We start from the raw sequence: 57,175 nt of genomic DNA, 5'->3' as shown, positions 1-57,175 counted from the left end.
ATGAAGACTCCGTTGGTTTGCGCTGCTGAACCAGTCGGGAGCAGCACCCGATGAACCCGAGATAGGGCGGTCCAAAAGCGCTTCAAGGGCCGTTTTTGCACTTCGACGGAGAAGTCACGCGTTTGCAGGGCAGGGCGGTTCTTGCCCTTGAAAACCCCGGCGGCAGGCCATATGTCCGTCCGCTTGGTCGGTCGCGGTTTGGCCCTTCTCTGGGTTTGAGCTAGAATCCGCAGGTTTTGCGCGCTGGGAAGGCATCTTTTTCGCGCGTGAAATGCCAAGCACGGCTCGGGGCGGTTTCCCCCGTGTCCGCAAGTCAACCCCGGAAACCGTCTGCGGCAGCGCCATTCCTGCGTCTTGCCCGGCCGGACTTCCGAAACCTTTTTGGAAAACAAAATGTCCGTCGCCGATCTGAACAAGGCCGAAATCGTCAAGGCCAACGCCCGCAGCGCCAACGACACCGGCAGCCCCGAAGTCCAAGTCGCCCTGCTGACCGCCCGCATCAACGAGCTGACCCCCCACTTCAAGCTGCACGCCAAGGACCACCACGGCCGCCGTGGCCTGCTGAAGATGGTCAACACGCGCAAGAGCCTGCTGGCCTACCTGAAGCGCGTGGACTCCGCCCGTTATGTCGCGCTGATCCAGAAGCTGGGCCTGCGCAAGTAAGCAAGCGAATCCGCCGAGGAGCCTGTCTGGTCCATCAAGCCCAGTACAGGCTCTTTGTCTTTCTACCCAGGAACCAAGCTGACGTGGTCGCGGATCATTCCAAGACGGCTCTCCTCGCCGAGTCGTCCTGGAATGGCATCTGGACCAAACCCAGCCTCGTTCCCGGTTTCCCCGAGTGCCTGAGCGCGCTCACAACAACCAGGAGATGAGCATGTCCATGTTCAACAAGGTCACCAAGTCCTTCCAGTGGGGCCGCCACACTGTCGTGCTGGAGACGGGCGAGATCGCCCGCCAGTCGACCGGCGCGGTCCTCGTCAACATCGAAGGCACCGTCGTGCTGGCGACCGTGGTCGCCAAGACCGAGGCCAAGGCCGGCCAGGACTTCTTCCCGCTGACCGTCGACTATCTCGAGAAGACCTATGCCGCCGGCAAGATCCCCGGCAGCTTTTTCAAGCGCGAAGGTCGTCCCAGCGAGCACGAGACGCTGACCAGCCGCCTGATCGACCGCCCGATCCGTCCGCTGTTCCCCGAAGGCTTCTTCAACGAAGTCCAGGTCGTGGTGCACGTCGTCAGCCTGAACCCCGAAGTGCAGGCCGACATCGCCGCCATGATCGGCACGTCCGCCGCTCTGGCCGTGTCCGGCATCCCGTTCAACGGCCCGATCGGTGCCGCCCGCGTGGGCTACGTGAATGGCGAATACCTGCTGAACCCCAGCAAGTCCGAGTTGGCCAACAGCCAGATGGATCTGGTCGTCGCCGGCACGCAGGCTGCCGTGCTGATGGTCGAGTCCGAGGCATCGGGCCTGTCGGAAGAGGTCATGCTGGGCGCCGTGGTCTACGGCCATGAGCAGGGCAATGTCGCCATCGCCGCGATCAACGAACTGGTCAAGGAAGCCGGCAAGCCGTCGTGGAACTGGGTCGCCCCTGCCAAGGACGAAGCCTTCATCGCCAAGGTCAACGGCCTGGCTGAAGGCCCGCTGCGCGAGGCGTATCAGATCCGCTCCAAGCAGGCTCGTACGCAAGCCTGCCGCACCGCTGCTGCGAACGTCTTCGCTGCACTGACCGCAGAAGGCGTGTCCTTCGACAAGGTCGAGGTGGAAGGCCTGCTGTTCGAGATCGAAGCCCGCATCGTGCGCAGCCAGATCCTGGCCGGCGAGCCGCGCATCGACGGCCGCGACACCCGCACCGTGCGCCCCATCGAGATCAGCAACGGCATCCTGCCGCGCACCCATGGCTCGGCGCTGTTCACGCGCGGCGAGACGCAGGCTCTCGTGGTCGCCACGCTGGGCACGGACCGTGACGCCCAGCGCATCGACGCACTGGACGGCGAGTTCGAGGACCGCTTCATGATGCACTACAACATGCCCCCCTTCGCCACCGGCGAGACGGGTCGTGTGGGCTCGCCCAAGCGCCGCGAGATCGGCCACGGTCGCCTGGCCAAGCGTGCGCTGATTGCCGCCCTGCCGAGCAAGGAAGACTTCCCCTACTCGCTGCGCGTGGTCTCGGAGATCACCGAATCCAACGGCTCCTCATCGATGGCTTCCGTCTGTGGTGGCTGCCTGGCGCTGATGGACGCCGGCGTGCCGATGAAGGCCCACGTGGCCGGCATTGCCATGGGCCTGATCAAGGATGCCAACCGCTTCGCCGTGCTGACGGACATCCTGGGCGACGAAGATCACCTGGGCGACATGGACTTCAAGGTGGCCGGTACGACGACCGGCATCACGGCCTTGCAGATGGACATCAAGATCCAAGGCATCACCAAGGAAATCATGCAGGTTGCACTGGCGCAAGCCAAGGAAGCCCGCCTGCACATCCTGGGCAAGATGGTCGAGGCCATGAGCGGCGCCAACACTGAGGTGTCGCAGTTCGCCCCGCGCCTGTACACGATGAAGATCAACCCGGAGAAGATCCGTGACGTCATCGGCAAGGGTGGTGCCACCATCCGTGCGCTGACCGAAGAGACCGGCACGACCATCGACATCGGCGAGGATGGCACCATCACGATCGCCTCGACTGACGCGGACAAGGCTGCCCTGGCCAAGAAGCGCATCGAGGAAATCACGGCCGAAGTCGAAGTCGGCAAGATCTACGAAGGCCCGATCACGAAGATCCTGGACTTCGGCGCCCTGGTGAACCTGCTGCCCGGCAAGGACGGTCTGCTGCATATCAGCCAGATCGCCCACCAGCGCGTCGAGAAGGTGACCGACTTCCTGCAGGAAGGCCAGATCGTCAAGGTCAAGGTGCTGGAGACCGACGAGAAGGGGCGTATCAAGCTGTCCATGAAGGCGCTTATCGACCGCCCCGAGCGCGAAGCCGCACCGGCCGCTGACAGCACGCCTCCCGCGGCCGAGTAAGTCGACTGGCGATGAGGGCCATCGCGATCACCCGCCCTGGCGGGCCCGAAGTGCTGGAACTGGCTGAGAGGCCGGATCCGGTCGCGGGCCCGGGCGAGTGCCTGATCCGCGTGGCAGCTTCCGGCATCAATCGGCCGGACGTGCTGCAGCGCAAGGGCGCTTACCCGCCGCCTCCGGGGGCGAGTGAGCTGCCGGGGCTGGAGGTCGCTGGTGAGATCGTCGCAGGTGATCCAGAAGCCCTTGCCGCGCATGGCTTCAGGCCGGGCGACAGGGTGTGCGCGCTGGCCAATGGCGGTGGTTATGCCGAGCTGTGCGCGGTGCCTGTCGGCCAGTGCCTGCCCGTTCCTGCGGGCTGGACCTTGGTGCAGGCGGCTGCGCTGCCTGAGACCTGCTTTACGGTCTGGGCCAATGTGTTCGACCGCGCTGGCCTGCAAGCCGGCGAGACGCTGCTGGTCCACGGCGGCTCCAGCGGCATCGGCGTGACGGCCATCCAGATGGCCAAGGCGATGGGGGCTCGCGTGCTTGTCACGGTGGGCGGTGCAGACAAGGCAAAGGCCTGCCTTGCGCTCGGTGCCGACGCCGCGATCAACTACCGCGAACAGGATTTCGTCGCCGAAGCCAAGGCCGCCACAGGCGGCCGCGGTGTCGACGTGATCCTGGACATGGTGGCCGGCGACTACATAGGGCGTGGCGTGCAGGCGCTGGCCGAAGATGGCCGTCTGGCGGTGATTGCCGTGCAGGGCGGTGTGAAGTCGGACATCGATGCCGGCCTCGTGCTGCGCAAGCGCCTGACGATCACCGGCTCGACGCTGCGCCCGCGCTCGGCGGTGTTCAAGAGCCAGTTGGCGCGCTCCCTGCGCGCGCGCGTGTGGCCGCTGATCGAGGCCGGCCGCATCAAGCCCGTCATTTACCGCGAGCTGCCCGCCGTCCAGGCGGCCGAGGCGCACGCGTTGATGGAATCCAACCAGCACATCGGCAAGATCGTGCTGACCTGGTGATGGAGTGGAGATGAGAAAGAAACTCGTCGTCGGTAACTGGAAGATGCATGGCAGCCGTGCAGCCAACGCCCAACTGCTTGCTGGCCTCAAGGAGGCGGGCCCCTGGAACGCCGACGTCGCCGTTTGCGTGCCTTTTCCCTACATTGCAGAGACGGCCCTGGCTTTGACCGGTACAGCCATCGCCTACGGTTCGCAGGACTGCTCCGCACATGAGCAGGGGGCCTATACCGGCGAAGTGTCGTCGGCCATGCTGCAAGACATCGGCTGCCGCTACGCCATCGTTGGTCACTCGGAGCGCCGCGCGTATCACGGTGAGACCGACCAGCTCGTCGCCGACAAGGCCAAGGCTGCGCTGGCGCATGGCGTGACGCCCATCGTCTGCGTTGGGGAGACGCGGGCCGAGCGGGAGGCTGGACAGACCGAAGTCGTCGTCAAGCGCCAGCTCGCCGCCGTCATCCATACGCTGGGGCACTGCTGCGGTGAGATGGTCGTGGCCTATGAGCCCGTCTGGGCAATCGGCACCGGGCTGACAGCCACGCCCGAGCAAGCGCAGGCCGTGCACGCGGTACTGCGCGCCCAGTTGCAGGCAGCAACGGATCGCGCCTCGACGATGCGCATCCTCTATGGTGGCAGCGTCAAGGCTGACAACGCCGTCCAATTGTTCGCTCAGCCCGACATCGATGGCGGTCTGATCGGCGGCGCTTCCTTGAAGGTGGCCGATTTCGCGGCCGTCTGCCTGGCTGCGGCTCACTGAGTTTTCCCGGTGCCTGGGCCGCAGGGCAGGGCGCCACAAGTGTTTTGATGGAGTGTTTGGAATGCAGGTCTTTGCGAATCTGGTGTTGATCGTTCAGTTGCTGTCGGCTCTGGCGATCATCGGTCTGGTGCTGGTTCAGCATGGCAAGGGTGCCGACATGGGCGCCTCCTTTGGCAGCGGCGCCTCGGGCAGCCTGTTCGGCGCGACCGGCAGCGCGAACTTCCTGTCGCGCACTACGGCGTTCGCTGCGACGCTGTTCTTTGGCTGCACGCTGGGTCTGGCCTTCCTGTCCAATGGGCGCACGTCTTCGCCTGCTGCTTCCGACAACGTGCTGGACCGTGCCGCCGTCGTGGCGCCGGCGCCGGCAGCGTCGGGCGCTGCGGCCATCCCGGGTGCCGTCGTTGCTCCGGCTGCGCCGGCCTCCGTGGCAGCTTCGGCCGCGACGAACTGAGGGCTGACTAAAACCCGCGTTTCTTCACAGGGAGGCGGGCTTTTCCGGTATAGAATGCGAGGCTGTCTGGCAGGAAAAACCCTCCCTAGTTGCCAGGCAGATTTGAGTACCAGCCGTCGTGGTGAAATTGGTAGACACGCTATCTTGAGGGGGTAGTGGCGAAAGCTGTGCGAGTTCGAGTCTCGCCGACGGCACCAAACAATCGGCAAGGCTTCCGTTGGTTCGGGGGCCGGCCAAAGCGGCCTGTCGCAGAGATCATCCGGTTCGAGCCGGAGGTGGATGCAAGGTTCCAGGCGGGCGCGATCCGCGAGCGATATCTTTCGATTCGCTGGTGGCGCGCCTGTTTGCTTTTGTGACACGAGAAAGCGCAGATGAATCTCGAACAATACCTGCCCGTCATCCTTTTCATCCTGGTTGGCGCAGTGGTCGGGATCGCGCCCCAGGTGCTCGGCGCGCTGCTCGGTCCCAATCGGCCGGATCAGGCCAAGAACTCCCCCTACGAATGCGGCTTCGAGGCCTTTGAAGACGCGCGCATGAAATTCGATGTGCGCTACTACCTCGTCGCCATCCTGTTCATTCTTTTCGACCTGGAAATCGCCTTCCTGTTCCCTTGGGCCGTAGCGCTCAAGGAAATCGGTGCGACCGGCTTCTGGGCGATGATGATCTTCCTCGGCATCCTGGTCGTGGGCTTCGCCTACGAATGGAAAAAAGGCGCCCTCGATTGGGAATAAGCGTCCGCCGACACAAGCTGGGAATTTCAAATGGGTATTGAAGGCGTCCTGAAAGAGGGCTTTGTCACCACCTCGGTCGACAAGCTCATCAACTGGTCCAAGACCGGCTCGCTGTGGCCGATGACGTTCGGCCTGGCATGCTGTGCCGTCGAGATGATGCACGCGGGTGCCGCGCGCTATGACATCGACCGCTTTGGCATGCTGTTCCGTCCGAGCCCGCGCCAGTCCGATCTGATGATCGTGGCCGGCACGTTGTGCAACAAGATGGCGCCGGCGCTGCGCAAGGTCTATGACCAGATGGCCGAGCCGCGCTGGGTGCTCTCGATGGGCTCCTGCGCCAACGGCGGCGGCTATTACCACTACAGCTACTCCGTCGTGCGGGGCTGTGACCGCATCGTGCCGGTGGATGTCTACGTGCCCGGCTGCCCGCCGACGGCCGAGGCACTGCTGTACGGCATCCTGCAGCTGCAGGCCAAGATCCGCCGCGAAAACACCATTGCCCGCTGAGCGCCAAGGTATGAGCCCCAATCTCGAAACCCTGGCGCAGCAGATCGGCGCCATCCTCGGCGAACGCGTCGTGTCGCTGCAGCTCGCGCTTGGCGAACTGACGCTGACCGTGCGGGCAGCTGACTATCTCGATGTGGCCAACACGCTGCATGACCACCCCGAGCTGAAGCTGGAGCAGCTGATCGACCTCTGCGGCGTCGACTACAGCGCCTACGGCGACGGCGCCTGGGAGGGCCAGCGCTACGCCGTTGTCAGCCACCTGCTGTCCGTCGTGCACAACTTCCGGCTGCGGCTGAAGGTGTTCGCCGCCGATGACGACTTCCCCTGCGTGGCTTCGGTCACTGGCGTGTGGAGCTCGGCGAACTGGTTCGAGCGCGAGGCGTTCGACATGTACGGCGTCATCTTCGACGGCCACAACGACCTGCGCCGCATCCTGACGGACTACGGTTTCATCGGCCACCCGATGCGCAAGGACTTCCCGGTGTCGGGTCATGTCGAGATGCGTTACGACGCCGAGCAAAAGCGCGTGATCTACCAGCCGGTGACCATCGAGCCGCGCGAGATCACGCCGCGCATCATCCGCGAAGACAAGTACGGCGGTCTGTAAGCCATGGCAGAGATCAAGAACTACACGCTGAACTTCGGTCCTCAGCATCCGGCCGCCCACGGCGTGCTGCGCCTGGTGCTGGAGCTGGACGGCGAAGTCATCCAACGTGCCGACCCCCACATCGGCCTGCTGCACCGCGCCACCGAGAAGCTGGCCGAGAGCAAGACTTTCATCCAGTCGCTGCCCTACATGGACCGTCTCGACTACGTGTCGATGATGTCCAACGAGCATGCCTACTGCCTGGCGATCGAGAAGATGCTGGGCATCGAGGTGCCGATGCGCGCGCAGTACATCCGCGTGATGTTCGGCGAGCTGACCCGCATCCTGAATCACCTGCTCTGGCTGGGCTGCCACGGCCTGGACTGCGGTGCGATGAACATCCTCATCTACTGCTTCCGCGAGCGTGAGGACATCTTCGACATGTACGAGGCGGTGTCGGGTGCGCGCATGCACGCGGCCTACTTCCGTCCGGGCGGCGTCTACCGCGATCTGCCGGACAGCATGCCGCAGTACCAGGTCAGCAAGATTCGCAATGCCAAGGCCATCGCGCAGCTGAACGAGAACCGTTCGGGCTCGCTGCTGGACTTCATCGAGGACTTCTGCAAGCGCTTCCCCAAGAACGTCGACGACTACGAGACGCTTCTGACGGACAACCGCATCTGGAAGCAGCGTACGGTCGGTATTGGCGTGGTGTCGCCCGAGCGCGCGCTGAACATGGGCTTCACCGGCGCGATGCTGCGTGGCTCGGGCATCGCCTGGGACCTGCGCAAGAAGCAGCCCTACGACGTCTACGACAAGATGGACTTCGACGTGCCTGTCGGCACCAACGGCGATACCTACGACCGCTACGTCGTTCGCGTCGAGGAGATGCGCCAGTCTTGCCGCATCGTCGAGCAGTGCGTGAAGTGGCTGAAGGCCAACCCGGGCCCCGTCATCACCGACAACCACAAGGTGGCGCCGCCGTCGCGCGTGGACATGAAGTCCAGCATGGAAGAGCTGATCCACCACTTCAAGCTCTTTACCGAAGGCTTCCACGTGCCGGCGGGCGAGGCCTATGCGGCCGTCGAGCACCCGAAGGGCGAGTTCGGCATCTACATCGTCAGCGACGGCGCCAACAAGCCCTATCGACTGAAGATCCGTGCGCCGGGCTTCCCGCACCTGGCTGCCCTGGACGAGATGGGCAAGGGCCACATGATCGCGGACGCGGTGGCCATCATCGGCACGATGGACATCGTGTTCGGCGAGATCGACCGTTGAAGCGCAGCAGACGATGACCAGCAGCAACGCCTACACCCTCAGCGACGCGACCCGCGCTCGCTTCGACCGCGAGGTCGCCAAGTACCCCTACGAACTGCGCCAGTCCGCCGTCATGGCCTGCCTGGCCATCGTGCAGCAGGAAGAGGGCTACGTCTCGCGCGCGGCGGAAGACGCCATCGCCGCCCACCTCGGTATGCCGACCATTGCGGTCTACGAGGTGACGACCTTCTACAACATGTACAACCAGCGCCCGGTTGGCAAGTTCAAGCTGAACGTCTGCGCGAACCTGCCCTGCCAGCTGCGTGACGGCCAGAAGGCTCTGGACCACCTGTGCAGCAAGCTCGGCATCGAGCAGGGCGGAACGACGGCCGACGGCCTGTTCACCGTGCAGAAGAGCGAGTGCCTGGGCGCCTGCGCCGACTCGCCGGTGATGCTGGTCAACGACCGCCAGATGTGCAGCTTCATGAGCAACGACCGCCTGGACGAGTTGGTCGACGTGCTGCGCGCTGAAGCCGGCAAGCAAGCTGCGAAGGCCTGAGGACAACGATGCTGGACCTCTCCAAATTCCAAAGCACCGGCGCCGAGACCTGCTTCCACGGCCGCCATATCAGCCCGCAGATCTACGCGGACCTGAACGGCAAGAACTGGTCGATCAAGGACTACGAATCGCGTGGCGGCTACGCCGCGCTGCGCAAGATCCTCGGCAAGGATGGCGGTGAAGGCCTGACCCCCGACCAGGTCATCGCCGAAGTCAAGACCTCGGCCTTGCGCGGCCGCGGTGGCGCTGGCTTCCCGACCGGCCTGAAGTGGAGCTTCATGCCCCGCCAGTTCCCGGGCCAGAAGTACCTCGTCTGCAATTCCGACGAAGGCGAGCCCGGCACCTGCAAGGACCGCGACATCCTGATGTTCAACCCGCATCAGGTCATCGAGGGCATGGCCATCGCCGCCTACGCGATGGGCATCACGGTGGGCTACAACTACATCCACGGCGAGATCTTCGAGGTCTACGAGCGCTTCGAGGCGGCCCTGGAAGAAGCTCGTGCAGCCGGCTACCTTGGCGACAGCATCATGGGCAGCAGCTACAGCTTCCAGCTGCACGCACACCATGGTTTCGGCGCCTACATCTGCGGCGAGGAAACCGCGCTGCTGGAGTCGCTGGAAGGCAAGAAGGGCCAGCCGCGCTTCAAGCCGCCGTTCCCGGCCAGCTTCGGCCTGTACGGCAAGCCCACGACGATCAACAACACCGAGACCTTCGCGGCTGTGCCCTGGATCATCCGCAATGGCGGCCAGGCCTACCTCGAGATCGGCAAGCCCAACAACGGCGGCACCAAGCTGTTCTCGGTCTCGGGCGACGTCGAGAAGCCCGGCAACTTCGAGATCCCGCTGGGCACGCCGTTCTCGGTGCTGCTCGAAATGGCCGGTGGTGTGCGCAAGGGTCGCAAGCTCAAGGCCGTCATCCCGGGCGGCTCGTCCGCGCCGGTGCTGCCGGCCGAGGTGATGATGCAGTGCACGATGGACTATGACTCCATCGCCAAGGCCGGCTCCATGCTGGGCTCGGGCGCCGTCATCGTCATGGACGACACGCGTTGCGCGGTGCAGAGCCTGCTGCGCCTGTCGTACTTCTACGCCCACGAGTCCTGCGGCCAGTGCACGCCGTGCCGTGAAGGCACGGGCTGGATGCACCGCGTGCTGGAACGCATCTACCACGGCGAGGGCAGGGCCGAGGACATCGACCTGCTGAACTCCGTGGCCGACAACATCCAGGGCCGCACGATCTGTGCGCTGGGCGACGCCGCTGCGATGCCCGTGCGCGCCATGATCAAGCACTTCAAGCACGAGTTCGTGCACCTGATTGAACACAAGAAGCCCCTGGTGGCTCCGACCTGAGCTGCCTAGGGAAACACCATCATGGTTGAAATCGAACTCGACGGTCAGAAGGTCTCGGTCCAGGAAGGCAGCATGGTCATGCATGCTGCCGAGAAGGCCGGCACCTACATCCCGCATTTCTGTTATCACAAGAAGCTGAGCATCGCGGCCAACTGCCGCATGTGCCTGGTCGATGTGGAAAAGGCCCCCAAGCCCATGCCCGCCTGCGCGACGCCCGTCACGCAAGGCATGATCGTCCGCACCAAGAGCGACAAGGCGGTCAAGGCCCAGCAGGGCGTCATGGAATTCCTGCTGATCAACCACCCGCTGGACTGCCCCATCTGCGACCAGGGCGGCGAGTGCCAGCTGCAGGACCTGGCCGTGGGCTATGGCTCCGGCAAGAGCCGCTACTCCGAAGAGAAGCGCGTCGTCTTCCACAAGAACGTCGGCCCGCTGATCTCCATGGAGGAGATGAGCCGTTGCATCCACTGCACCCGCTGCGTGCGCTTCGGCCAGGAGATCGCTGGCCAGATGGAACTGGGCATGGCCCACCGTGGCGAGCACAGCGAGATCCAGACCTTCGTCGGCCGCACGGTTGACTCCGAGCTGTCGGGCAACATGATCGACATCTGTCCGGTCGGCGCATTGACGAGCAAGCCGTTCCGCTACAGCGCCCGCACGTGGGAACTGTCGCGCCGCAAGAGCGTCAGCCCGCACGACTCCACCGGTGCCAACCTGATCGTCCAGGTCAAGAACCATCAGGTGCTGCGCGTCGTGCCGCTGGAGAACGAGGACGTCAACGAATGCTGGATCGCCGACCGTGACCGCTTCAGCTATGAAGCACTGAACAGCGACGCGCGTCTGAACGCGCCGATGATCAAGCAGGGTGGGGCATGGAAGCAGGTCGACTGGACGACCGCGCTGGAATACGTCGCCAACGGCCTGAAGGTCATCAAGGCCGACCACGGCCCCGCAGCCATCGGCGCTCTGGGCTCGGCCCACAGCACCGTCGAGGAGTTGCACCTGCTGGCGCAGGTCGTGCGCGGCCTGGGCAGCGACAACATCGACCATCGCCTGCGTCACAGCGACTTCGGCAATGCCGCGCCGGCAGGCCAGGCGCGCTGGCTGGGTACGTCCATCGCCAAGCTGTCCGAGCTGGATCGCGCTCTGGTGATCGGCTCCAACCTGCGCAAGGACCATCCGCTGTTTGCTGCCCGGTTGCGCCACGCCGCGCGCCGCGGCGCCGCGATCACGCGCATCGGCGTCAGCAGCGATGACTGGCTGATGCCGCTGGCTGCTTCGCAATCCGTCGCGCCGTCGGGTTGGGTGCAGGCCCTGGCCGACGTCGCCGCCGCACTTGGCGAAGGCGCTCCGCTGGCTGGCACGGCCACCGACGAAGCCAAGGCCATCGCTGCAAGCCTGTCCTCGGGCACTGCCCGTGCCGTGCTGCTGGGCAACGCCGCTGCCGAACACCCGCAGGCCGCCAGCCTGCTCGCGCTGGCGCAGTGGATCGCTGCCAAGACCGGTGCCAGCGTCGGCTACCTGACGGAAGCCGCCAACACCGTGGGCGCACAGCTCGTGAAGGCCCAGCCGCAGGCCGGCGGCCTGAACGCCGGCCAGATGCTGACCGGCACCTCGCTCAAGGCCGCGCTGTTGCTGAATACCGACCCGGTGCTCGACTCCGCCAACGCAGCGGCAGCCGCCAAGGCGCTGGATGCGGCCGAGATGGTCGTCGTGCTGAGCCCGTTCAAGAGCGGCCTTGAGTACGCCGACGTGGTGCTGCCCATCGCGCCGTTCACCGAGACCTCGGGCAGCTTCGTCAACGCCGAGGGCCGTCTGCAGAGCTTCGTTGGTGTCGTCAAGCCGCTGGCCGAGACCCGCCCCGCCTGGAAGGTGCTGCGCGTGCTGGGCAACCTGCTGGGCCTCGAAGGCTTCAACCAGGACAGCTCGGAGCAGGTGCGCGAACAGGCCCTGGGTGGAGACGTTGCAAGCCGCCTGAACAACACAACTGCCGCCGTGCCGCAACTGGCTGCGAAGGCAGAGGGCATCGAACGCTTTGCCAATCTGCCCATCTACGCCGCCGATGCTCTGGTGCGCAATGCCACGTCGCTGCAACTGACCACCGACGGCCGCGAGGCCGGCCTCGTGGGGCTGTCCGCCGGCCTGTGGCAGCAGCTGGGCCTGAACGAAGGTGACCAGGTGCGCATCGTGCAGGACGGCGGTGCCGCCCAACTTCCGGCCCGCCTGGAAGCCGGCCTGCCCGAAGGTCTGGCCCGCGTGCCCGCCGGCCTGCCGCAAACCGCCACCCTCGGCGCCGCCTTCGGCACGCTGAGCATCAGCAAGGTCTGAGGGAGCCTGAACCAATGATCGACACCCTCTACCAAAACGGCGCCTCGCTGCTGGGAGCCTTGTGGCCCCTGGTCTGGAGCCTGCTGAAGATCATCGCGGTCGTTGCACCGCTGATGATCTGCGTCGCCTATCTGACGCTGTGGGAGCGCAAGGCCATCGGCTGGTCGCAGATCCGGCCCGGTCCCAACCGTGTGGGTCCCTATGGCCTGCTGACCCCCATCGCCGATGCGGTCAAGCTGATCTTCAAGGAGATCATCAAGCCGACGGCCGCAAGCAAGGGCCTGTTCTTCCTCGGCCCCGTCATGACCATCATGCCGGCACTGGCCGCCTGGGCTGTCGTGCCCTTCGGCCCGGATGCTGCCGTGGCCAACGTCAACGCCGGCTTGCTCTTCCTGATGGCGATCACGTCCCTGGAGGTCTACGGCGTCATCATTGCCGGCTGGGCGTCCAATTCGAAGTACGCCTTCCTGGGCGCGCTGCGCGCGTCGGCCCAGATGGTCTCCTACGAAATCGCCATGGGCTTCGCGCTGGTCGTCGTGCTGATGGTGACCGGCAGCCTGAACATGACCACGGTCGTGCAAGTGCAGGAGAAGGGCATGTTCGCGGACATGGGCCTGAACTTCCTCTCCTGGAACTGGCTGCCGCTGCTGCCCATCTTCGTCGTCTACTTCATCTCGGGCCTGGCCGAAACCAACCGCCATCCGTTCGACGTCGTCGAAGGCGAATCGGAAATCGTGGCCGGCCACATGATCGAGTACTCGGGCATGTCGTTCGCGATGTTCTTCCTGGCCGAGTACGCCAACATGATCCTGGTGTCGGCACTGGCCGTCGTCATGTTCCTGGGCGGCTGGAGCGCACCGATCTCCTGGAGCCTGCTGGGCATGCAGACGCCTGACTTCATCCAGCACACGATGGCGTTCTGGAATTGGGCCTGGCTGTTTGGCAAGACTTTCTTCGTCGTCACGATGTTCCTGTGGGTGCGCGCCACGTTCCCTCGCTTCCGCTACGACCAGATCATGCGTCTGGGCTGGAAGATCTTTATTCCCGTGACCCTGGTCTGGCTGGTCGTCGTCGGCCTGTGGATGCAGACCCCTCTCAATATCTGGAAGTAAGCATGAGTGGCTTCCTGCAATTCGCGAAGAGCTTCATGCTCACCGAGCTGTTCAAGGGCATGGCCCTGACCGGCCGGCATTTCCTGTCGCGCAACATCACGGTTCAGTTCCCTGAGGAAAAGACGCCGTTGAGCCCGCGCTTCCGTGGCCTGCACGCACTGCGTCGCTACGAGAACGGCGAGGAGCGTTGCATCGCCTGCAAGCTCTGCGAGGCCGTCTGCCCCGCGATGGCCATCACCATCGAGAGCGACGTCCGCGCCGACGGCAGCCGCCGCACGACGCGCTACGACATCGACTTGACCAAGTGCATCTTCTGCGGCTTCTGCGAGGAAAGCTGCCCGGTGGACTCCATCGTCGAGACCAGCATCTTCGAATACCACGGCGAGAAGCGCGGCGACCTCTACTTCACCAAGGACATGCTTCTGGCGGTCGGTGACAAGTACGAGCCGCAAATTGCTGCGCAAAAGGAGGCCGACGCCAAGTACCGCTGATCGCTGCCCGGCCTCGCGGCCGCAGCGGTCCAGCTCAGCTGGCCTGGATACGTATGGACATCACGACCATCCTCTTCTACGTCTTCTCCGGCATCCTGCTGGTGAGTTCGTTCCGCGTCATCACGGCGCGCAGCACCGTGCATGCGGCGCTGTTCCTGATCCTGTCGTTCTTCACGGCGTCCTGCATCTGGATGCTGCTGAAGGCCGAGTTCCTTGCGATCGCGCTGGTGCTCGTCTACATCGGCGCCGTCATGGTGCTGTTCCTGTTCGTCGTCATGATGCTTGACCTGAACACGGACAGCATGCGTGAGGGCTTCTGGAAGCACCTGCCCGTGGCAGCCGTCATCGGTGCACTGATCGCCTTCGAGATGGGCATCGTGCTGATGGGGGGCTTCCAGCTGGCCGAGGCCCCTGTTGCCACGCCGGCCCAGGTGCAGCTGGGCAACAGCAAGCTGCTGGGTATCGAGATCTACACCAACTACCTCTACCCGCTGCAGATCGCTGCCGTGCTTCTGTTGGTCGCCATCGTCGCCGCCATCGCGCTGACGCTGCGCCGCCGCAAGGATTCGCGCGCCATGGATCCGTCCGAGCAGGTCAAGGTCACCAAGGCGCAGCGCCTGAAGATCGTGAAGATGGCGCCCACCGTGGCTGCTCCCGCTCAACCTGCTGCACCCACCGAAGGAGGCCAGGCATGACCGGTATCGCTGCACTGGGCGGCCTGACGCTAGGCCATTTCCTGACACTGGGCGCGATGCTGTTCGCGCTGTCGGTGATCGGCATCTTCCTGAACCGCAAGAACCTGATCGTCCTGCTGATGGCCATCGAGCTGATGCTGCTGGCGGTCAACCTGAACTTCGTCGCCTTCTCGCACTACCTGGGCGACATGGCGGGTCAAGTCTTCGTGTTCTTCATCCTGACCGTCGCGGCGGCCGAATCGGCTATCGGCCTGGCCATCCTGGTCGTGCTGTTCCGCAACCGAGCCAGCATCAACGTCGAGGAACTCGACGCGCTGAAGGGCTGACCGAATGTCTGCACAACTCTCCCAGAACCTGCTGCTGACGGTGCCGCTGGCGCCGCTCGCGGGCGCCATCGTCGCCGGCTTCTTCGGCAAGACGGTGGGCCGCCGCGGCTCGCACATGGTCACCATCCTTGGCGTGCTCATCGCCTTCATCATCTCGGCGATGACGCTGTACAGCGTCGCCGTCGACGGTGCGCGCTTCAACGCAACCGTCTACGAGTGGATGACGCTGGGCAGCCTGAAGATGGAAGTCGGCTTCCTCATCGACGGGCTGACGGCCATGATGATGTGCGTCGTCACCTTCGTGTCCTTGATGGTGCACATCTACACCATCGGCTACATGGAAGAGGACGACGGCTACCAGCGCTTCTTCTCGTACATCTCGCTGTTCACGTTCAGCATGCTGATGCTGGTCATGAGCAACAACATGCTGCAGCTGTTCTTCGGCTGGGAAGCGGTGGGCCTGGTGTCCTACCTGCTGATCGGCTTCTGGTACAAGAAGCCGACGGCCATCTTCGCCAACATGAAGGCCTTCCTGGTCAACCGCGTCGGCGACTTCGGCTTCATCCTGGGCATCGGCCTGCTGGTGGCCTTCGGTGGCTCGCTGAACTACGCCGAGACCTTCGCCAAGGCCGAGGTGCTGTCACAGATGGTCTTCCCCGGCACCGACTGGATGCTGCTGACCGTGGCGTGCATCTGCCTGTTCATCGGCGCGATGGGCAAGTCGGCGCAGTTCCCGCTGCACGTCTGGCTGCCCGACTCCATGGAAGGTCCCACGCCCATCTCCGCGCTGATCCACGCCGCGACGATGGTGACGGCTGGCATCTTCATGGTGGCGCGCATGTCGCCGCTGTTCGAGCTGAGCGACACGGCGCTGAACTTCGTGCTCGTCATCGGTGCAATCACCGCGCTGTTCATGGGGTTCCTGGGCATCATCCAGAACGACATCAAGCGCGTCGTCGCCTACTCGACGCTGTCGCAGCTGGGCTACATGACGGTGGCGCTGGGCGCTTCGGCCTACTCGGTCGCCGTCTTCCACCTGATGACGCACGCCTTCTTCAAGGCACTGCTGTTCCTCGGCGCCGGCTCCGTCATCATGGGTATGCACCATGACCAGGACATCCGCAACATGGGCGGCCTGCGCAAGTACATGCCCATCACGTGGATCACGTCGTTGCTGGGTTCGCTGGCGCTGATCGGCACGCCGCTGTTCTCCGGCTTCTACTCGAAGGACTCGATCATCGAGGCCGTGCACGCCAGCAACCTGCCGGGCGCGGGCTTCGCGTACTTCGCCGTCATCGCCGGCGTGTTCGTGACGGCCTTCTACTCGTTCCGGATGTACTTCCTGGTCTTCCACGGCAAGGAACACTTCCACCACAAGCCGTTCCCGGGCGAGCACGATCACCACGACGATCACGGCCATGGTCATGACCACACGCCGCATGAGTCGCCCTGGGTCGTTACCGTGCCGCTGGTGCTGCTGGCCATCCCGTCGGTCGTCATCGGTTTCATGACCATCCAGCCGATGCTGTTCGGGGAGTTCTTCAAGGACGCCATCTTCGTCAACCTGCACGCTCACCCGGCGATGGAGGAGCTGGCGGAAGGCTTCCACGGCGCAGCTGCGATGGCGCTGCACGGCCTCTCCACGCTGCCGTTCTGGTTGGCGCTGGCCGGCGTCGTCACCGCCTACGTGTTCTACATGGTTGCCCCCAGCATCCCGGCCACGCTGGCCAAGGTGCTGCGCCCGCTGATCATCGTTCTGGAGAACAAGTACTTCATGGACTGGATCAACGAGAACATCCTGGCCCGAGCAGCCCGCCTCATTGGCACTGGCCTGTGGAAGGGTGGCGACACCGCCCTGATCGACGGCGTCATCATCAATGGGTCCGCTAAGACCATCGGTGGCATCGCGGGTCTGGTACGCCGCGTGCAGACGGGCTACCTGTACTGGTATGCCCTGGTCATGATCCTCGGCGTCATGGGTCTGATGACCTGGCAGCTCTGGCCCTATATCAGGCCCCAGTTCAGCGCCCTGTTTGGGCTCTGATCGACGCGGCGGAGAATAAGAATGTTGCTGAGTCTTGCGATTTTTCTGCCCATCGCCTGCGGCGCGTTGCTGCTGGCGCTCGGGCGCGACGAACAGGCCACGGCCGTGCGCTGGATGGCGCTGGTCGCTGCCGTGGCGAGCTTCCTCGTCACCCTCCCGCTGATCACGGGTTTTGACACGACGACGGCTGCGATGCAGTTCGTCGAGAACCAGTCCTGGATCGAGCGTTTCAACATCCGCTACCACCTGGGCGTGGATGGCATCTCGATGTGGTTCGTGCCGCTGACGGCTTTCATCACCGTCATCGTCGTCATCTCGGCCTGGGAGGTCATCGAGACGCGCGTGAACCAGTACATGGGTGCGTTCCTGATCTTGTCCGGCCTGATGGTTGGCGTGTTCAGCGCGCTGGATGGCATGCTGTTCTACGTGTTCTTCGAGGCCACGCTGATCCCGATGTACATCATCATCGGTGTCTGGGGCGGCCCGAACCGTGTCTACGCGGCCTTCAAGTTCTTCCTGTACACGCTGGCCGGCTCGCTGCTGATGCTGGTTGCGCTGCTGTACCTGTACTACCAGTCGGCTGGCAGCTTCGACATCCAGACCTGGCACAAGCTGCCGCTACCGGGTGGCGCTCAGACCTGGCTGTTCTTCGCCTTCCTGGCCGCGTTCTCGGTCAAGGTGCCGATGTGGCCGGTTCACACCTGGCTGCCCGATGCCCACGTGGAGGCTCCTACCGGCGGCTCCGTCGTGCTGGCGGCCATCATGCTGAAGCTGGGCTGCTACGGCTTCCTGCGCTTCTCGCTGCCCATCGCCCCGGACGCTGCACGCGAGTGGTCGTGGCTCATCATCGCGATGTCGCTGATCGCCGTCGTCTACATCGGCCTCGTGGCGCTGGTGCAGAAGGACATGAAGAAGCTGGTGGCCTACTCGTCCATCGCGCACATGGGCTTCGTGACGCTGGGCTTCTTCGTCTTCAACGAACTCGGCGTGTCCGGTGGCCTCGTGCAGATGATCTCGCACGGCTTCGTGTCGGGTGCCATGTTCCTGTGCATCGGCGTGCTGTACGACCGCGTGCACTCGCGTGAGATCGCGGCCTACGGCGGCGTTGTCAACACCATGCCCACCTTCACGGCCTTCGCAGTGTTCTTCGGCATGGCCAACTGCGGCCTGCCCGCCACGGCCGGCTTCGTCGGCGAGTGGATGGTCATCCTCGGCACCGTCAAGGCCAATTTCTGGCTGGGCGGCATCGCCGCCACGGCGCTGGTGTTCGGTGCAGCCTACACGTTGTGGATGATCAAGCGCGTCTACTTCGGCGACATCGCCAACGACAACGTGCGTGCGCTGACCGACATCAACCGCCGCGAATTCGTCATGCTGGGCCTGCTGGCCGTGGCCACGCTCTACATGGGCGTCTATCCCAAGCCCTTCACGGACGTGATGCACGTCTCGGTCACGGAGCTGCTGCAGCACGTCGCGCTCAGCAAGATCCCGGGTTGAAGGCGAGCTGAGGCAAAACAATGAACGACATGAACTGGCTCGCGATCTATCCCGAAATCCTGCTGCTGGCGATGGGCTGCGTCGTTGCGCTGGTGGACCTCTGGGTCACCGACGAACAGCGCCGCCCGACCTACTGGCTGACGCAGCTGACGCTGGTCGTCGTCGCGGCCATGCATTTCTGCTACTTCGACGCCGGCATGACCACCTATGCCATGCAGGGCATGGTCGTCGCCGACCCGATGGGCCATCTGCTCGCCGGCTTCGCCTGCGTCGCCACGCTGATCACGCTCGTCTATGCGCGGCCCTATGCCGGCGTGCGCGAGATGCTCAAGGGCGAACTCTTCATCCTCAGCCTGTTCTCGCTGCTGGGCGTCAACGTGATGCTGTCGGCGAACAACTTCCTGGTCGTCTACCTCGGCCTGGAGCTGATGAGCCTGTCGCTTTACGCCCTGGTCGCGCTGCGCCGTGACCATGCCGTGTCGACGGAAGCCGCGATGAAGTACTTCGTCCTCGGCGCCCTGGCCAGCGGTTTCCTGCTCTACGGCCTGTCGATGATGTACGGCGCCACCGGTTCGCTGACCATTCCCGAAGTCTTCGACGTCATCTCCAAGGGCGCACCCAACCGTGCAGTGTTGGTGTTCGGCGTGGTCTTCGTCGTCGCCGGCCTGGCCTTCAAGCTCGGCGCAGCTCCCTTCCACATGTGGGTGCCCGACGTTTACCAAGGCGCGCCCACGGCCATCACGCTGCTCATCGGTGCGGCGCCCAAGCTGGCGGCGTTCGCGATCACCGTGCGCCTGCTCGTCGAGGGCATGATCGGCCTGGCCGTCGACTGGCAGCAGATGCTGGTGGTGCTGTCCATCATGTCGCTGCTGGTGGGCAACCTGGCCGCCATTGCGCAGAGCAACCTCAAGCGCATGCTGGCCTACTCGACCATCGCCAACATGGGCTTCATGCTGCTGGGCATGGCATCGGGCGTCGTCAACGACAGCACGCTGTCTGCCGCCAACGCCTACAGCTCGGCGATGTTTTACGCAGTCACCTACGTGCTGACGACGCTGGGCACCTTCGGCATGGTCATCCTGCTGTCGCGCCAGGGCCATGAGGCCGAGGAGATCAAGGACCTGGCCGGACTGGCCAAGCGCAGCCCGTGGTTCGCGCTGGTCATGACGATGTTCATGTTCTCGCTGGCCGGCGTGCCGCCGACCGTGGGTTTCTACGCCAAGCTGGCCGTGCTGCAGGCGCTGGTGTCCACGCATGAGACGGCTTACATCTACCTGGCCGTCTTCGCCGTCATCGTGTCGCTGGTCGGTGCCTTCTACTACCTGCGCGTCGTCAAGGTCATGTTCTTCGACGAGCCGACCGACACGGCGCCCATCACGGCTCCCAGCGACGTCCGCTTCGTCATGTCGCTGAACGGTGCTGCGGTGCTGGTGCTCGGCCTGCTGCCCGGTGGCCTGATGGCGTTGTGCGCCCAGGCCATCGTGAAGGCCCTCGCGACCTGAGCGGCCCATGGACCAGTCCGCAGCCGTCTGGCTGGTCCTCGTCGCGGCCATCGTCGCGGCCAACCTGCCTTATTTCACCGAACGCGTTCTGCTGGTCGGCCCGCGCCGGGGTCGCAAGGCGGCCTGGTGGCGAGTGGCGGAGCTGGTGCTGATGGCCGCGTTGACCTTCGGTCTCGGCTCGGCGCTGGAGGCCCGCATCGGTCAGCGTCACGAGCAGGGCTGGGAGTTCTATGCTGCGGCGGCCTGCCTCTTCATCACGCTGGGCTTTCCCGGCTTTGTCTGGAGGTATCTGCGCCGTGGCCGAGACTGACGAGCATCTCGCCGAGCGCATGCTCGAAACCAGTCAGGTCTACCGCGGGCATTTCCTCGATGTCCGTCGTGACCGCGTTGCCCTGCCCGACGGTGGCAGCGCCCATCGCGAATACATCCGTCACCCCGGCGCCGTCATGGTGGTGCCGCTGCTCGACGACGGCCGGCTGCTGCTGGAGCGCCAGTACCGCTATCCGATGGGGCGTGTCATGCTGGAGTTCCCTGCGGGCAAGCTCGATGCTGGCGAAGACCCGCTCGCTTGCGGCCAGCGCGAGCTGACGGAGGAGACCGGTTACAGCGCTGCCGAGTGGGCCTACGCGGGCGTGCTGCACAACGCCATCGCCTACTCGGACGAGGGCATACACATCTACTTCGCTCGCGGCCTCACAAGGGGCGAGCAGAAGCTGGACGCGGGAGAGTTCCTCGAACTCGTCACGCACACCGCAGCCGAACTCGATCAGTTCGCTGCCCGCGGTGAACTGACCGACGCGAAGACGCTGATCGGCCTGCTGTGGCTGCAACGCTGGCAGCAGGGCGCCTGGCCCTTGCACTGGCAGACAGCGGCCTGACAGCCTGTTCCGCGCAGGCCTGCGCGGACGTGAATAAACCTAGTGCATGACCTCTGGCGAAGTATTGCCAGACCGTTAAGCTCGGCCGTTTTTTGAGCCGACCGACCCTTGTCCTCTGAAGAGAGCTTCTCCATGACGCGTGCAACGCCGATCCTCACTGCCCTGACGCTGGCCCTGATCCTCACCGCTTGCAGCAAGGGTGGCAAGCCCGACGAGGCCAAGGCCGGTGCAGCCAAGGTGGCAGCACCGCTGCTGTTGGCGCCGGAAGACTTGCGGCAGGTCGGCCAGAGCGGCTTGATCGGCGCCCCCGTCATTACCGGCGCCATCCAGCCGGCACGGCGTGCCGACCTGCGCGCCGAGGTCGCGGCCGTCGTGCTGCAGGTGGCCAAGGACAATGGCGAGCGCGTGCGAGCGGGCGACCTCATCATCCGGCTCGATCCGACGGCCATTCGCGACAGCCTTACCTCTGCCGACGAGGCACTGCGCGCCGCCCAGCAGAGCTTCGAGCAGGCAGAGCGCGTGCTGGCCCGCCAGCGCACGTTGAACCAGCAGGGCATGATCTCCATGCAAGGTCTGGAAGACGCAGAGGTACGCCGCAACGCCGCGCAGAGCGAACTTGCCGCAGCCAGGGCGCGTGCCGTCACGGCGCGCCAGCAGGTCTCGCGCACCGAGGTGCGCGCGCCCTTCGATGGCGTCGTGAGCGAACGCAAGATCTCGGTGGGCGACACCGTCCAGGTCGGGCGCGAGCTGGTCAAGGTCATCGACCCGGCGTCCATGCGCTTCGAGGGCCAGGTTTCGGCCGACCGCCTGGGCGAGCTCAAGCTGGGCCAGCCGGTCGCCTTCCGCATCAACGGCTTCGGCGACGCGGAGTTCCGCGGCAAGCTGGCACGCATCGATGCCGCCGCCAATGCGACGACGCGCCAGGTCGAGCTGATCGCCGAGTTCAACGACCGCAGCAAGGCGCCGCAGGTGGCCGGCCTCTACGCGGAAGGCCGCGTCGAGAGCGCCGACCGCCGCGCGCTGGTGCTGGCCGAGGGGTCGGTGCAGCGCCAGGGCGACAACGCCTTCGTCTGGAAGGTGGCCGGCAGCCAACTCAAGAAGATTGCCGTGACCCTGGGCGAGCGCGACGAGCGCCGCGGGGAGGTCGTCATCACTGCGGGCCTGGCCCTGGGGGACGAGGTGCTGCGCGCGCCCACTGGCACGCTGACGGACGGCGCGCCCGTGCAGCGCGTCGCTGCGGGCGCGGGTGCCGCCTCGGCCGTCACCGCCGCAGTGCCGGCTCCCGCCGCCAGCAAGTAAGCAGGAGGTCCTCGATGTTCCTCTCCAACTTCAGCATCAACAAGCCCGTCGCGACCGTCGTCATGGTCATCGGGCTGATGCTGGTGGGCCTGTTGGCGCTATCCAAGCTCAAGGTCAACCAGTTCCCCGAGGTCGAGCCGCCGGTGCTCGTCATCAACATTCCCTATCCGGGTGCATCGCCCGAGACGGTGGAACGAGAAGTCGTCAACCGCATCGAGAAGGCGCTGCAGAGCATCTCCGGCGTGGACCGTTCCAACTCCACGTCGCGTGAAGGCAGTGCCACCATCGTGCTGGTCTTCGACTTCTCGAAGAACATGATCGAGGCCGCTGACGAGGTGCGCAATTCGATCAATTCGGTGCGCTACAAGCTGCCGACCGAGATCCGCGAGCCCATCATCACGCGTGCCGATCCGGGCGCCCAGCCCATCCTGCAGCTGTCGCTGTCAAGCACGTCGCTGACGCACGCCCAGCTCAGCCGCCTTGCGGAAGACAAGCTCGCCGAGCGCTTCCGCGGCATCTCGGGCGTGTCGACCGTCAGCGTCAACGGTGCGCTCAAGCGCGAGCTGTCCATCCTGTTGCGCGCCGACAAGCTGCGCGAATTCGGTGTCTCGGTCACGGAGGTGCTGAACGCCGTGCGGGCGCAGAACACCACGGCGCCGGTCGGCAAGGTGCGCGGCACGCTGGAGGACCAGAGCATTCGCCTGCTGGGCCGCCTCGAGTCGCCCAGCGAGTTCGAGCAGATGATCATCAAGCGCAACGCCGGCATGGTGGTGCGCCTGGGCCAGGTGGCCGAGGTCAAGGACGGCTTTGCCGAGATGACCGGCTACTCGCTGCGCAACGGCCGGCCCAACGTAGGCATCTCCATCACGCGTTCGCGTGACGCCTCCACCGTCAGCGTCGCCAACGACTCGCGCAAGCTGGTCGAAGAGATCAGGAAGGAGCTGCCCGCCGGCACCACGCTGGACGTCACGCAGGACGGCGGCAAGGATGCCGAGGACAGCCTGCACAACGTGACGCACGCGCTGGTCTTCGGTGCGGGCCTGACCATCTTCGTCGTCTACGCCTTCCTGAACAGCTGGCGCTCGACGCTGATCACGGCGCTGTCCCTCCCAACTTCGGTGCTGGCGGCCTTCATCGCCGTCTGGCTGATGGGCTTCTCGCTGAACTTCATGAGCCTGCTGGGCCTGAGCCTGGCCATCGGCGTGCTCATCGACGACGCCATCGTCGTGCGGGAGAACATCGTGCGGCACATGGAGCGCGGCAGCGACCGCGTGACCGCGGCGCGCGAGGGCACTGCAGAAATCGGCCTGGCCGTCGCCGCGACCACGTTCGCCATCGTGGCCGTGTTCGTGCCGGTGGCCTTCATGGGCAATGGCCCCGGCCAATGGTTCAAGCCGTTCGCGCTGACCGTGGTGGCCTCTGTCATCGTGTCGCTGCTGATCAGCTTCACGCTGGATCCCATGCTGTCGGCCTACTGGGGTGACCCCCCGGGCTATCACGAGCAGCCCAAGAAGGGCTTCGGCAAGCTGCTGCAGCGCTTCAACCACTGGTTCGACGGCGTCGCCAACGGCTATGGCCACGTCATTGCCTGGGCTCTGCACCACCGCCGCTGGATGGCCGCGTTCGCGGTGGCCAGCTTCATCGGCGCCATCGCGTTGCAGGCCACGGTGGGCGGCTCCAGTTTCCTGCCGCAGGCCGATGCCGGTTTCCTGGCCATCGATGTGCGAAGCCCGGCCTCCAGCAGCCTGGACTATTCCAAGCTCAAGCTCGATGCCGCCGCGGCACTGGCCTCGACGATGAAGGAGACCAAGGCGACCACCGCCTATCCCAACGCCAGTGGCGGGCGCATTTACATCGATATCGGCAAGAGCACCGAGCGTCAGCGCTCGGCCGCCGAAGTCGCCAAGGAATTGCGCGAGAAGGTCGGTCGCCTCGTCGGTGCCGAGTATGTGGTGCTGGACGACCTGAACAACGGTGCGCAAAAGCCGGTGCAGATCCGCTTCTACGGCACGGACTCGCGCAAGCTGCAGGAGATCACGCAGGAGTTCCAGAAGACCATGCAGGGCATCAAGGGGGCCGTCGACATCGGCTACTCCGAGCAGGACCCGCAAAACGAGCTGCAGATCGAACTGGACCGAGGCCTGGCCAACCAGATGGGCATCTCCGTCAACGATGCTGCTCAGGCGCTGCGCGTGGCCTTCGCGGGCGTCGAGGCCGGTGACTGGATCGATCCCACCGGCGAAGCCCGTGACGTGTCCATCCGCCTGCACCCGGCCGACCGCGTCGATGCGGCCAACATCGAGCGCCTGCCCATCGCCGTCTCCGGCACCAACCGCATGGTGCCGCTGGACCAGATCGCCACAGTCACGATGGGCAAGGGCCCCGGCCAGATCCAGCACGGCGACGGCAAGCGCACCATCACGGTCAGTGCCAACGCCCAGGGCCGCTCTCCCGGCGAGATCACGTCCGAGGCCAAGAAGCTGGCCGAGAAGATCAACTTCCCGCCTGGCTTCGGCATCGAGCTGGCCGGCTCGGCGCGCGACCAGCAGGTCGTCTTCACGGCCATGATCACGGCGTTGCTGTCAGGCATTGCGCTGATGTACTTCGTGCTGGTCATCCAGTTCAACAGCTTCACGGCGCCGCTGGGCGTCATGCTGTCGCTGCCGCTGAGCCTGATCGGCGTCGTCGTCGCGCTGATCCTGACTCGCGGCACGCTCAACCTGATGAGCCTGATCGGCGTCATCATGCTGATGGGGCTGGTCGCCAAGAACGCCATCCTGCTGCTGGACGCGACGCGTCAGGAGGAGGCCGCCGGCGTGGACCGCGAGGAGGCGCTGATGCATGCAGGCCGCAAGCGCTTCCGTCCCATCCTGATGACGACGCTGGCGCTGATCGCCGGCATGATGCCGGTGGCCATCGGCGTCGGGGAGGGGGGCGAGTTCTACCGCCCCATGGCCGTGGCCATCATCGGCGGCACCATCACGTCCACGCTGCTGACGCTGCTCATCGTGCCCACCTTCTACGACAGCATCGAGATCGCCCGCGACAGTGCCATGGCCAAGTTCCGCCGTCGTACGCCGCGCTTCACGATGGCAGGAGCCTTCGTGCTGACGTTGATCGAGGCCGTGCTGGCCCTGGTGATGGTGCGCTTCGTGTTCCGGATGCTGATGCGCGTGGTGCGCCGTCCGGCCACGCTGCTTCAGTGGCTGACGCTGGGCTTCGCCTTCAAAGCACCCGCCCAGGGTTGAGCAGTTCAAGCGGGTCAAGCGCCCGCTTGATGGCCCGCATCAGTGCCAGGGCCGTCGGGTCCTTGCGAGCGGCCAGCTCCTCGCGCTTGAGCCGGCCGATGCCATGCTCGGCCGAGATCGAGCCGCCGCGCCGCTGCACGGCGTCGTACACCAGCGCGTTGATCGCCGACTCGTGCGCGGCGAGGAAGGCTGCCGGCGCCACGCCGGCAGGCGCCTGCACGTTGTAGTGCAGGTTGCCGTCACCCAGGTGCCCAAAATCGATCACCTCGATGCCCGGCATGTAGGCTGCCAGCGCCGCGTCCATCTCCGCGACGAAGCCGGGGATGCTGGAGGCGGGCAGCGAGATGTCGTGCTTGATGTTCAATCCCGCCTGCGCCTGGGCCAGCGGGATGGACTCGCGCAGGTGCCAGAAGGCCTTGGCCTGCTGCAGGTTCTGGGCGATGGCCGCGTCCTGCACGCAGCCCCGCTCGACACCAGCCTCGAGCAGGCCTTCGAAGACGCCGCGAGCATGCTCGGCACTCTCTGCGTCCGACAGCTCCAGCAGGACCGTCCACGCAGCGGGGCCCAGCGGCTGGTCCAGCTGCGGCAGCTCGCGGGCCACCAGCGAGAGCGATTCGCGGTTCATGACCTCGAAGCCGGTCAGTGCATCGCCCGCGCGCTCGCGCGCCAGGCCCAGCAGTGCGACGGCGTCGCCCAGCGAGGCACAGGCCGCCAGCGCAGTCAGCCGTTCCCTGGGCTGGGGGTAAAGCCTCATCGTTGCTGCCGTGATGACGCCCAGCGTCCCCTCGCTGCCGATGAAGAGGTCACGCAGGTCGTAGCCGGTGTTGTCCTTGCGCAGGCCCGACAGGCCGCGCCAGATGTCGCCTGTCGCCGTGACGACCTCCAGACCCAGGCACAGCTCGCGTGCATTGCCGTAGCGCAGTACCTGCGTGCCACCGGCATTTGTCGCCAGGTTGCCGCCAAGCGTGCACGAACCCTCGGCCGCGAGGCTGAGCGGGAACAGCAGGCCGGCACCGCTTGCTGCGGCCTGCACCTCGGCCAGCACGCAGCCAGCCTCCGCCGTCAGGCTGGCGTTGGCGACGTCGACATCGCGCACGCGCTTCATGCGTGACAAGCTCAGCACCAGCTGTCGGCCGCTGTCGTCGGGGGTGGAGCCGCCCACCAAGCCGGTGTTGCCTCCCTGGGGCACGACCGCAACCCGGTGGGCCTGGCACAGCCTCAGCACCTCGGCCACTTCGTCGGTCGACGCCGGCCGGGCGACGGCCAACGCACGGCCGGCATACCGCTTGCGCCAATCGTTCTCGTAGGCCGACAGGTCGCCACCTGCCAGCAGGCCGGCCTCGCCGAGCCGGGCTTGCAGGGCGTGGATGAAGTTGTTCATGCCACCTTGGCGGCTGCGAGCCGCAGGCGGATCTGCGCCGTGCAGGCGGTGAACGCGACGAGGCTCAGCACCACCTCGGCCAGCGCCAGCCACTGGCCGGCGCCGCCCTCGCTGGTCGCGCGCACCAGGCCTTCCAGCACATAGAGCCAGATGGCCAGCGCCACCCAGCGGTAGGTGTACATGCGATAGCGCCACAGGCCAATGGGCGCCGGCAGAAGCGGCAGCACCTTCAGCGCCAGGGTGCCGCGGCCCGTGGGTGCCAGCCACAGCTCCCAGGCCAGGCACAGCAGGATCAGCGCGACGACGCTGGCCAGCGCGAGGTTGCGCGAGAGGCGTTCGTTCGCGCGGGGCAGGGTTCTTTCGGGGGCAGGGGACATAGCTGCGGCATCATAGAAGCCATGTCCTCGACACCCCTCCCGCCCGCCGCGCCCGCCACGCCGGATGATCTCGACGCGCCGCTGGCGCGCAACCCCGTTGCCTTCGCGAGGGACTTCATCGCCGAGCTGCTGGCCTGGCCCTGGCTGCAGACGCTGCACACCTTCCGCCAGCGCTTTCGCGAGGAAAAGCTGGGCCTCACCGCCGGCAGCCTTACCTTCACGACGCTGATCTCGCTGGTGCCGCTGCTGACGGTGATGCTGGCCATCTTCACGGCCTTCCCGATGTTCTCCAGCTTCCAGTCCGCGCTGGAACAGTACTTTCTGAAGAGCCTGATCCCGCCCAACATCGCCAAGCCCGTGCTGGCTTCGCTCACGCAGTTTGCGGCCAAGGCCAACAAGCTGGGGGCGGTGGGTCTGGTGGCCCTGGGCGTCACGGCGCTGGCGCTGATGCTCACCATAGACCGCACGCTAAACGCGATCTGGCGCGTGCAGCGTCCGCGCCCCATGGCCCAGCGCGTGCTTGTCTACTGGGCTGCGCTGACGCTCGGCCCGCTCCTGTTGGGCGGCAGCCTGACGCTGACCAGCTATGCCGTCAGCGTCGGCCAGGGCCTCTTCACCAAGCTGCCGGGCGACTTGGCTGCGCTGCTGGGCGGCGTGGACATCGTGCTGCTGGGGCTGGCCGTCGCCGGGCTTTTCCATTACGTGCCCAACACTCATGTGCGCTGGCGCCATGCGCTGCTGGGCGGTGCGTTCGTGTCCATCGGCTTCTCGCTCGCCAAGTCGCTGCTGGCCTGGTACGTGAAACAGGTACCGACGTATTCGACGCTCTACGGCGCCTTCGCGACGGTGCCCGTCTTCCTGGTCTGGGTCTATCTCGGCTGGGTCATCGTGCTGCTGGGTGCCATCCTGGCGGCCAACACGCCCAGCCTGACCGGACGGCTGCATCTGCGCCCCGACACGCCGGGCCAACCGCTTGCGCTGGCGCTGGAGGTGCTGCGCGAGCTATGGCGCGCGCGCGAGGCGGGGCAGCGCGGCCTGTCCGATCTGGGCCTTGCTGCTGCGCTTCGGGTGGACCCGCTGCAGCTCAGCCCCATCGTCGACAGGCTGCTCGCCATGGACTGGGTGGGCCGGCTGGAAGAGGAGGGCGCTCAGCGCCTCGTGCTGCTGTGCGCGCCCGAGCGTGCACTGGCCCAGCCGCTGGTCGAGGCGTTCCTGGCCGGTCGGCAGGGCCTGCTCGGCAACCTGTGGGCGCGGGGTGAATGGTCCAGCGTGACGCTGGACCGCCTGCTGCTCACTGAGGCTGGAAGCCCCCAGCCTTCATGAGCCGCGCCCAGACGGCAGAGTAGGCGCGCTCGCGCGCCGCCAGCTGGGCGGCGCTCATCATCCCGACGGACAGGCCCAGCTCGGCCAGCCGCTGTCGCACGCCGGGTTGGCCGACGACGCCCGCCAGCGCGTTCGAGAAGCGCTCGATGACGGCCGGCGACGTGCCCGCCGGGGCAAAGACGCCGTAATAGGGCAGTTCCTCGAAGCCACTGATGCCGAGCTCCGCGAAGGTCGGCACCTCAGGCAGCACGCCCTGGCGCTGCTGACCCATGACCGCCACGATGCGCAGCTTCTTCTGCTGGTGGTTGGCGATGAGGTCGGGCACGGAGCCGACGCCGGCGCTGATCTGGTTGCCCAGCATGTCTGCAATCATGGGTGCGCTGCCGCGGTACGGCACGCTGAGCAGGCCGAGGCCATTCTTCTCGCCCAGCAGCTTGACGAGGAACTCCGGCACAGACGCTGGCGCGGGAACGCCCACGTTGCCCTGGCCGCCTTGCTTCCTGACCCAGGCGATGTACTCCGGCAGCGTGGCTGCCGGCGTGCCCCCCGAGAGCGCCAGCGCATTTGCGAACGTTGCAAAGCCGGCCACCGGGACGAAGTCGCGAGCCGGATCGAAGCCGGGATGCTTCAGCACCAGCGGCAGGATGGAGATGGTGTGGTCATGGGTGACGAAGAAGGTCGTGCCGTCGGGCGCAGCCGTCTTCAAGGCCTGGGCCGCGATCTGGCCGCCAGCGCCGGGCCGGTTGTCGACCAGCACCGTCGTGCCGAGAGACACCTGCAGCGCCTCGCCCAGCAGCCGCGCGATGGCGTCCGTGCCTCCGCCGGCGGGGAAGCCGACCAGGAGGCGGATGGGCCTGTCCTCGGCATGCGCGGCAAAGGGCAGGGCGGCCAGCGTGGCCAGGGTCGCGCGGCGGGTGATGTGCATGTGGGCCTCCTTGAGCGGAGGCTGCAGTCTACGGATGAAGGACCACCAGCAGCGCCGTCGCCGCCGACTTGGCGCTGTTGCGTATCGCATGCGGCCCGTCCACCGCATAGCGCGCCGTCTCGCCGGCCTTGAGCCGGCTCGTCACGCCTTGGGCCGTCACCTCCAGGCTGCCGGTGAGCACGCTGAGGTGCTCGCGTGAACCCGGCTCATGGGCCTGCGAGTCCAGCACGCCGCCGGGTTGCACGCTCAGCTCGTACCACTCGAACTGGCCGGCCAGCTCGATGGGCCCCAGGATGCGCAGCTTGCACAGGCCGTCCGGGCTGGTCAGCCCCGGCGTCGCGTGGGCCGGTACCGTCTCTATGGCGGGCGTGGCCGCGCGCTCGCCACCCAGCAGCTCGCCCATCTCCACGCCCAGCGCATTCGCCAGCCGCCACACCACGGCCACTGTGGGATTGGCCTGGTTGCGCTCGATCTGCGACAACATCGACTTGCTGACGCCGGCCCGTTTGGAGAGGTCGTCCAGCGACAGGCCACGGCTGCTGCGCAGCGCCTGCAAGGCGGCGCCGACGCGGGGCGGCTCGAGATCGGTGGCGGGCTTGTTCATGCTTGACGGCGATAGACGTTTTCCGGATACTGCACGAAAGTTCGATATATCGAACAAGTTCAATTTACCGAATTGTGCACCAGGAGCGGCGCCATGAGCCAAGCCTTCTATCAACATCTGCAGACCGAGCTGGACGGTATCCGCGCAGCAGGCCTCTTCAAGGCCGAGCGCATCATCACGACGCCCCAGGGCGCCGTCGTGAAGACGACCGATGGTCGCGAGGTCATCAACCTGTGCGCCAACAACTACCTCGGGCTGTCGTCACATCCCAAGGTGATCGAGGCCGCGCACGAGGCGTTGCGCACCCACGGCTTCGGACTGTCGTCGGTGCGCTTCATTTGCGGCACCCAGGACCTGCACAAGGAGCTGGAAGCCCGCATCGCCCGCTTCGTTGGCTGTGAGGATGCGATCCTCTACGCCGCTGCCTTCGACGCCAACGGCGGGCTTTTCGAGCCGCTGCTGGGCGAGCAGGACGCCGTCATCAGCGACGCGCTGAATCACGCGTCCATCATCGACGGCATCCGCCTGTGCAAGGCGCAGCGGTACCGCTACGAGCACAACAACCTTGACGACCTGGAACGATGCCTGAAGGAGGCGCAAGAGAAAGGCGCCCGCTTCACGCTGGTGTTCACCGACGGCGTTTTCTCCATGGACGGCACCATCGCCCAGCTCGACAAGATCCGCGCACTGTGCGATCGCTACGGCGCGCTCCTGGGCATCGACGAGTGCCATGCCAGCGGCTTCATGGGCAGCACCGGCCGCGGCACGGCCGAGTACCGTGGCGTGTTCGGCAAGATCGACATCATCACCGGCACCTTCGGCAAGGCGCTTGGCGGCGCCAGCGGCGGCTTCACGGCCGCACGCAAGGAGGTCGTCGAGCTGCTGCGCCAACGCTCGCGGCCCTATCTGTTCAGCAACACGCTGGCGCCGAGCATCGCGGGTGCCTCGCTGGCGGTGCTGGACCTGCTGGAAGCCTCGACCGCGCTGCGCGACAAGCTGGAGGCCAACACCGCCTACTTCCGCGAAGCCATCCAGGCCGCGGGCTTCGAGATCAAGCCTGGCACCCACCCCATCGTGCCCATCATGGTCTACGACGCGGTGAAGGCCCAGGAGCTGTCCAAGCGCATCCTGGAGCTGGGCATCTATGCGGTGGGCTTCTTCTTCCCCGTCGTGCCCAAGGGACAGGCGCGCATCCGCGTGCAGGTCTCGGCCGTGCACGAGCGCGAGCATCTGGAGAAGGCCGTCGCCGCCTTCGCTCAGGCCGGACGCGAACTCGGGATCGTCAAATGAAGATCCTGATCATCGGCGCCAATGGCCAGATCGGCACCGAGTTGGCCGTCGAGCTCGCTCGACTGCACGGCAACGACGCCGTTGTCACGAGCGACCTCAGCCCGCAGGGACGTGTGCCCACGCTCAAGCACGAGATGCTGGACGTGACCGACGCCGGAGCCCTTGCCACCATCGTCAAGCGCCACAAGGTCACGCAGATCTACCACCTGGCCGCTGCACTGTCGGCCAACGGCGAAAAGCACCCGATGTGGGCCTGGGACCTGAACATGAAGGGCCTGCTCAACGTATTGGAGCTGGCCCGGCACGAGAAGCTGGACCGTATCTTCTGGCCCAGCTCCATCGCCGCCTTCGGCCCTAGCACGCCGGCCGTCGACACACCGCAGACGACGGTGATGGACCCGACCACCGTCTACGGCATCTCCAAGCTGGCGGGTGAACGCTGGTGCGCCTGGTACCACGCCAAGCACGGCGTGGACGTACGCAGCCTGCGCTACCCGGGACTCATCAGCTGGAAGACACCGCCCGGCGGCGGCACGACGGACTACGCCGTCGAGATCTTCCACGCAGCCCTCAAGGAGGGGCGCTACACCTGTTTCCTCGAGGCGGGGCAGGCCTTGCCCATGATGTACATGCCCGACGCGCTGCGGGCAACCATCGAGCTGATGAACGCGCCGGCCGACCAGGTCAGGCAGCGCGGCAGCTACAACCTCGCCGGCGTGAGCTTCACGCCGGCGCAGATCGCCGCCTCCATCCGCCGCCGCCTGCCGCAGTTCACGATGGACTGCGAACCCGACTTCCGCCAGGCCATCGCCGCCAGCTGGCCGCAACGCATCGACGACGCCGCTGCGCAGGCCGATTGGGGCTGGAAGCTGAGGTATGGCCTGGATGCGATGGTGGACGACATGCTCGATGAGCTGGGGCGTGAACTGAAGCGGAACTGAAGGTCGGCAGACAGCGCAACCTGCTAGGCTGGCAGCCATGAAGTCCGCGCTGCTCCTCCTTGCCGCAGGGATTGCGGCCCTGCCCGCGCTCGCCCAGCAGGCCGAGCAGGAGCCCGAGGATCAACCAGCCCGCTACCTGCTGGGTGTCTCCGTCGCGAGCCGTCCGGAGTACGACGGTGCCAGCGCGCGCCAGACCAAGCTCAAGCCCCTGTGGGCTTTCCAGTGGGGGCGCTGGCGCATCAGCACCTCTGGCGGCAGCGCGCTGCTGGGTTTCGGCCGGGAAGGTGGCGGCGCGGGCGCCAGCACCGTGCTGGTCGACAGCGGCAAGCTGCGGCTGGGCGTCGCACTGCGCGTGGACAGCGGCCGCAGCAGCGGCGACGCCAGCACCACCGAGGGGCTGCCGGATGTGAAGCGCACGCTGCGCGCAAGGGTCTACGCCAACTACGGCCTCGCGCCCGACCTGAACCTCGGCGCCAACCTGTCCCAGGACCTGCTGGGTCGCAAGGGCGGGCTGACGGCCGGGATCGACCTGGGCTGGCGCTTCTACCGCAGCCCGACGCTGGAATGGGCCAGCGGTATCGGTTTGTCCGCTGGTGATGCGCAGAACATGCGCAGCTATTTCGGTGTGCCGGAGTCTGCCGTGGCCTCCAGCGGCAAGCCCGCCTACAACCCGGGTGCGGGCTTGCGCGACCTGCATGCCGGAGTGAGCTTCACGAGGCCGTTGTCCAAGCACTGGTTCGCCTTTGGCGGCGTGGGGGCCAGCCGGCTGCTCGGGCCGGCCGCGGATAGTCCCCTCACGCAGCAACGCAACGGCAGCTATGCCAACCTGGGCATCGCCTGGCGGAACTAGGGCTCGAGCCAGCGGTAGCGCCAGGCACTAGAACTTGATGCGGCCAAGCCAGATGTCGCGGTACATCGCCCAGTCGCCCATGAAGCTGTAGAGCGGATAGCTGAAGGTGGCCGGCCGGTTCTTCTCGAAGAAGAAGTGCCCGATCCAGGAGAAGCCGTAACCGCACAGCAGGCCGTACAGCAGCCAGATGAGCGCCCCGGTGCTGAACAGCTGCCACAGGCACACGAGAACCAGTGTCAGGCCGACGAAGTGCAGACGTCGGCAGACCTTGTTCCGGTGCTCGCCCAGGTAGAAGGGATAGAAGTCCGCGAAGCGGGAGAAGCGTTCCGTGCTCATGCGCCGATTCAAGCGCGGGTTGCACCCGGGCGGCAAGCGGGGATGCCCTCGCAATAATGACCCCATGCATTCGTTGTCCGGGGGCGATTTCGAGGTGGTCATCCTCGGCGCCGGCATGTCCGGCCTGTGCATGGCCATCCAGTTGCAGCGCGCCGGCATCCGGGACTTCGTGGTCCTAGAGAAGTCCGCCGGCATCGGTGGCACCTGGTGGGACAACCGCTACCCCGGGGCCCAGGTCGACGTGCCCGCGCCTGCCTACAGCTTCAGCTTCGCGCCAAACCGGCACTGGACGCACCGCTTCGCCGATGCGCACGAGATCCATGCCTACCAGCAGCGCCTGGTCGAGGATCATGGCCTGCTGCCGCATATCCGGCTCGGCCACGCCGTCGTCGAGGCCCGCTTCGATGCCGAGGCGGGCCGCTGGCGCTTGAGCCTGGATGACGGCAGTGCCATCAGCGCGCGTTTCTTCGTCTGCAGCACCGGGCCGCTGAGCCGGCCGCGCTGGCCCGACATTGCTGGCCTGGCAGGGTTTCGCGGCCGGTTGCTGCATAGCGCACGCTGGCCCGCCGATGCCGACCTTGCGGGCCAGCGCGTTGGCGTCATCGGCACCGGCTCGACCGCCGCGCAGCTGGTGCCGGCACTCGCCCCTGCCGTTGCACGCCTGAGCGTGTTCCAGCGCACGCCCAACTGGATCCTGCCGTGCGTGGACCGGCGCTATGGCCGGCTCGACCACTGGGCGATGCGCTTGCCAGCCTATGCCGCGCTGGCCCGCCATGCCTGGGTACAGGTGCTGGAGCTGGGGCGGCGGGGTTTTGACGAGGGCACGCTGGCGCGACGCCTGATGATCCGCGCCGCGGCCGCACACCTGCGCCGCCAGGTGGCCGATCCCGCACTGCGGGCGCGGTTGGCGCCGACCTATCCGCTGGGTTGCAAACGCATCATCTATTCCAACGACTACTACCGGGCGCTGGCGCAGTCCGATCTCGTGACGGCGCCCATCCAGGCCGTCACGGCCACCGGCGTGCAAACCGCGGACGGGCGCGAGCACGAACTGGATGCGCTGGTCTGCGCTACCGGCTTCGACACGGTGCGGCCGCTGGCCGGGCTGCGCATCATCGGGCGCGATGGGCAGGCGCTGGAGGAAGCCTGGCGTGGCGGCCCGAGCGCCTACCTCGGGCTGACGGTGCCGGGGTTCCCGAACCTCTTCCTGACGCTAGGCCCGAACACCGGCACGGGGCATACCTCCACGCTGCTCTTCATCGAGCCGCAGGTCGCGCATGTGTTGGCCTGCATGGAACGCGTGCGACAGGAGGGGCGGCGCTGGATCGCCGTGCGGGCCGATGTCTTCGCGGCCCAGGATGCCGCGGTGCAGCGTCGCCTGGCGGGGGCGGTCTGGAGCCACTGCAGCTCCTGGTACCGCGACGAGAATGGTCGCATCTTCGCGATCTGGCCGGGCTTCACGGGCGAATACGTGAAAGCGGTGCGCCGGCCCGACGCGGCGGCCTACGAGCTGGGCTGAAGCGCTCCCTTCAGCGCCCCCCTCAGCGCGGCCAGCACGGCGTCAGGCGCCTCTGCCATCAGCGCATGGCCGGCCGGCACCGTGTGGATGCGTGGCTTTAGAAGCTCCCCCAGGACGGCGGTCTGCCGGGGCGAGGTCATCTGGTCCAGCGCGCCGAGGATGAAATGCACCGGGCAGCCCACACGGGCCGCCGCGGCCTCGCCACCGGCATAGCGGTCGCAGACCTGGAAATCGTTCTCGAACAGGTTGACGGCCGTCTGGCGTGACTGCAGCCGCCGCATCAGCGCCATGGCGCCGCCACGCAGCCAACTGCCCGGGCCGGGGTAGCCGGGCTTGGCGCTGGCCAGCGAATGCGAGAACGCTGTGACCATGGCCATGGCGGCCTCGGGCTGCTCGCGCGCTGTCGTCAGCAGGGCTTCGGAGACCTTCATCGGGTAGGCCGTGCCGACCATGACGAGCGTCGAGGCGCGCCCCGCCGCTTCGAGCGCGATCAGCGAGCCCATGCTGTGCCCCACCAGGGCGGCCTTGCGCACGCCGGCCGCGTCGAGCAGCCGGTGCAGCCAGGCGGCGATGGCCTCGACGCTAGTCAGGGGCGCGCCGCCGCTGCGGCCATGGCCCGGCAGGTCAACGGCCAGCACGCTGTAGCCGTGGTGGGCGCACCAGCGCGCCAGCAGCGTCCAGACGCTGTGGTCGTTCAGCGCGCCGTGGATGAAGACGACGCAGGGCAGGGCAGGGTCGAACGTCTTGCCTCCGGTGTAGGCATAGACCTCGTGGGAGTCGACAGCGAGCTTCATGCGCCGCCTCCCGACTTTGCCGCCACCTTGAGCGCCCGCTTCAGGTCGTCGATGAGGTCAGCCGGGTCTTCCAGGCCGATGGACAGGCGGATCGTGCCCGGGCCGATGCCGGCGCTCCTCAGCGCTGCATCGTCCATGCGGAAGTGGGTGGTGCTGGCTGGGTGGATGACCAGGGACTTGGCGTCGCCGACGTTGGCGAGATGGGAGAAGATCTTCAGCGCCTCGATGAAGGCCCGGCCCTGTTCGCGGGTGCCCTTGATATCGAAGGAGAACACGGCGCCGGCGCCGCGCGGCAGCAGTTTCTGCGCGAGCGCATGGTCGGGGTGGGAGGACAGGCCTGGGTAGCCGACCTGGCCGACCAGCGGCTGCGCGGCCAGGAACTCGGCGACCGCCTGGGCGTTGGCGACGTGCCGCTGCATGCGCAGCGGCAATGTCTCCAGCCCCTGGAGCATGAGCCAGGCGGTGTGCGGGCTCATGCAGGCGCCGAAGTCACGCAGGCCCTCGCGGCGCGCGCGCAGCAAGAAGGCGCCGACGGTGCTCTCCTCGGCGAACACCATGCCATGGAAGCCGTCATAGGGTTCGCACAGCGTGGCAAACCGGCCGCTGGCAGCGTGCGCGGCCTCCCAGTCGAAGGAGCCGGCATCCACCAGCACGCCGCCGACGACGGTGCCGTGGCCGCAGAGGAACTTGGTGGCCGAGTGGTAGACCAGGTCCGCGCCCAGCTCGGCCGGACGCTGCAGATACGGCGTCGTGAAGGTCGCATCCACCAGCAGCGGCAGGCCGGCCTCGCGGGCGATGGAGCTGACGGCGGGGATGTCCAGCACGTCGAGGCCGGGATTGCCCAGGCTCTCACCAAAGAGAAGCCGCGTTTCGGGCCGGATGGCAGCGCGCCATGCGTCCAGGTCGCGGGGGTTCACGAACGTCGTCTCGATGCCGAAACGCTTGAGCGTGTAATGCAACAGGTTGTGGCTTCCGCCGTAGAGCGCCGTGCTCGCGACGATGTGCCCGCCAGCCCCCATCAGCGTGCAGATGGCCAGGTGCAGCGCAGCCTGGCCGCTGGCCGTCGCGATGGCGCCGACGCCACCGTCCAGCGCCGCCATGCGCTCCTCGAAGACGGCCGTCGTCGGATTGGACAGCCGGCTGTAGACGTGACCCGCGCGCTCCATGTTGAACAGCGAAGCGGCATGCTCGCTGGACTCGAAGACGAAGGAGGTGGACAGGTGCAGCGGCGTGGCCCGCGCGCCGGTGCACGGGTCGGGCGTGGCGCCGGCATGCAAAGCCAATGTATCGAAGCCCGGCATGGTGTTTTCTATGGTGTGGATGCGCGGGGATTGTGTGCTATGTTGCCCATGCATTTCGTCCCGGAGGCCCCTATGAAAGTCGTCGATATCCTGCGTGTCAAAGGCGGCACCCTGTTCACCGTTTCACCCGACGAGCCGCTCAAGGCGTCTCTCGCCATCATGGCCGAGCGGGACATTGGCTCGCTGGTCGTCATGGAGCACGGCGAGCTGGTCGGCATGCTGACCTTCCGCGAGGTCATCCAGGCCGTCGTCAAGAACGGTGGCGAGGTCGGCTCCACCATCGTCCGCACGGTCATGGACGACCACCCGCTGACCTGCACGCCCGAGACCGAGATCGACGAGGTGCGCCGCATGATGCTGGGCCGGCACGCGCGCTACATGCCCGTCATGAACGGCCGCACGCTGATGGGCGTCATCTCCTTCTACGACGTGGCCAAGGCGGTCGTCGACAGCCAGGACTTCGAGAACCGCATGCTCAAGGCCTATATCCGCGACTGGCCGGTCGAAGAGAACTCCGCCGAGGCCGAGCCCAAGCTGTAAGTCGTGCCGCCCGGCCTGCCGGCCGGAGGGCAGGCGCCGGTTCGCATCCCATGAAGGCGGCCTTGAAGGCCGCCTTCACCTTCTGGGGCGCACCTAGAATTTGACGATATGTCAGGCAGCACCTTCGGCGAACTCTTTCGCGTCACCAACTTCGGCGAAAGCCATGGGCCGGCCATCGGCTGCGTCATCGATGGCTGCCCGCCGGGCCTGTCGCTCAGCGAGGCCGACATCCAGCCCGAGCTGGACCGCCGCCGCCCCGGCACCAGCCGCCACGTGACCCAGCGCAACGAGCCGGATGCGGTCAAGATCCTTTCCGGTGTCTATGACGGCGTCACGACCGGGACGCCCATCTGCCTGCTGATCGAGAACACCGACCAGCGCAGCAAGGACTACGGCAACATCCTCGACACGTTCCGCCCCGGCCATGCCGACTACACCTACTGGCGCAAGTACGGCGTGCGCGACCCGCGCGGAGGCGGCCGCTCGTCGGCGCGGCTGACGGCACCCATGGTGGGCGCCGGCGCGGTGGCCCGCAAATGGCTGAAGCAGGCCTATGGCACGGAGTTCCGCGGCTGCATGACGCAGCTGGGCAGCCTGGAGATCCCGTTCGAAGGCTGGGAGCATGTCAGTCAGAACCCGTTCTTCGCCGCCAACGCCAGCAAGATCGCCGAGCTTGAGGCTTACATGGACGAGCTGCGCAAGGCCGGGGACTCCGTCGGCGCGCGCATCCGTGTTGAAGCCACCGGCGTGCCCGTTGGCCTGGGCGAGCCGCTGTTCGACAAGCTGGATGCCGACATCGCCTATGCGCTGATGGGCATCAACGCCGTCAAGGGCGTGGAAATCGGTGCAGGCTTCGGTGTCGTCGCGCAAAAGGGCACGGAGCATGGTGACGAGCTGAGTCGTGAAGGCTTCGCCAGCAACAACTCCGGCGGCATGCTGGGTGGCATCTCCACCGGCCAGGACATCGTGGCCAGCATCGCCATCAAGCCCACCAGCTCCATCCGCAGCCCCAAGGCCAGCATCGACCGGGCCGGCAACCCGGCGACCGTGGAGACTTTCGGCCGCCACGATCCCTGCGTGGGCATACGCGCCACGCCCATCGCCGAAGCCATGCTGGCGCTCGTACTGATGGACCATGCCCTTCGTCACAGGGCGCAATGCGGTGACGTGGCGTTGCCCGTGGCGCCGATCCCCGCAGCTCGTCCCGCCTGATCTGCAGTCTGTCCGCACCGGTACGGCCTGATCGCCGGCCGGTGCAGCTCAGCCCTCGCAAACCGCGTTTCGTCACAAGCACGCTGCGCCGCGGCGCCCTGATTTCTAGACTGCAAAGGTCTGTATCAGAGAGCGTTTGGGGGAGCCATGCGTAAGTCTTGGAAGTTGGGCGGCATTGCCGCCGTGGTGCTGGTGGTGGGCGGAGCCGGCGTGGCCGTCATGGCCAGCAAGGGTGACGGCCCGAAGAAGCCGGGCGACGACAAGCCCAAGACGGTGCTTGAGTTCGTGCCGAACGAAGTGGTCAAGCCGACGCTGACCGCCATGCCGGCCCAGATCGACTTCAGCGGCCCGCTGGTGGCGCCGGGCACGGTCGTCGTGCGGGCCAAGTCCAACGGCACCTTGCTCAACCTCGCCGTCGGCGAAGGCAGCCGCGTGCGGGCCGGCCAGGCTCTCGGCCAGGTCGACCTGGAAGAGCTGCGCTATCGCATCGCGGAACGCGGTGCGAGCGTCGAGGCCATGCGCGCGCAGATGGAGCAGGCTGAGCGCAGCTACAAGGCCAACGAGGGCCTGGCTGCCAAGAACTTCATCGCGCAGACGGCGCTGGACAACTCGCGAGCCGCCTACGAGTCGGCCCGCGCCAACTGGAATGCTGCCAGGGCCCAGCTCGACACCAGCCAGGTGACGATGCGTCAGGCCGCACTGGTGGCGCCCATCAACGGTGTCGTCGCCAAGCGCCACGCCCTGCCGGGCGAGAAGCTGGCGGCCGAACAGCAGATCTTGACCATCGTCGACCTGGCCAAGCTGGAGCTGGCCGGCCTCGTCGGTACCCACGAGGTGAGTCGCCTGCAGCCGGGCATGGTCGTGCAGGTCAGGGTCGAGGGCGTCGACGAGCCCGTCGAAGCCAAGATCGCGCGCATCGCGCCGAGCGCCGAGCCGGGCACGCGCTCCATCGGCGTGACGCTGGTGCTGGACAACCCCAAGGAGCTCTACCGCGCCGGCCAGTACGCCGTCGCCAAGGTGGTGCTGAAGGATGACACCCAGCGCCTGACACTGCCGATCACGGCCATCACGCGCAACTCCGGCCAGGAGCAGGTCTGGCTCATCGAGAACGGCGCGCTGGCGCGCCGCATCGTCACGACCGGCCGTATCGACGCCCGCGATGGCCGTATCGAGATCCTCAACGGCATCAAGCCCGACGCCCAAGTGCTGGGGGCGCGCTTCGAGAACCTGCGCGAAGGCGACAAGGCAGTCGTCGTTTCGGCCAAGTCCAAGATCGCCGTGGCTGCGGGCCAGGCGACGCTGACTCAATAACAAGACCACGATAAGAGAGGGCACCACCATGTGGATCACCCGTGTCTCCATCCAGAACCCGGTGTTCGCGACCATGGTCATGGTTGCGCTGTGCGTGCTGGGCATGTTCGCCTACGCCCGCCTGGGCGTCGAGCAGATGCCAGAGATCTCGCCGCCAGGCGCATACATCGACATACGCTACCCTGGCGCCAGCCCCGAGGCCGTCGAGCGTGAGATTGCCAAGCCGCTCGAAGAGGCGCTGAACACCATCGCCGGCGTCGAGCGCATCCAGTCGCGCAGCTTCGAAGGCCGGGTGCAGAGCAACGTCGAGTTCAGCCTGAACGCCGACATGGGCCGCGCGATGCAGGACCTGCGCGACCGTGTCTCGCAGGCCCAGGCCGCGTTCCCCAAGGATGCCAAGCCGCCCATGGTCGTCCGCTACCAGGGTGAGAACGCCCAGCCCATCGTCGTGATGGCGTTGCTGTCGCCAACCCGTGGTCCGCGCGAGCTGTCGATGATGGCCGACCTGATCGTCTCCAAGCGCCTTGGGCGTGTGGAAGGCGTGGCCAAGGTGGACGTGGGCGGCATGGTCACTCGCGAGGTGCGCATCGACCTTGACCCGATGCGCCTGCGCGCCTATGGGGTGACGCCGGCGGAGATCTCCAAGGCGCTGGCCGAGGCCAACGCCGACCAGCCCGTGGGCTTGCTGTCCGACGCTTACACCGACGCCACGCTTCGCGTCGAAGGCCGCGTGAAGGATCCCAAGGCTTTCAGCCAGATCGTTGTCGCGCGCCGCGGCAACCTTGCGCTGACGCTGGGTGATCTGGGCACGCTGGTTGAGCGTGAACGCGAGCGTGACAGCATCGCACGCATCAACGGCCAGCCCTCCGTGAGCTTCAACATCTTCAAGCAGCAGGACGCCAACATCGTGGCCACCGGCGACGCGGTCCAGGAGGCCGTGGAGGAGCTTCGCAAGGTGTTGCCCAAGGACGTCGAGCTGCGCGTCATCTACTCGAACAGCGACTGGGTCAAGGGTTCGCTGAAGGGCTTGAAGCACACGTTGATCGAAGGTGCGCTGCTGACTGTGGCCATCGTCTTCCTGTTCCTGCACAGCTGGCGCTCCACCATCATCACGGGCCTCACGTTGCCCATCGCCGTCATCTCCAGCTTCATCGCGGTCTATGCCTTCGGCTTCACGCTGAACTTCATGACGATGATGGCGTTGAGCCTGTGTATCGGCTTGCTGATTGACGATGCCATCGTCGTGCGGGAGAACATCGTGCGCCATGTCGGGATGGGCAAGGACCATCGCACGGCGGCCGCCGATGGCACCAACGAGATCGGCCTGGCGGTGATGGCCACCACGTTCGCAATCTGCGCGGTGTTCGTGCCCGTCGCCTTCATGAACGGCATCATCGGCCGCTTCTTCTACCCCTTCGGCATCACCGTCGCCGTGGCGGTGCTGATTAGCCTGTTCGTCAGCTTCACGCTGGACCCGATGATGTCCTCGGTCTGGCATGACCCACCAAGCGCACGCATTCGCCATTGGCCGGTCCTGGGTCACATGATCCGTGCGACTGACTGGGCCATGGAGCGTTTGCACGACGCCTACGAGCACCTGATTGACTGGGCCTTCTCCGGCCGTCGCTATCGTGTCTTCGTGCCGCCGATTCCCGCCTACGGCCGCCCCTTCGATGCCGCCGGCAAGCGCGACAAGGCCGCCAAGCGCGTCCTCCGTTTCGCGACGCTGACTCCGCGTGGCCTGGTGATGTGGGGCGCCGTGGGCAGTTTCGTTGCAGCACTGATGCTGGCCCCTCTGGTGGGCAGCGAGTTCGTGCCCGAGACAGACAACGGCTTCACGCAGATCAACCTGCGCCTGCCCAACGCCTCCAGCGTGGATCGCAGCAATGCCAAGGTACTGCAGGTGGAGGAACTGCTGCGTGCCTACCCCGAGATCAAGACGGTCTCCACTGTCGTGGGAGCGACGGGCGACAACTTGGCTACCGGCCGCAACCAGGCGGCCCTGAACATCAACCTCGTGGACCGTAGCGAACGCAGTCGCACGATGAAGGAGGTGGAGGACGCCATCCGCGCCGACATCGCCCGGCTGCCGGGTGTCGAGGTCAGCGTGGGCAACAACAAGCCCGTCTGGGTGACGTTGCTGGGTGCCGACTCCGAGGTGCTGACGCAGACTGCCAACGACTTCGCCGCCAAGCTCAAGAAAATCCCCGGCATCGTGGACGTCGACACCACCGTCAAGCCTGGCCTGCCTGCCTTCGCCGTGCGCCTGAAGGACTCGGCCGTTCGCGAGCTGGGCCTGACTGCGCCGCAGATCGCATCCAGCTTGCGCGCCTACGTCAACGGCGAGGTTGCCACCTACTGGACGACGCCAGACGGCAACCAGGTCGAGGTGCTGCTGCGTCTGCCGCGTGAGCAGCGCGAGCGCGTGGAGCAGATGGCCAAGCTGCCCGTGGCCTTCTCCAAGGACGGCGCGCCCATTGCGTTGGAGCAGGTCGCCACCATCGAGCCCGTGTTCAACCCCGAGGTGATCCGCCGCGAGAACCTGCAGCGCCGCGAGGCGGTGTTTGCTGGCGTGCAAGGCCGTCCCAGCGGGGACGTGAATGCCGATGTGCAGAAGCTCATCAAGGAGACGCAGCTGCCGCCGGGCATCAGCTTCAAGGTGGACGGCGCCGGCAAGCAGCAGGCCGAGGCCTTCAACGGCCTGCTTGCGGCCATGGGCCTGGCGGTCATCTTCATCTACATCGTGCTGGCCAGCCAGTTCGGCAGCTTTGTCCAGCCGATCGCCATCATGGCCTCGTTGCCTCTGGCGCTGATCGGTGTCATGCTGGCCCTGCTGCTGTGGCGCTCGACGCTGAACGTGTTCTCCATGATCGGCCTGGTCATGCTGATGGGCCTGGTGACGAAGAATGCCATTTTGCTGGTGGATTTCGCCAACCATGCCCGCAAGGCAGGTGCGACAGTCGCGGAAGCGCTGCGCCAAGCCGGCCTGACCCGCATGCGCCCCATCATCATGACGACGGCCGCCATGGTCTTCGGCATGCTGCCCATGGCCATCGCGCTGAACGATGGCGGCGAGATCCAGGCACCCATGGGTCGAGCCATCATCGGTGGCGTCATCACGTCCACGCTGCTGACGCTGGTCGTCGTGCCGGTGCTCTACAGCTATCTGGTGCGCGACAAGAAGAAGGTGGCCCAGGCGGCCGAGTCGGGCGCTGCCACGGCGTTGCCGCTGCACGGCATGCCCGGCGCGATGCCGGCGGACAAGGAATGACCCAAGACTGAACCCAGATCCCTCGAGCGCTCACGCGCCTGGGCCGGCCGCTTCGGTGGCTGGCCCTTTTTTGTTGGTGTGCCGGGCGGCGGGCATCCATTTGAACGCGATAGCCCCTACCTGGCTGGCATGCGGAATGGGTAGTCGGCTCTGAACAACCCGATTTAAGCCGCGCTTCAGCGCGGCGCGCAGCGAGTCGGGTATGGCCGTCCGGCGGCTCATCTGTGCGTACCTGAACACCGGCATCATGGATGGCGGAGTGAAGGTGGACCGCGATCAGGGCACGCCGCAAGGCGGGTCGCTGAGCCTGCTGCTGGTCGACGTGCTGCTCGACAAAGTCGACAAGGCAATGGAGACGCGAGGCTACAGCTTCACGCGCTCCGCCGACGGCTGCAACATCTAAGTGGACAGTGCAAATTCCGGGGAGTGGGTGATGGCGTGGCTCAGGAGGCTATACGGCAAGCTGAAACTTCAAATCAATGAAGCCAAGAGTGCGGTGCGCAGCGTCTTCGGACGCAAATTCCTGGGCTACAAGTTGTGGGAGGCCAAAGGGCGCGAGTGAAATGTGTAGTGGCCTACAAGACCTTGGATAACTTCAAGGCGCGTATCCGGATGCTCACCATGCGCTCATGCGGACGCAGCATGGCGCAAGTGGTGCCACCCCGCCTGCTGGGCTGGACGGGCTACTTCAGGATGGCGCAGACCCCGTACGTCATGCGCGAGCTGGACGAATGGCTACGCCATCGAATGAGGACATCCAACTGCGACAGTGGAAACGCGGAACAACGATGTATCGCGAACTGCTGTCGCTGGGCGCTCGTGCTGACGTTGCTCACTAGGTGGCGGCCAACAGCCAGCGCTGCTAGTGCAATAGCCAAATGGGGCTCAATGCGATCCTCAACTTTGCGTGGTTCGACCGACTTGGCCTGCCCGACTCTCCCAATCCCAAGCTCTCGAACCGCCTAGTGCAGACCCGTGTACCAGGCGGTATAGCAGGAGGGGCTCCATACGCAGGCCCCTATGCCGATGCGGCCATGGTTGATTGCGACGACATGCCGAGTCTCTGAGTGGGCTGCCGTTCTCTTCCCTCCCCGTGACAGCGATTCCGGGTTTGCACCAGGAGGATTGATAGAAAGGAAGAAGGTCGTTTGCAGCAGAATTGCGCGATTGATGTGGTGGCCTTAGATTCGCCGCATTGGAATGAAGCCAGCGCCCGTAGGGCAGTTGGCCGGACTCGCCGAGGGAGGCATTCATGACTAAATGGGTGGGCGCTTGCGTCCTGAACGGATGTGCGCCGGTGTTGGGCGTTATGGCGATCGCTGTCGCGCCAATGGATGTTTTCGCCGCCGGAGTCGATGTTTCGCAAAGCGGCAGTCCGAACTTCAGCTACCCGGTGGATCTGCCTATTGGGCCAAATGGCCTGCGGCCTCAAGTGACATTGGCCTACACCGGCGCCGGCAACGGCGTTCTGGGACAGGGATGGTCGCTGCAAGCGACCTCGATGATCTCTCGTTGCCCCACGAGCTATTTGATTGACGGCAAGTCCTTCCCCATATGGCGGCAGCCATCGGACAAGCTGTGTCTTGACGGCGAACGCCTTATTCAAACTGACAGCGCGGGCAATCCGCTCCAACCCACGACCACCAACGACGTGGCCGGCTTGTCGGGCTCCAGCTACCGCGAGTACAGAACTCAGGCCGACAAGCGTTGGCGGATTCGAGCCTACGGTATTGCGGGCATTAACAGCCCAAAGTACTTCATCGTTCGCGGAGCTGACGGGCTAGGGCCTGTTAACACAAACGCAATCCGTCAGCGATCAGAGCGAAGCTGATGAAGGCGGTGAACATGATGTCGAGCTTCTCGAAGCGGGAGAAGATTCGGCGATAGCCCTTGAGGCGGCGGAACAGGCGCTCGACTTCATTGCGGCGCTTGTACATCTCGCGGTCGTACTCCCAGGGCTCGATGCGCGTGCTCAGGGGCGGCACGACAGGGATGAACCCCAGGTCGAGTGCGAGCTGCCGAGTTTCGTTGCCCTCGTAGGCGCGATCCATCAACAGATGCAAAGGCCGATTGGGCGCACCGAGCCGCTTCAGCAGAGCTCGCCCCTCGGGAGCATCGTGCGCCTGCCCTGGTGACAGCGAGAAGGTTATGGCCGTGCGCGCGTCCGCCGCGACGAGATGGATTTTGGTGTTCCACCCACCACGGGATTTGCCGATAGCTTGCGGACCGTTTTTTTTGGCGCGCCGGTGCCATCGGGGTGCACCTTGACGCTGGTGCTGTCCAGCGACACCGCTTCAATCTTGATCTGCACGATCTGCGCCTGCTGCAATTGCTCGAAGGTCCGGTCCAAAACGCCCGACTTTGCCCAGCGGCTCATGCGCGTGTAGATCGTATGCCAGTTGCCGAAGCGCTTGGGCAAGCCGCGCCATTTGCAGCCGTGCTCAGCAACGTAAAGGATGGCATTCAACACCTGCAGATTCGACAGGCTGACGTTGCCGCGTTGCAGCGGCAAGCAGTGCTCGATCTGCGCGAATTGGGCTGCTGTGATCTCCATGCACTCACTGTCGCAGCCCAATTGCTTTGGTGCAATTAGTGTTAACAGGCCCTAGTTCGTGAGTATGGCCAAGGACCTGGGGCCGACGCCGCGTCCAACACCACCAGTCAGCCGCTGCCCTTGTCATGGGGGCTCTCGAGAGTCACCGACGCCGCGGGTAACACGATGGACTACTTCTATACCGCGCGGTCGATGAACTGGGGAAGTGTCAAGTATTGCAGGGATGGATCTTGCAACTTCAACTCGTTTTCCAACTCAGGCGACGAGTGGAATCTGGCCAGGATCACCTACGGCGGGCGAAGTGCATCTCCAGTTCAGCCCCACGCTTACACCGTTGACTTTGCGTACGAAGACAGGCCTGACGGTGTTGGAGATCGTTCTGAAGCTTATGTCGCCGGCTACAAGCTGCTGACCATCCAGCGCCTTAAAACAATCACGGTAACCGCGAACACGGCGCCGAGCCTGCCGGTCAAGTCCGTCAATCTGGTCTACGGCAGTGGCCCCATCACATCGCGCAGCGTATTGGGCAGCATCAAGGAGTGTGCTGGCAGCTCGGCGACGCTGTGCCAACCGCCTGTCAGCTTCAACTACAGCCCAGGCAGTTTGACATTTGCCACCAATGCGGGTCTCGGCAAGGATCACAACGGAGTCTCCAACGGCTTGGACACGTTGCCCCTGCTTGCTGATGGCAAAGGCGTCATTACCGGCGACTTCAATGGGGATGGCCTGACCGACATCCTGCGCTGGGCCGATAACCCGGCGGAGAACGTCCTGTACCTGAGCGAAGGCAACGGCAACTTCCGAAAGGTGCTGCCGGGTAGTGGGGCAGGGCAGTTCAACATCACCGATCAGAACCTGCTCTGGACCTATCGCGCGCCCTGGCCTTGGATCGGAAATGGGCGCAAGGATCTTTGCTTCCAAACCGTCGCTGCTGATTTCAATGGCGACGGCAAGGCGGACCTGTTGCGCTTCGCAGCTCCGGCGGCCGTGCAGGTGTCTGACTCCAACGGGACGACCGCGGTGAGTTGTCCGGGAGACAAGACGACCTATCTCTATCTGTCCAACGGCGATGGTTCATTCACTCGCTCGGTGGTGCGGAATGCGGCGAACCAAGTTGCTCTTTCGCTCGCGCGCACGGAAGGCTTGACCAACAGCAGCGTCGCTGGCTGGCGACAGGGCTACCAGAACTTTGTCGTGGGTGACTTCAACAACGATGGCAAGCTCGACATCCTGGCTCTGCGCGCAAGCACTGCGTACTACGAAGCCGATGTTGCCCAGCCAGGGCTGTATTGCTCAAGCAGTCAGCCATGCTCAACGGAGTTGTGGCTTGGCGTGGGCGACGGCACTTTTACAAAGACCACGCCCACCTTCTTTGGCCCCGTTAGCACTGATAGCGGGGCGTTCCATTGGGGCCCCTATCTGAACGGCTATTGGGTGCCCTACGTGCCCGTGGGCGGTTTGATGGCGGGCGACATGAATGGCGATGGTGTGCTGGATATCAGTGTGGGGCGGCACATCTATACGCAAAACGATGGCACAGCCAGCCTCGCCAACGGTGGCTACTACACCGGCAATCGTGATGGCTCCTGGGGCTCTCATGCCGTCAAGTCGATGCCTTGCAGCGGCACGATGGGCGACATGAACGGTGACGGCGTTCAGGACATGGTGTGCGACAGCATGCCGTACTTCGGTGTCAACATGCCTGAGGGATTTTTTGTCTTCGGGAATTCCTCCATGGGGGCATACGGCTATTCGATAGCTGGTTTGCCAGCGGGCGGGGGCTGGGTCGATGTCGATGGAGACGGCAAGGTTGACGTGTTGGTTAACTGGGCGCGCTCACTGGGCGACGGCTCTACGACATCGTTCACGACGCCGAACAATCTTTCCTCGCTGGCGTTGTACGGTGCCCCTAACTACCTCGTCGGCAACTTCTCTGGCAGCGGAGCGGTGGAGTTCCTGAGGACGAGTTACAGCTCTGCGACGTCGGGCTATGTGAACACCTTGTGGGTCAAAGCTGACCCCACCCCGCCGGATCTGCTGACGCGAGTGACCAGTGGCAGCGGTGCCGTCACTGACATCAACTATGCGAACCTGGGCAGTAGTGCTCGCTACGCCAGCGATCAAGGCACCGCCAACGCCTCGGCCTTGCCTATCAAGGACATGAGTTTTAACTTCCCAGTGGTGGTCCGCCTGAGCAGCGATTCAGGCGTGGGCACGGCCAAGGTGATCAACGAGTTTGGCTACGCCGGTGCCAAGGTGGATCTTGGAGGCCGAGGCTTCCTGGGTTTCCGGGAGATCCGCCAGCAGATGGACGCGCCGGACGGCACCAGCAAGCTCACGAGCGTGAGGCAGATGTTGCAGCAGTACCCCTACATCGGGTCGACGGCAGTGTCGGAGACCTACCTGGGGCCACTGAGTGCGATGACCGCGCCGCAAACCGGCACGCGCCTGAGCCGGGTGGAGAACACGTACTGCGACACCTATGCTGCAGCCGGCGCTCAGAACAGCGCCAGCGTCACGGCGCCATGCCCGGTTACGAGCAAGCTGCAACGCCCCTACGTCTACAAGAGCGTGCAGACCGGTATGGACTTGGCCGGCTACGCCACGCCCACGGTCACAACGACGCAAGCCTACAGCGGCGGCTACCTCTCCAACGTGCTGGTGCAGACGCAGGGTGTCGGTCCGGCCGGTACGGAAAACTTCAGCAAGCAAACCAGCTACGAGTACTTCGCTGACGACATCAGCGCAGACAACTGGAAGGTTGGTCGTGTGCAGAAGAGCACCACGAGTTCGACCGTCCCCAACAGCCTGAGCGCCATTTCGACGACGGCGGGCAGCCAGCCCAAGGCGAGCGCCACGACGGGCCAGTGACGAGACGAGAGCCTCGCACGAACAACTAACAAAGCCAGATCGAGCTGCGGGCTCGATCTGCGACTGAAGCAGGGAGTGAGAGACATGCGCATGAAGACGCTGAAGCGCGACAAGAGTCGCGCGTCGAGCCAATCGGCTTGGTGGAGTGCTGGATTGGCCGTGCTGGGAATGGCGCTGGTGCTGCCGTCATCGGCACAGACGCCCGCCGACCCCTACAGCTACAGCCGTGCCGTCTCGTACACCTATGACACGGCAGGTCGAGTGCTTACCGAGACCGTCGAGCCCGACAACCCTGCGCTGTGCGTCGTCAATACCTACGGCTACGACGTCTACGGCAACAAGAACAGCGCTACGATCGCCAACTGTGCCGGCGCCATTCCCACGCGCCAGCAGTTTGCGACGCGCACGGCCGGTGCTGACTACGCGCCGGCCACTACGCCTACAGCCACGATCAACGGGACGACGTTCTACCTGGCCAAGGGCCTCTACCCGTACGGCGCCACTAACGCGCTTGGCCACATCGACAAGTTCGAATACGACCCGCGCTTTGGTGCGGCCATCAAGGTCACGGCTGCCAGCGGCCTGATCAGCAAGACGACTTTTGACGACTTCGGCCGCAAGACCCGCACGACAGGACCGGACGGCACGTCCACCATTTACCGCTACTGCTACATCACCGGCCGCGTCAGCGACCTGACGAGCAACACCAGCGGCTGCGACGGCAACGTGCCCGCTGAGGCGCCCGCTGACGCGGTGAGCTATGTGCATAGCGAGCCGCGCGACACGGCCGACGCCAAGATGGGCCCCTCCAGCCGGATCTACGCAGACCGACTGGGTCGCGAGATCCGCAGCGCCACAGAGAGCTTCGACGGCCCGGGTCAGCCGACAGCCCTGGCGGCCAGCCTGATTGTCAAAGACACCGTCTACAGCGCCCAGGGCTCCAAACTCATGGAGACCCAGCCCTACTTCCTGGCCACGGGCTCCAGCACGGCCACAGGCTCACAGGATGTCGGCGTCACGCTCACGCGCTACGACGCGATGGGCCGGCCCACGGCGCTTTACGCCGCCGACATCAACGGCCTGGGTGGCAGCGGCGACAGCTTTAACCGCGACGGCGGCAGCTTCGGCTATGCCAACTACGGCAGCCGCACCATCAGCTCCACGCGCTACAACTACGCCGGCTCGAGCACCACTCTGATCAACGACAAGGGGCAGCAGCGCGTTGATGAGAAGAACGCCATCGGCCTGCTCGTGCGCGTGACCGACGAGGCGGGCGGCCAGTTGGCTCATCAGTACGACGCCTTCAACAACCTGCTCACGAGCAAGGACGCGCTGCAGAACATCACCGCGCTGCAATACGACATCCGCGGCCGCAAAGTCCAGCTCAACGACCCCGACTCGGGCATCTGGAAATACGACTACGACCCGCTGGGACAACTCGTCTGGCAGGAGAACCCCAACCAGCGCGCAGCGAGCACGGCCATCACCATGGTCTACGACAAGCTCGGTCGTATGACCAGCCGCAGCGAGCCTGAAGGTACGGGCGCCTGGACCTACGACGCCAACCTCGGCAACGGCATGAACTGCTTCAAGGGCGCGTTGTGCGCCAGCAGCTACGCCCGAGCCGGCACCAGCGACACCCGCACCAACGCCACCGCCTACGACAGCTACGGCCGCGTTGCGCGCAGCCTGACCACCGTCACCGGCACCGCACCCGGCCCGGCCATGGCCAGCGGCAACACCTACGACGCGACCACCGGCCGGCTGCTGAACAAGACCTACCCGACAGGCCTGCAGGTCGCCTACAACTACACGACGCGTGGCTTCGTGAAGCAGATGACGCTGCCGGCGAACGCGACGGTCAGCCCATTGCCCGCCACGGCAGGTGGCACGCCGGGCGTCAGCGTCAACTTGGGCGCGGGTAGCAGCCTATGGCAAGTCGGCATCATCAATGCGTGGGGCAAGATCGAACAGAGCACCCGAGGCAACGGCGTCGTCAGCCGAGGCAGCTATGAAGCCGCGACAGGCCGCACCACGGCGTTGAATGCCGGCACCGGTACCACCAAGGGCGTGGTGGACTACAGCTTCGCCTGGGACAGCCTCAACAACCTCATCTACCGCGCGGACAACATCGGTGACGCGGTGGCCGGCGCCGTTACTGAGAACTTCGAGTACGGCGACGCGCTGACGCGACTGACCAAGTACACCGTGAACGCTGCGGGCGTGCCTGGCGGTAGCCGCGTCGTGAACCTGCAATACAACGCGCTGGGCATGCTGCTGTCCAAGAGCGACGTCGGCACCTACACCTACCCGACGGCAGGCAGTGCACGCCCCCACGCGCTGAGTACGCTCAACGCCATTGAGGGCGCCACCACCAGCTTCGGCTACGACGCTGCCGGTAACCTCACCAGTGCCAGCAACGGCAAATACCGCAGCGTCACGTACACCAGTTTCAACCTGCCGGATAGTCAAAGCGGCATCGTGGGTGAGCCCGGTGGTGCGTATGGCGGCACAGCCACCCACACCTGGGTCTACGACGAAAACCGTGCCCGCATCAAGGAAGTGCGCACCATCACGGGCGGCTCACAGGCTGGCACGCGCACGCTGTGGTACCTGCACCCGGACAACGCAGGTGCTCTGGGCTTCGAGAGCGAGGTCAACAGCCCAACGACGCCGACTGCCAACAACCCGGCGCAGACCACGAACAGGCACTTCTTGAGCGTGGGCGGCCAGTCCATCGGCGTGATCATCACGCTGGGCAACCTGCCCACGCCAGGCAGCGATGGCAGCCTGGCGGGCCTGAGCAGCGTGACCATCAAGCGGCTGGAGTATTGGCACAAGGACCATCTGGGCAGCCTGCTGGCCACGACCGATCATGCGGCCCAGGTCACGCAGCGCTACGCGTATGACCCCTTCGGCAAGCGCCGCCAGGTCAATGGCAGCTATGACGCCTTTGGGGCCATCGTGATCGACTGGGGTGAGGCGGTCAACGCGGGCACCAACCGGGGCTACACGGGCCACGAGCACCTGGATGACATCGGACTCATCCACATGAACGGGCGGATCTTTGATCCGAGACTGGGCCTGTTCTTGCAGCCTGATCAGCGTATTCAGGAGCCAAAGAACCTGCAGAACTACAACCGGTACGCCTATTGCCTGAACAATCCGTTGACCTGCACCGATCCTACGGGCATGAATTTTATATTGACCAAGCAACGCTTGGCCAGTTCGGGGTCAATAGTTCAATCCGTCGCGACAGTGCGGGTGGGGGCTTCTGGGGGGCAGGGCGTTACGATGAAGATCGCCTCATCCGGCAGTGATTTCGAGTCGTATCAAATGATCGTGGATGGCGGGTGGTCAAATTGTTGGTCAATTTGCGATTATCTGCTTGATGAGAGTAAGTCGGATGATGGGGGTGATGCATTTTCATCCGGTTTTCGTGAATATAATCCAGATAATCCTGATAATCCAAAGGAAGGCTATAAATGCGTTTGGCCGGACTGTGTCGCCATTGGAGGGCGCCAGGATTGGGGTAGTGGCTTGGATGGCGATAATCGAGCCGCCAGCATTAATTTGACAACGATGGGCGGTGGCTGGGAAGGTGCATTTTCCGGCGTGGGTGCAGTAATAGGCACATGGGGCGGCAGAGCAGGAGGCGCTGCAGGCGGAGCAATTGTTGGGGAAATAGTATTTCCGCCTGGCGGTGGCGCTGTCGGGGCGACAGTCGGCGGCATCGCAGGCGGGCGGGTTGGTGGGCAAATAGGTGGCACCGTAGGACGCGCCATCGGTCGTGCCGTGAATGCGATACTTAACTCTGGCCCGAAAAAGGATGGCGAAGGTTCCACCCCAGAAGAGGTCGCTGCCAGTTCCGGTGGGCCGACTGCAGGTCGACCCGTAAGGCCTAGCGATCGCCAGCGTATTCTCGACCGAGACAAAGGTGACGATGGGAAATGGCGTTGCTGGCGCTGCGGATGGAAGAGCGAGGATCCAGAAGACTTTGATACCGGCCATAAAAACGTACCGAAATCAAAGGGAGGCAATTTGACTGATGGAAATCTTGCATGTGAGGGCCAGTCATGCAATCGAAGCGCTGGGAACCGTGGCGAGGTAAAGCCGGGAAGAGATTGCATGGGTCGGAGTTGCAGCAAGCCATAGACGCAATGAATAAATCTCTGGTGCGGCTACCAATAAAGGCTGAAGGCCTGAATATCGGTCGAGAGGTTATCTTGGCAGAACCTCTGGCTGACGCTGATTGCTTTCTTGTGCGGAGTATTCCGGCGTTCGTGTATGGATTGGCTGCAGGCGATGTTGTCAAAATCCTTGATCGCGAAAGTGGACGCTTTGACGTGTTGGTTCGCGGAAATCAGGTGACCATTCGCATATTTGTAGATGGTGGCCTGGATAGGCCTGATGTACGCTCGCTGATCGACCAAATATCGGAAATGGGGGGGTGCCATGAAATCGCCAGGAATGATGCTGGCGTTAATGGTGCTTCGCTACTGCTGGTTAGTGTTGATGTGGCAATCGGATTTCCGAAGATAGAATCTCTATTGCGTATAGTTGAAGGGCCTGACGTTAGGTGGGAATATGGGAATGTTTACGGCGTTGATGGTGAGTCATTGAATTGGTGGGCTCATTAGTCAGGCCTGCAAAACGCCTGGAACCCGCATGAACACTGGCATTGCGGGTGATCGCCGATAGTCCGAACTCCCAGTTTGCGTTGCAATGACGCGCAGTTCCTGGGAGTTTGGAGACCACCGCCGATGGCCACCGACGACTTCTTCCGCGCGCGCCTGGAGCAAATGATCGACATGCGCCACGCGCTGGCGGTGCTGGCCACGCGCATGCCGTGGGCGCAGATCGAGGCGTCGCTGGCGCCGCTGTTCGCGCACCAGGATCGCTCCGGCCGTGTGATCGAGGACACCGACCTGTTCGGCCCGACACTGGCGGTGGCCGGAGCCGGCGTGAGCCAGCGTGGCCGCCCACGGCTGCCGATCCGGCTGATGGTGGCGCTGCTGTACTTGAAGCACGCCTATGGCGAGAGCGACGAGTCGGTGGTCGAGCGCTGGGCCCAGGACGTGTACTTCCAGTTCTTCAGCGGACAGGTGTACTTCGAACCGCGGCTGCCCTGCGACGCGACGCAGATCGGGCGCTTCCGGCGGGTGCTCGGCGAGGCCGGCGTGGAGCAGTTGCTGAAGTCCACGATCGAGGCGGCCGTGGGCATGAAGGCGATCCGGCCCGCGGAGTTCGAGCGCGTGATCGTCGACAGCACGGTGCAGGAGAAGGCCATCGCTCACCCGACCGACAGCCGGCTGCTGGAGGTGGCGCGCGAGAAGATCGCGCGGCTGGCGCAGCGCGCGGGCTTGCAGCTCAAGCAGACGCATCAGCGCGAGGGCAAGACGCTGCGCCGGCGCGCGGCCGGCTATGCCCACGCCAAGCAGTTCAAGCGCTTGAAGCGCGTGCTGCGCCGCCAGCGAACGATCCTCGGGGCGCTGCTGCGCGACGTGCAGCGCAAGATGGTGACGCTGCCGCAGCAGGCCCAGGATCAGCTGAACATCTGGCTGCAGCGGGCCGAGCGCATCCGCACACAGCGTCCGCACGACAAGGGCAAGCTCTACGCCTTGCACGCGCCGGAGGCGGAGTGCATCGGCAAGGGCAAGGCCCGCCAACCCTACGAGTTCGGCTGCAAGGTGAGCCTGGCGGTGACGCACAGGCAAGGCCTCATGGTGGGCGCCAGGAGCTTCCCCGGCAACCCGTTCGACGGCCACACCCTGGCCGCACAAATCGAGCAGACCACGGTGCTGCTGCAGGACCTCGGTGTGAAGCCCACGACGGCCATCGTCGATCTGGGCTACCGCGGCGTGGATCACGAGGTCGCGCCGGTGCAGGTGATCCATCGCGGCAAGCACAAGACGCTGACCAACACGCAGCGCCGCTGGCTGAAGCGTCGTCAGGCGATCGAGCCGGTGATCGGCCACACCAAGCACGACAACGGGATGCATCGCTGCTGGCTCAAGGGCAGCGAGGGCGACGCCTTGCACGCCGTGCTGTGCGCGGCCGGCTTCAACATCCGCTGGCTGCTGCGTGCCATCGTGCGTCTGGGCCTGGCGGCCCTTCTCTTGTACTTGCGCAGCCTCGCTGCATTGGCCTGGCTGGCCCTGCATCGCTCCGCGACCGCCTCAGGCCGATCAACGGCCATCGATCACCGGCTCGCCTTCACGCTGCGCTGAGTTGGTGGAATAGAAATTTGCAGGGCCGACTCATTAGAAAAATTGGAATTCGTAGCCGAGTCTTGAGTTTTAAGCTTGTAGGGTGGGGTTGATTTGCACCTCTCATATATGCGAGCAAATGACAAGCAACTCAAACCCCATCTGCTCGTCATTGCGGTGGCATCCGCTGTCCTTTTAATGGCCTACCAAATGGCGGTGGCTCAGAGGCTGCGCAACGAGGTTGAAATGCTAGAAACGATAGTGCCGCTTGGGGCTTCGGCAAGGACCAGCAACGCCGACAACAGCGAACAGCTTCCCAGTGCGGTTACTGCGTTGGCCGGGAAGCAGGACTTGTACAGCGATGTGAGCGCCCTTATGTCCGTGACCGGCTTATTACTTTCATCCTATGGTCCAGCCGCCTGCAGACCAGCGTTGGCGTGGCCCCTACCTGAACAGCGTCACCAACGGCGAGATTCCCCTCGACCCTTGGGGCTCGCCCTATTTCTATCGATCGCCTGGTGTGCAGGGCAGGGATTTCGACATCCTGAGCTACGGGCGCGACCGGGCACTGGGCGGCAGCGGCGAAGACGCCGACATCCGCAACTGACTCTGACGCTCCTGCAGTCGCTTCATGTATTTTCTCGCCCGCGTTCTGGACCCTGTGAGCCGTGAGGTCTCGACCCAACGTGTCGAGGCGCGCGACGCGGTTCAGGCCGAGGGTGTAATCACGGCGACCGGGCATCATGTCCTGGAGTTGAAGGCGGAGCACCCCCTGCGTGGGTTGCTGAATCTCGGCCCGGGGCGAAACGCAGAGAGGGAGATCATCCTGTTCTGCCGGGAGCTGAGCTCCCTGCTCAAGGCGGGGCTTTCTGTCGTTGAGGCGCTCGAGGCTTTAGATGCCAATCAGCAACGTCAAAACGCCGATGCTCGCCAAGCGCAGGCGAATGGTTTTTATTCAGTGCTGCTGCGGCATTTGCGCGCCGGTAAGCCACTGTCGACCGCTTTGGCCGAAATGCCCGCCGTCCCCCCGCTGCTCGTCGCGTCAGTCCAGGCCAGCGAGCGCACCTGCAATCTCGTGTCAGCGCTTGATTCGTATCTCCGATACGCTGACCTGACGGCGCGGCTGCGATCCCGGATCGTCAGCGCGGCGCTTTATCCAAGCATCGTCATTGCGTTGGGTGCTGTCATCACCGTGTTCCTGCTGTCCGTCGTCGTGCCCCGGTTTGCCGCGCTGTACGCCCAGATGGGTCCTGCGGCAGGTGGTACGACGCGCTTGCTGCTGAACCTGAGTGCGGTCATCAAGGGCTCTCCATGGCTGCTGCCGGCGATGGCGATGCTGCTGCTGGGATTTGTTCTGGTACTCGTGACGAATGGGCGCTGGAGGCGTGTGTTGGCGCGGGTGATCGATACCGTGCCACTCTTGCGCCGTCAGGCCTTGCAGCTAGAGCTGACACGTCTTTATGAAGCGCTTGCGATGCTGAGCCGCGGGGGATTCAGCCTCCATGAATCCTTGGACCTGTGCAAGACGATTGCCTCAGGAGCAACACAGCGCGCGCGCCTCGCGCAGGCCCAGCACTTGATTGCGGAAGGGGTTTCGGTCTCGCGCGCTTTTGCGGCCTCGGCCATCACTGATGGCGTGACAGAACGGCTGTTGCGCGCAGGCGAGAGAGGCGGGAACTTCGGTGCGGTGCTTCATGCTGTGAGCCAGCGACACGCAGAGACCTTCGAGACTTTCGTGGAGCGAGCGACCCGTGTGATCGAGCCCTTACTGCTGCTGGTGGTGGCGGTATTGGTGGGTGGCTTGGTTGTGACGCTGTACATGCCTATCTTCGACATCGCGTCGTCTATCCGTTGAGCGCAGGCTATCCATGAACTCGCCTCTGAACCAAGAAGACGCTGCTCGGCTGCGGGCTGCGCGGCAGCAGGCCCAGAGCG

The 57,175-nt window shown here is 65.1% G+C and carries 50 protein-coding genes and 1 tRNA gene (1 of these 51 cut by a window edge); 43 read left to right on the top strand and 8 right to left on the bottom strand.

From position 1 onward, the window contains the following. Positions 1-393: 393 nt before the first annotated feature. From rpsO to QM732_RS09715, 24 genes are all read left to right on the top strand, one after another. On the top strand, positions 394-663 hold the full coding sequence (rpsO, locus tag QM732_RS09830; protein ID WP_268150409.1) for a 30S ribosomal protein S15: 270 nt from the start codon (positions 394-396) through the stop codon (positions 661-663). Positions 664-874: 211 nt separating this feature from the next. After that, complete coding sequence (pnp, locus tag QM732_RS09825) at positions 875-3,019, top strand: polyribonucleotide nucleotidyltransferase (protein WP_415655980.1); 2,145 nt, start codon at positions 875-877, stop codon at positions 3,017-3,019. Between the two features lie 11 nt (positions 3,020-3,030). Next, a complete protein-coding gene (locus QM732_RS09820; RefSeq protein WP_415655979.1) occupies positions 3,031-4,017 on the top strand; it encodes an NAD(P)H-quinone oxidoreductase in 987 nt (328 codons plus the stop codon). Between the two features lie 10 nt (positions 4,018-4,027). Continuing rightward, the gene (gene tpiA / locus QM732_RS09815; protein ID WP_415655978.1) at positions 4,028-4,771 is read left to right on the top strand and encodes a triose-phosphate isomerase; all 744 of its coding nucleotides are present in this window, start codon (positions 4,028-4,030) and stop codon (positions 4,769-4,771) included. Between the two features lie 61 nt (positions 4,772-4,832). Further along, on the top strand, positions 4,833-5,222 hold the full coding sequence (secG, locus tag QM732_RS09810; RefSeq protein WP_415655977.1) for a preprotein translocase subunit SecG: 390 nt from the start codon (positions 4,833-4,835) through the stop codon (positions 5,220-5,222). Between the two features lie 112 nt (positions 5,223-5,334). Continuing rightward, a tRNA-Leu gene (locus QM732_RS09805) sits at positions 5,335-5,419 on the top strand. Between the two features lie 174 nt (positions 5,420-5,593). Continuing rightward, positions 5,594-5,953 (top strand): NADH-quinone oxidoreductase subunit A, encoded by a 360-nt coding sequence (locus QM732_RS09800; RefSeq protein WP_310270349.1) that lies wholly within the window; start codon positions 5,594-5,596, stop codon positions 5,951-5,953. A gap of 30 nt (positions 5,954-5,983) precedes the next feature. Beyond that, positions 5,984-6,460, top strand: coding sequence for a NuoB/complex I 20 kDa subunit family protein (locus QM732_RS09795; protein WP_046113908.1), 477 nt, complete (start codon positions 5,984-5,986; stop codon positions 6,458-6,460). 10 nt (positions 6,461-6,470) lie between these two features. Further along, the gene (locus tag QM732_RS09790; protein ID WP_415655976.1) at positions 6,471-7,067 is read left to right on the top strand and encodes an NADH-quinone oxidoreductase subunit C; all 597 of its coding nucleotides are present in this window, start codon (positions 6,471-6,473) and stop codon (positions 7,065-7,067) included. A gap of 3 nt (positions 7,068-7,070) precedes the next feature. Then, entirely contained in the window at positions 7,071-8,324 is a 1,254-nt protein-coding gene (locus QM732_RS09785) for an NADH-quinone oxidoreductase subunit D (RefSeq protein ID WP_415655975.1), read from the top strand. A 13-nt stretch (positions 8,325-8,337) separates the two neighbouring features. After that, positions 8,338-8,862, top strand: a complete 525-nt coding sequence (gene nuoE / locus QM732_RS09780; RefSeq protein WP_415655974.1) for an NADH-quinone oxidoreductase subunit NuoE — start codon at positions 8,338-8,340, stop codon at positions 8,860-8,862. An 8-nt stretch (positions 8,863-8,870) separates the two neighbouring features. Next, positions 8,871-10,211: an NADH-quinone oxidoreductase subunit NuoF gene (nuoF, locus tag QM732_RS09775; protein WP_415655973.1), complete on the top strand. Its 1,341-nt coding sequence runs from the start codon at positions 8,871-8,873 to the stop codon at positions 10,209-10,211. 21 nt (positions 10,212-10,232) lie between these two features. After that, on the top strand, positions 10,233-12,539 hold the full coding sequence (nuoG, locus tag QM732_RS09770) for an NADH-quinone oxidoreductase subunit NuoG (RefSeq protein ID WP_415655972.1): 2,307 nt from the start codon (positions 10,233-10,235) through the stop codon (positions 12,537-12,539). Positions 12,540-12,553: 14 nt separating this feature from the next. After that, on the top strand, positions 12,554-13,651 hold the full coding sequence (gene nuoH, locus QM732_RS09765) for an NADH-quinone oxidoreductase subunit NuoH (protein ID WP_415655971.1): 1,098 nt from the start codon (positions 12,554-12,556) through the stop codon (positions 13,649-13,651). A gap of 2 nt (positions 13,652-13,653) precedes the next feature. Next, positions 13,654-14,142, top strand: coding sequence for an NADH-quinone oxidoreductase subunit NuoI (gene nuoI, locus QM732_RS09760; RefSeq protein WP_233394381.1), 489 nt, complete (start codon positions 13,654-13,656; stop codon positions 14,140-14,142). A 53-nt stretch (positions 14,143-14,195) separates the two neighbouring features. After that, the gene (locus tag QM732_RS09755) at positions 14,196-14,837 is read left to right on the top strand and encodes an NADH-quinone oxidoreductase subunit J (RefSeq protein ID WP_415655970.1); all 642 of its coding nucleotides are present in this window, start codon (positions 14,196-14,198) and stop codon (positions 14,835-14,837) included. Continuing rightward, positions 14,834-15,163, top strand: coding sequence for an NADH-quinone oxidoreductase subunit NuoK (gene nuoK, locus QM732_RS09750; protein WP_415655969.1), 330 nt, complete (start codon positions 14,834-14,836; stop codon positions 15,161-15,163). The genes QM732_RS09755 and nuoK overlap by 4 nt, the downstream gene beginning before the upstream one ends. A gap of 4 nt (positions 15,164-15,167) precedes the next feature. Further along, a complete protein-coding gene (nuoL, locus tag QM732_RS09745) occupies positions 15,168-17,207 on the top strand; it encodes an NADH-quinone oxidoreductase subunit L (protein WP_415655968.1) in 2,040 nt (679 codons plus the stop codon). Positions 17,208-17,228: 21 nt separating this feature from the next. After that, entirely contained in the window at positions 17,229-18,704 is a 1,476-nt protein-coding gene (locus QM732_RS09740; protein ID WP_415655967.1) for an NADH-quinone oxidoreductase subunit M, read from the top strand. Between the two features lie 20 nt (positions 18,705-18,724). Beyond that, positions 18,725-20,206 (top strand): NADH-quinone oxidoreductase subunit NuoN, encoded by a 1,482-nt coding sequence (gene nuoN / locus QM732_RS09735; protein ID WP_415655966.1) that lies wholly within the window; start codon positions 18,725-18,727, stop codon positions 20,204-20,206. Positions 20,207-20,213: 7 nt separating this feature from the next. Beyond that, positions 20,214-20,516, top strand: a complete 303-nt coding sequence (locus QM732_RS09730; protein WP_415655965.1) for a DUF2818 family protein — start codon at positions 20,214-20,216, stop codon at positions 20,514-20,516. A 19-nt stretch (positions 20,517-20,535) separates the two neighbouring features. Continuing rightward, positions 20,536-21,084, top strand: coding sequence for an NUDIX domain-containing protein (locus QM732_RS09725; protein WP_415659360.1), 549 nt, complete (start codon positions 20,536-20,538; stop codon positions 21,082-21,084). A 132-nt stretch (positions 21,085-21,216) separates the two neighbouring features. Then, a complete protein-coding gene (locus QM732_RS09720; protein WP_415655964.1) occupies positions 21,217-22,383 on the top strand; it encodes an efflux RND transporter periplasmic adaptor subunit in 1,167 nt (388 codons plus the stop codon). Between the two features lie 14 nt (positions 22,384-22,397). After that, on the top strand, positions 22,398-25,631 hold the full coding sequence (locus QM732_RS09715) for an efflux RND transporter permease subunit (protein WP_415655963.1): 3,234 nt from the start codon (positions 22,398-22,400) through the stop codon (positions 25,629-25,631). On the opposite strand, the gene QM732_RS09710 is transcribed toward QM732_RS09715, so the two are convergent. After that, positions 25,609-27,012: an FAD-binding oxidoreductase gene (locus QM732_RS09710; protein WP_415655962.1), complete on the bottom strand. Its 1,404-nt coding sequence runs from the start codon at positions 27,010-27,012 to the stop codon at positions 25,609-25,611. The genes QM732_RS09715 and QM732_RS09710 overlap by 23 nt on opposite strands. Next, a complete protein-coding gene (locus tag QM732_RS09705) occupies positions 27,009-27,389 on the bottom strand; it encodes a DUF2069 domain-containing protein (RefSeq protein WP_415655961.1) in 381 nt (126 codons plus the stop codon). The genes QM732_RS09710 and QM732_RS09705 overlap by 4 nt, the downstream gene beginning before the upstream one ends. Positions 27,390-27,410: 21 nt before the next feature. Here QM732_RS09705 and QM732_RS09700 point away from each other — a divergent pair, with 21 nt between their 5' ends. Beyond that, entirely contained in the window at positions 27,411-28,712 is a 1,302-nt protein-coding gene (locus tag QM732_RS09700) for a YihY family inner membrane protein (RefSeq protein ID WP_415655960.1), read from the top strand. On the opposite strand, the gene QM732_RS09695 is transcribed toward QM732_RS09700, so the two are convergent. Together QM732_RS09695 and QM732_RS09690 are read right to left on the bottom strand one after the other, a co-directional pair. Further along, complete coding sequence (locus tag QM732_RS09695; RefSeq protein ID WP_415655959.1) at positions 28,681-29,637, bottom strand: Bug family tripartite tricarboxylate transporter substrate binding protein; 957 nt, start codon at positions 29,635-29,637, stop codon at positions 28,681-28,683. The two genes, QM732_RS09700 and QM732_RS09695, sit on opposite strands and share 32 nt — an antisense overlap. Before the next feature lie 28 nt (positions 29,638-29,665). Further along, entirely contained in the window at positions 29,666-30,241 is a 576-nt protein-coding gene (locus QM732_RS09690) for a helix-turn-helix domain-containing protein (RefSeq protein ID WP_415655958.1), read from the bottom strand. 93 nt (positions 30,242-30,334) lie between these two features. Between QM732_RS09690 and kbl the strand changes: the two genes are divergently transcribed. The 3 genes from kbl to QM732_RS09675 are packed head-to-tail and all read left to right on the top strand — an operon-like array spanning position 30,335 to position 33,322. Continuing rightward, on the top strand, positions 30,335-31,531 hold the full coding sequence (kbl, locus tag QM732_RS09685; protein ID WP_415655957.1) for a glycine C-acetyltransferase: 1,197 nt from the start codon (positions 30,335-30,337) through the stop codon (positions 31,529-31,531). Further along, entirely contained in the window at positions 31,528-32,472 is a 945-nt protein-coding gene (locus QM732_RS09680) for an NAD-dependent epimerase/dehydratase family protein (protein ID WP_415655956.1), read from the top strand. The genes kbl and QM732_RS09680 overlap by 4 nt, the downstream gene beginning before the upstream one ends. A gap of 37 nt (positions 32,473-32,509) precedes the next feature. Continuing rightward, positions 32,510-33,322 carry a MipA/OmpV family protein gene (locus QM732_RS09675; protein ID WP_415655955.1) on the top strand — a complete coding sequence of 271 codons (813 nt, stop codon included), beginning with the start codon at positions 32,510-32,512 and terminating at the stop codon, positions 33,320-33,322. Between the two features lie 27 nt (positions 33,323-33,349). Here QM732_RS09675 and QM732_RS09670 read toward each other — a convergent pair whose 3' ends face one another. After that, the gene (locus QM732_RS09670) at positions 33,350-33,658 is read right to left on the bottom strand and encodes an Mpo1-like protein (protein ID WP_415655954.1); all 309 of its coding nucleotides are present in this window, start codon (positions 33,656-33,658) and stop codon (positions 33,350-33,352) included. A gap of 64 nt (positions 33,659-33,722) precedes the next feature. Here QM732_RS09670 and QM732_RS09665 point away from each other — a divergent pair, with 64 nt between their 5' ends. Beyond that, a complete protein-coding gene (locus QM732_RS09665; RefSeq protein ID WP_415655953.1) occupies positions 33,723-35,177 on the top strand; it encodes a flavin-containing monooxygenase in 1,455 nt (484 codons plus the stop codon). Here QM732_RS09665 and QM732_RS09660 read toward each other — a convergent pair. Both QM732_RS09660 and QM732_RS09655 read right to left on the bottom strand, forming a co-directional pair. Beyond that, complete coding sequence (locus tag QM732_RS09660) at positions 35,162-35,971, bottom strand: alpha/beta fold hydrolase (protein ID WP_415655952.1); 810 nt, start codon at positions 35,969-35,971, stop codon at positions 35,162-35,164. The two genes, QM732_RS09665 and QM732_RS09660, sit on opposite strands and share 16 nt — an antisense overlap. Further along, the gene (locus tag QM732_RS09655; protein WP_415655951.1) at positions 35,968-37,272 is read right to left on the bottom strand and encodes an O-acetylhomoserine aminocarboxypropyltransferase; all 1,305 of its coding nucleotides are present in this window, start codon (positions 37,270-37,272) and stop codon (positions 35,968-35,970) included. The genes QM732_RS09660 and QM732_RS09655 overlap by 4 nt, the downstream gene beginning before the upstream one ends. Before the next feature lie 72 nt (positions 37,273-37,344). On the opposite strand from QM732_RS09655, the gene QM732_RS09650 reads away from it, so the two are divergent. The 7 genes from QM732_RS09650 to QM732_RS09620 all read left to right on the top strand — a co-directional run bounded on the left by QM732_RS09650 (position 37,345) and on the right by QM732_RS09620 (position 45,437). Then, complete coding sequence (locus QM732_RS09650) at positions 37,345-37,812, top strand: CBS domain-containing protein (RefSeq protein WP_415655950.1); 468 nt, start codon at positions 37,345-37,347, stop codon at positions 37,810-37,812. A gap of 108 nt (positions 37,813-37,920) precedes the next feature. After that, positions 37,921-39,024: a chorismate synthase gene (gene aroC, locus QM732_RS09645; RefSeq protein WP_415655949.1), complete on the top strand. Its 1,104-nt coding sequence runs from the start codon at positions 37,921-37,923 to the stop codon at positions 39,022-39,024. A 147-nt stretch (positions 39,025-39,171) separates the two neighbouring features. After that, positions 39,172-40,335, top strand: a complete 1,164-nt coding sequence (locus QM732_RS09640) for an efflux RND transporter periplasmic adaptor subunit (protein WP_415655948.1) — start codon at positions 39,172-39,174, stop codon at positions 40,333-40,335. 28 nt (positions 40,336-40,363) lie between these two features. Next, positions 40,364-43,606, top strand: coding sequence for an efflux RND transporter permease subunit (locus tag QM732_RS09635; RefSeq protein ID WP_415655947.1), 3,243 nt, complete (start codon positions 40,364-40,366; stop codon positions 43,604-43,606). 202 nt (positions 43,607-43,808) lie between these two features. Continuing rightward, complete coding sequence (locus QM732_RS09630) at positions 43,809-44,009, top strand: hypothetical protein (RefSeq protein WP_415655946.1); 201 nt, start codon at positions 43,809-43,811, stop codon at positions 44,007-44,009. Between the two features lie 209 nt (positions 44,010-44,218). Next, positions 44,219-44,572 (top strand): group II intron maturase-specific domain-containing protein, encoded by a 354-nt coding sequence (locus QM732_RS09625; protein ID WP_415659359.1) that lies wholly within the window; start codon positions 44,219-44,221, stop codon positions 44,570-44,572. A gap of 286 nt (positions 44,573-44,858) precedes the next feature. Continuing rightward, entirely contained in the window at positions 44,859-45,437 is a 579-nt protein-coding gene (locus tag QM732_RS09620) for a SpvB/TcaC N-terminal domain-containing protein (protein ID WP_415655945.1), read from the top strand. Here QM732_RS09620 and QM732_RS09615 read toward each other — a convergent pair. Continuing rightward, positions 45,397-46,160 (bottom strand): IS5 family transposase gene (locus QM732_RS09615; RefSeq protein WP_415654614.1). Its coding sequence is split into 2 segments (ribosomal slippage): positions 45,397-45,845 and positions 45,845-46,160, totalling 765 coding nucleotides; the frame shifts between segments, so codons are not numbered across the junction. The two genes, QM732_RS09620 and QM732_RS09615, sit on opposite strands and share 41 nt — an antisense overlap. Positions 46,161-46,325: 165 nt before the next feature. On the opposite strand from QM732_RS09615, the gene QM732_RS09610 reads away from it, so the two are divergent. From QM732_RS09610 to QM732_RS09580, 7 genes are all read left to right on the top strand, one after another. Beyond that, positions 46,326-49,031, top strand: coding sequence for an FG-GAP-like repeat-containing protein (locus tag QM732_RS09610; RefSeq protein WP_415655944.1), 2,706 nt, complete (start codon positions 46,326-46,328; stop codon positions 49,029-49,031). Positions 49,032-49,121: 90 nt separating this feature from the next. Then, complete coding sequence (locus QM732_RS09605; RefSeq protein ID WP_415655943.1) at positions 49,122-53,186, top strand: RHS repeat-associated core domain-containing protein; 4,065 nt, start codon at positions 49,122-49,124, stop codon at positions 53,184-53,186. 5 nt (positions 53,187-53,191) lie between these two features. Continuing rightward, positions 53,192-53,671, top strand: a complete 480-nt coding sequence (locus QM732_RS09600; RefSeq protein WP_415655942.1) for a DUF4265 domain-containing protein — start codon at positions 53,192-53,194, stop codon at positions 53,669-53,671. A gap of 123 nt (positions 53,672-53,794) precedes the next feature. Then, entirely contained in the window at positions 53,795-55,261 is a 1,467-nt protein-coding gene (locus QM732_RS09595; RefSeq protein WP_415654708.1) for an IS5 family transposase, read from the top strand. Positions 55,262-55,646: 385 nt separating this feature from the next. Then, positions 55,647-55,847 carry a type II secretion system protein GspG gene (locus QM732_RS09590; RefSeq protein ID WP_415655941.1) on the top strand — a complete coding sequence of 67 codons (201 nt, stop codon included), beginning with the start codon at positions 55,647-55,649 and terminating at the stop codon, positions 55,845-55,847. A 24-nt stretch (positions 55,848-55,871) separates the two neighbouring features. Next, the gene (locus tag QM732_RS09585) at positions 55,872-57,095 is read left to right on the top strand and encodes a type II secretion system F family protein (RefSeq protein ID WP_415655940.1); all 1,224 of its coding nucleotides are present in this window, start codon (positions 55,872-55,874) and stop codon (positions 57,093-57,095) included. Between the two features lie 13 nt (positions 57,096-57,108). Beyond that, positions 57,109-57,175, top strand: the beginning of a protein-coding gene (locus QM732_RS09580; protein ID WP_415655939.1) for a GspE/PulE family protein. The gene runs 1,568 nt beyond the window's last position; only the first 67 of its 1,635 coding nucleotides appear in the window; its start codon is at positions 57,109-57,111; its stop codon lies beyond the right edge, outside the window.

The sequence above is a fragment of the Roseateles sp. genome (assembly GCF_047654805.1).
Taxonomy (GTDB): domain Bacteria; phylum Pseudomonadota; class Gammaproteobacteria; order Burkholderiales; family Burkholderiaceae_C; genus Pelomonas.
The sequence above is the reverse complement of the archived record's forward strand: the minus strand, read 5'-3'. Positions and strand labels throughout refer to the sequence as shown.

Coding starts and splice junctions, on each gene's coding strand:
- rpsO (WP_268150409.1), top strand. CDS start 394: ATGTCCGTCGCCGATCTGAACAAGGCCGAAATCGTCAAGGCCAACGCC.
- pnp (WP_415655980.1), top strand. CDS start 875: ATGTCCATGTTCAACAAGGTCACCAAGTCCTTCCAGTGGGGCCGCCAC.
- QM732_RS09820 (WP_415655979.1), top strand. CDS start 3,031: ATGAGGGCCATCGCGATCACCCGCCCTGGCGGGCCCGAAGTGCTGGAA.
- tpiA (WP_415655978.1), top strand. CDS start 4,028: ATGAGAAAGAAACTCGTCGTCGGTAACTGGAAGATGCATGGCAGCCGT.
- secG (WP_415655977.1), top strand. CDS start 4,833: ATGCAGGTCTTTGCGAATCTGGTGTTGATCGTTCAGTTGCTGTCGGCT.
- QM732_RS09800 (WP_310270349.1), top strand. CDS start 5,594: ATGAATCTCGAACAATACCTGCCCGTCATCCTTTTCATCCTGGTTGGC.
- QM732_RS09795 (WP_046113908.1), top strand. CDS start 5,984: ATGGGTATTGAAGGCGTCCTGAAAGAGGGCTTTGTCACCACCTCGGTC.
- QM732_RS09790 (WP_415655976.1), top strand. CDS start 6,471: ATGAGCCCCAATCTCGAAACCCTGGCGCAGCAGATCGGCGCCATCCTC.
- QM732_RS09785 (WP_415655975.1), top strand. CDS start 7,071: ATGGCAGAGATCAAGAACTACACGCTGAACTTCGGTCCTCAGCATCCG.
- nuoE (WP_415655974.1), top strand. CDS start 8,338: ATGACCAGCAGCAACGCCTACACCCTCAGCGACGCGACCCGCGCTCGC.
- nuoF (WP_415655973.1), top strand. CDS start 8,871: ATGCTGGACCTCTCCAAATTCCAAAGCACCGGCGCCGAGACCTGCTTC.
- nuoG (WP_415655972.1), top strand. CDS start 10,233: ATGGTTGAAATCGAACTCGACGGTCAGAAGGTCTCGGTCCAGGAAGGC.
- nuoH (WP_415655971.1), top strand. CDS start 12,554: ATGATCGACACCCTCTACCAAAACGGCGCCTCGCTGCTGGGAGCCTTG.
- nuoI (WP_233394381.1), top strand. CDS start 13,654: ATGAGTGGCTTCCTGCAATTCGCGAAGAGCTTCATGCTCACCGAGCTG.
- QM732_RS09755 (WP_415655970.1), top strand. CDS start 14,196: ATGGACATCACGACCATCCTCTTCTACGTCTTCTCCGGCATCCTGCTG.
- nuoK (WP_415655969.1), top strand. CDS start 14,834: ATGACCGGTATCGCTGCACTGGGCGGCCTGACGCTAGGCCATTTCCTG.
- nuoL (WP_415655968.1), top strand. CDS start 15,168: ATGTCTGCACAACTCTCCCAGAACCTGCTGCTGACGGTGCCGCTGGCG.
- QM732_RS09740 (WP_415655967.1), top strand. CDS start 17,229: ATGTTGCTGAGTCTTGCGATTTTTCTGCCCATCGCCTGCGGCGCGTTG.
- nuoN (WP_415655966.1), top strand. CDS start 18,725: ATGAACGACATGAACTGGCTCGCGATCTATCCCGAAATCCTGCTGCTG.
- QM732_RS09730 (WP_415655965.1), top strand. CDS start 20,214: ATGGACCAGTCCGCAGCCGTCTGGCTGGTCCTCGTCGCGGCCATCGTC.
- QM732_RS09725 (WP_415659360.1), top strand. CDS start 20,536: ATGCTCGAAACCAGTCAGGTCTACCGCGGGCATTTCCTCGATGTCCGT.
- QM732_RS09720 (WP_415655964.1), top strand. CDS start 21,217: ATGACGCGTGCAACGCCGATCCTCACTGCCCTGACGCTGGCCCTGATC.
- QM732_RS09715 (WP_415655963.1), top strand. CDS start 22,398: ATGTTCCTCTCCAACTTCAGCATCAACAAGCCCGTCGCGACCGTCGTC.
- QM732_RS09710 (WP_415655962.1), bottom strand. CDS start 27,012: ATGAACAACTTCATCCACGCCCTGCAAGCCCGGCTCGGCGAGGCCGGC.
- QM732_RS09705 (WP_415655961.1), bottom strand. CDS start 27,389: ATGTCCCCTGCCCCCGAAAGAACCCTGCCCCGCGCGAACGAACGCCTC.
- QM732_RS09700 (WP_415655960.1), top strand. CDS start 27,411: ATGTCCTCGACACCCCTCCCGCCCGCCGCGCCCGCCACGCCGGATGAT.
- QM732_RS09695 (WP_415655959.1), bottom strand. CDS start 29,637: ATGCACATCACCCGCCGCGCGACCCTGGCCACGCTGGCCGCCCTGCCC.
- QM732_RS09690 (WP_415655958.1), bottom strand. CDS start 30,241: ATGAACAAGCCCGCCACCGATCTCGAGCCGCCCCGCGTCGGCGCCGCC.
- kbl (WP_415655957.1), top strand. CDS start 30,335: ATGAGCCAAGCCTTCTATCAACATCTGCAGACCGAGCTGGACGGTATC.
- QM732_RS09680 (WP_415655956.1), top strand. CDS start 31,528: ATGAAGATCCTGATCATCGGCGCCAATGGCCAGATCGGCACCGAGTTG.
- QM732_RS09675 (WP_415655955.1), top strand. CDS start 32,510: ATGAAGTCCGCGCTGCTCCTCCTTGCCGCAGGGATTGCGGCCCTGCCC.
- QM732_RS09670 (WP_415655954.1), bottom strand. CDS start 33,658: ATGAGCACGGAACGCTTCTCCCGCTTCGCGGACTTCTATCCCTTCTAC.
- QM732_RS09665 (WP_415655953.1), top strand. CDS start 33,723: ATGCATTCGTTGTCCGGGGGCGATTTCGAGGTGGTCATCCTCGGCGCC.
- QM732_RS09660 (WP_415655952.1), bottom strand. CDS start 35,971: ATGAAGCTCGCTGTCGACTCCCACGAGGTCTATGCCTACACCGGAGGC.
- QM732_RS09655 (WP_415655951.1), bottom strand. CDS start 37,272: ATGCCGGGCTTCGATACATTGGCTTTGCATGCCGGCGCCACGCCCGAC.
- QM732_RS09650 (WP_415655950.1), top strand. CDS start 37,345: ATGAAAGTCGTCGATATCCTGCGTGTCAAAGGCGGCACCCTGTTCACC.
- aroC (WP_415655949.1), top strand. CDS start 37,921: ATGTCAGGCAGCACCTTCGGCGAACTCTTTCGCGTCACCAACTTCGGC.
- QM732_RS09640 (WP_415655948.1), top strand. CDS start 39,172: ATGCGTAAGTCTTGGAAGTTGGGCGGCATTGCCGCCGTGGTGCTGGTG.
- QM732_RS09635 (WP_415655947.1), top strand. CDS start 40,364: ATGTGGATCACCCGTGTCTCCATCCAGAACCCGGTGTTCGCGACCATG.
- QM732_RS09630 (WP_415655946.1), top strand. CDS start 43,809: ATGGCCGTCCGGCGGCTCATCTGTGCGTACCTGAACACCGGCATCATG.
- QM732_RS09625 (WP_415659359.1), top strand. CDS start 44,219: ATGCTCACCATGCGCTCATGCGGACGCAGCATGGCGCAAGTGGTGCCA.
- QM732_RS09620 (WP_415655945.1), top strand. CDS start 44,859: ATGACTAAATGGGTGGGCGCTTGCGTCCTGAACGGATGTGCGCCGGTG.
- QM732_RS09610 (WP_415655944.1), top strand. CDS start 46,326: ATGGACTACTTCTATACCGCGCGGTCGATGAACTGGGGAAGTGTCAAG.
- QM732_RS09605 (WP_415655943.1), top strand. CDS start 49,122: ATGAAGACGCTGAAGCGCGACAAGAGTCGCGCGTCGAGCCAATCGGCT.
- QM732_RS09600 (WP_415655942.1), top strand. CDS start 53,192: ATGAATAAATCTCTGGTGCGGCTACCAATAAAGGCTGAAGGCCTGAAT.
- QM732_RS09595 (WP_415654708.1), top strand. CDS start 53,795: ATGGCCACCGACGACTTCTTCCGCGCGCGCCTGGAGCAAATGATCGAC.
- QM732_RS09590 (WP_415655941.1), top strand. CDS start 55,647: ATGGTCCAGCCGCCTGCAGACCAGCGTTGGCGTGGCCCCTACCTGAAC.
- QM732_RS09585 (WP_415655940.1), top strand. CDS start 55,872: ATGTATTTTCTCGCCCGCGTTCTGGACCCTGTGAGCCGTGAGGTCTCG.